This window comes from Arthrobacter sp. UNC362MFTsu5.1 (assembly GCF_000685965.1).
In the GTDB taxonomy this organism is placed as follows: Bacteria; Actinomycetota; Actinomycetes; order Actinomycetales; family Micrococcaceae; genus Arthrobacter.
Genome location: NZ_JMLE01000016.1, coordinates 57,672 through 107,239 on the forward strand (window position 1 = coordinate 57,672; position 49,568 = coordinate 107,239).

The following is a 49,568-nucleotide window of genomic DNA, read 5'->3' on the forward strand; positions in this document are numbered from 1 at the left end:
ACGCACAGCTTCAGGCGGCATGGGGGTACGCGCATGAGCCGTATCATTGCGGGTGCCGGCGGTGGAATGACGCTGGCCAGCGTGCCCGGGTCCATGACCCGTCCCACCACGGACCGGGTCAAGGAAGCACTGTTCTCACGGCTTGAGGCCTTCAATGTGGTGGCAGGTGCCCGCGTTCTCGACCTCTATGCGGGCTCCGGGGCGCTGGGCGTGGAAAGCGCCAGCCGCGGGGCGGAAACGGTTGACCTCGTGGAGTTCGAGGGCAAGGCCAGCGAGGCCTGCCAGCGCAACGCTGACCTAATTAACGGGTCCGTGGGCCGCAAGGCGGTGTCGGTCCACCGGTCCCGGGTGGAGTCCTTCCTGGGACGGACCGTGCCGGGAACCCTGTGGGACCTTGTGTTCCTGGACCCGCCGTATCCGCTGGATGAGCCCGCCATGGCCGCTGTGCTGGAGGAGCTGTCACCCTACCTGGCGGAGGGCGCCGTCGTTGTCGTGGAGCGCTCGTCCCGCAGCCCGGAACCGGCGTGGCCGGCGTCGCTGGAACGGTTCGCGGAGAAGAAATACGGCGAGACCAAGCTGTGGTTTGCCGAACCCGTGGGCGGCGGCAGCTGACTAGGATGGCGCCTGATTAGCCAGAGAGCCCGTCGAGGTCCACGCCGGCCAGCACCGTCCCTGGGTGCGGGCCGCGGGCCGTCAGCTCTTCGGTCCATCCCGCCGGCCACGGACCCCGCGTGCCGATGAGGATGATGTTGCCGGGATGCCGCCCGGCGAACATGCCGGACTCAGCGAACGCGGCCACCCCGTCCATGACCTGCCGCAGCGCTGCCACCTGGCTCCGGACCAGCGTCAGCCCGGGTTCGTCACCCACGTTGACGATCAGCACGCCATCCGGCGTCAGCCGGGCAGCCGCTTCCGTGTAGAACCCGGCGCAGGCAATGTGCGCCGGCGCTTCCGGTCCGGAGAAGATATCCAGGATCACGACGTCGAACCGCAGCCCCGCCGGGAGCTCCGCCAGTGCGTCCCGGGCGTCGCCGATCAGCGTGTGCAGCACCGTTCCGGCCGGCATCGGCAACTGCTGCAGGACGAAGTCCAGCAGCTCCCGCTCAAGCTCCACGGCGTACTGCAGGGACCCCGGCCGGGTCGCCTGGATGTAGCGGGCCAGTGTCAGTGCCCCGGCCCCGAGGTGCAGGGCGCTGACAGGCTCACCGGCAGGGGCTGCCAGGTCCACAACGTGTCCGATCCGGCGAAGGTACTCGTAGAATATTTCTCCCGGCTCGGCAAGATTCACGTGTGACTGCTCCGCACCGCCGATGCTCAGCACGAAGGATCCCTCCGTAAAGGCGTCCGGTTCGATGGTCGCGTGCTGGCCGGTGGTCCGGAGGAAGCGTGACCCCGCCGCGGGCCGCGGAGGCATCGTCAGAGCCTGTCGCGGAGCGTAGCGAGCCTCGATGCGGCTTCTTCAAGGACCTCGGTCTTTTTACAGAAGGCAAAACGGAGCAGGCTGCGGCTCCGTTCGGCGCCCGCAGGGTGGCAGAAGACGGGTACCGGGATTGCGGCGACCCCCACCAGGTCCGGAAGCCTCCGGGCCAGGTCGACGGAATCGGAGATCCCCAGGGGAGCTGTGTCCACATTCACGAAATAGGTTCCCTGCGGCGTGAACACGTCCAGGCCGGCAGCCCTGAGCCCGTCGCTGAGGATGTCCCGCTTCCGCCTGAGGGTCTCGGAGATCCCGGTGTAGAAATCGTCCGGAAGGGCCAGCCCCACGGCGATGGCGCCTTGGAACGGCGTGCCGGAGCTGTAGCTGAGGAACTGCTTCACCGTCCTGATGGCGGATACGAGGTGTTCGGGTCCGCTCAGCCAGCCGATCTTCCAGCCGGTGAAGGAGAATGTCTTGCCTGCCGAGGAGATGGTGATGGTCCGGCCGGCAGCCCCGGGCAGCGTTGCCACGGGGATGTGCTGCGCACCGAAGGTCAGGTGTTCGTAGACCTCATCGGTGATGATTACGGCATTGTGCCTGGCAGCAAGGTCGACGACGCGCTGCAGCACCTCACGCGGAAAAACGGCGCCGGTGGGGTTGTGCGGATTGTTGATGAGCACAACCTTGGTGCGGCTGCTGAAGGCTGCTTCCAGGGCGTCCATGTCCGGCATGAAATCCGGAGCCAGCAGGGGCGCCGTCACGTGCGTGGCTCCTGCCAGCCCGATCATGGCGCCGTAGGAGTCATAGAAGGGTTCGAAGGTGAGCACTTCGTCGCCGTGCTCCACGAGGGCCAGCAGCGAGGCGGCGATGGCTTCCGTGGCGCCGGTGGTGACGATGATTTCAGTTTCCGGGTCCGGGGACAGTCCATAGAACCGCTGCTGGTGTGCCGAAATCGCCTCCCGGAGGGGAAGGATTCCCTTGCCCGGCGCGTACTGGTTGGCGCCCGAGTTGATCGCCGCCTGTGCGGCCGCCTTGATTTCCGCCGGGCCGTCCTCATCGGGGAAGCCCTGGCCAAGGTTGATTGCGCCGGTCCGGACCGCGAGGGTGGTCATTTCCTCGAAGATCGTGACACCGAGGCTGCCGTCGGCTGCCAGCAGGTTGGCTCCCGACGCTGCCCGCTGCCACGGTGCCGGAACTGTTGTGCTCACTGTTTGCCTGCCTGTCGGTTGGTGACGGAGTTCTCTGCCCGTCCGGTGAATTTTTCCATTCCCGTATAGATCCGGAAGATTCGTCCGCCGATGAAGTCCCATGCGCGGACCGGGAGAATCCCGCGAAGGACCTTGCCAAGATTGGCCGTCGCCGGAGCGATCAGGAGCGGGCGCCCCGCGGCCATCGCCCGCCATGCCCGCCGGACCGCGTCATCCGGCGTCATGAGCGGCGTGAGCAGCGGACCCCGGGCGCCGGCGAACATTCCGGTGGAAATGTAGCTCGGGCAGAACGTTGTGACCCGGAGGTGCCGGTAGCCCTCCTGCTCCAGTTCGATCCGCAGCGAGTCGCTCCAGCCCACCACGGCCCACTTGGAAGCTGCATAAACGCTCATCCGCGGATTTGGGACTGTTCCGGCCGCAGAGGCGACATTCAAAATCCGGCGGGGACGCCCGGCGTCGGCCATCATGTCCGGCAGGAACGCAAGGGTGACGTACATCGGCGCCAGGGCGTTGACGTCCATGGTCAACGCGATGTCCGGGCCGGACCGGTGCTCCCAGAACAGGGCGCCGCGCACGATTCCCGCATTGTTCACCAGCAGCGTCAGGGGGCCTTCGGCCGCGCATTCCCGTGCGGCCGCCGCAATGGCGTCACGTTCCGCAAGATCCACCTGCCGGGCCACGGCGCGGGCGCCGAGGTCCGTGACTTCGCGGGCAACGCCCTGCAGCCGGTCGCCGTCCACATCCCACAGGATCACGACAGCAGCGCCGTCGGCCGCGGCACGGAGGGCGTGCAGCCGGCCCATGCCCATGGCGGCTCCGGTGACAAGAACTACGCCCCCTGCAACGGTGAAGGGAATGTTCGACTCGGGCATCCAGTCATGTTATCCCGCTCCGTGTATGCGGTAGGTTCGGAACATGAGACGCGCCGTTTGCCCAGGCTCCTTCGACCCGATCCACAATGGCCACTTGGAAGTCATCGCAAGGGCCGCCGGCCTCTTTGACGAAGTGATTGTGGCGGTGTCCACCAACTACGCCAAGAAGTACCGTTTCACCTTGGAGGAGCGGATCGACATGGCGCGCGAGACCCTTGCGTCGCTTCGCGGCATTGTGGTGGAGCCCGTGGGGGAGGGCCTGCTTGCGGAATACTGCAAGCAGCGGGGGGTGTCCGCCATTGTGAAGGGCCTCCGGTCGTCCTCGGACTTTGACTACGAGCTGCCGATGGCCACCATGAACCGCCAGCTCAGCGGCGTGGAAACGGTCTTCCTTCCCACCGAGGGCCACTACTTGCACTTGTCATCAACGCTGATCAAGGAAGTCTTCAATCTGGGCGGAAGTGTGTCGGACTATGTGCCGAGGTCGGTGCTGAAACGGCTGCTGGCGGGCGAGTCGTCTCCGGATCAGCCCCGCAGAGGGTAGGCTATATCGGTACGCAACGGCCCCGGCCGGATTCGCGGCCCATTCCTTAGTTTGTCCCGCGGTGCTGAACTGTGTGGCTTTCGCCCGGTTTGAGTCCATCCGGAAGATCAGGCTAAGATAGTACGTCGGTCATATGTTCAACAGGAGTTCTCATTAAACGAGATGCTAGTTCGCCCTTGGCGTTCGACGTCAAGGACCTCGGGCGCAGTCCGGGGAGCATGCGGACGCTGACGGAACATGTACCCGCACCAAGTGACCTTGGTGTGGCACTCATTGGCGTGCAGGAAGGCTCGGATGTCGGGCTGGATCTGCGGCTGGAGGCCGTACACGAAGGAATCCTGGTATCAGGAACCGTTCACGTCGAAGTAACCGGCGAGTGCGGCCGATGCCTGGATCCCCTTGCGTATGACCTTGAGGTCAATGTGCAAGAACTTTTCTTCTACGAGGACGCCCAGTTCTCTGCTGAAGAAGACGAAGAAGAGCAATATCGAATCGAGCACGATTTAATCGATCTTGAGCCGGTGTTGCGGGACGCAGTTGTAACCATGCTGCCGTTCCAGCCGGTGTGCCGGGAAGACTGCCAGGGCCTTTGCTCCGAATGCGGAGTACGCCTGGAAGACGAGCCGGGGCATCACCACGAGGTCGTAGATCCTCGCTGGGCTGCCCTAGCTGATCTGGCTAAGCCTGACCGGCAAAATTGATTTGTAAGTGTTTTTCTAGAGAGAAATGAGTTAGCCGTGGCTGTCCCGAAGCGGAAAATGTCTCGCTCGAATACCCGCGCCCGCCGCTCCCAGTGGAAGGCAACCGCCCCCCACCTGGTGAAGACCGTTGAGAACGGCCAGGTTACCTACAGCCTGCCGCACCAGGCAAAGGTCGTTACCGACTCGGCTGGCACTGCGCTGTTCCTTGAGTACAAGGGCCGCAAGGTCGCGGACGTCTAATCGGCCCACTGGCTGAACATGACGTCTTCAACTGAAGAGCTTTTGAAGCGTCTCGGTGTCTCTATTGATGCCGGGACGCTTCGTCTTGCTCTGACACATCGCTCCTATGCCTACGAAAACGGCGGCATACCCACCAATGAGCGCCTTGAGTTCCTGGGCGATTCCATCCTAGGCTTTTCCGTGACCGATGCCCTGTACCGGGACAACCCTGCACTGCCCGAGGGCGATCTCGCGAAGCGGCGCTCAGCCGTGGTGAGCACCAGGGCACTTGCCGGAATCGGCCGGAGCCTTGGCATTGGCGAATACATCTACCTCGGACAGGGCGAAAAGCTCACCGACGGCAAGAACAAGGCGTCCATCCTCGCCGACACCATGGAAGCGCTCATTGGCGCCACCTATGTGTCCAACGACATTGAGACGGCGCGCCAACTCGTGATGCGGCTGATCGGCCCGCTGCTCCAGGATGCCGCCGCGCTCGGGGCAGGCACCGACTGGAAGACCAGCATCCAGGAACTCGCAGCCAGCCGTCAGCTGGGCAGCATCTACTACGCGGTGGAGGGCTCAGGCCCGGACCACGCGCGCACGTTCGTGGCGGTGCTCCGGATCGGCGGAACCGATTACGGGCAGGGGGCCGGACGCTCCAAGAAGGAAGCTGAGCAGGAAGCCGCAGCCGATGCCTGGCGGAAGCTGTCGGCTGCCGGCGAGGCTAGCGTTCCGGCGGAATCCGAAGCCGGCCTCTAGGTTCTTCGTGCCCGAACTGCCGGAAGTTGAAGTTGTCCGCCGCGGCCTGGTGAGCTGGGTCTGCGGCCGGACAATCACCTCCGTTGACGTCCTGGATCCGCGTTCCATCCGCCGGCATGTGCTCGGCGCCGAGGACTTCGCGGGCAACCTTGAGGGCGCCCGGGTCATGGATGTGGTGCGCCGCGGCAAGTTCCTCTGGCTTCCCCTGGAGGAACCGGCAGCTGCGACGCCGGCCAATGACCGTCCTGCCGTGGCCCTGATGGCGCACTTGGGAATGAGCGGCCAGCTGCTGATGCAGGATTCCGGTGTGCCGGACGAAAAGCACCTGAAAATCCGCCTGCGGCTGAGCCCTGTTGATGGAATGCCGGAACAGCTCAGGTTCGTGGATCAACGCATTTTTGGCGGACTGTTCGTGACGTCGCTGGTTCCCACGGCCGACGGCGGACCCGGCGGCCTGGGGGAGGTGCCCGCACCCTACATTGCCGCGGAAGCCGCACACATCGCCCGGGATCCGCTGGACCCGCACTTTTCCTTCGACTCCTTCTACCGCCGCTTGCGGAACCGGAAGACGGGGTTGAAGCGTGCCCTCCTGGATCAAGGGCTTGTTTCCGGCATCGGCAACATCTACGCGGACGAGGCACTGTGGCGTGCACGCCTCCATTACGCCCGACCCACCGATACGCTCCGCCGCGCCGATGCCCTGAGGGTTCTCGACGCCGCCCGTGAGGTCATGCTGGATGCCCTCGCCGCGGGCGGGACCAGCTTCGACTCCCTGTACGTCAACGTCAACGGCGCCTCGGGGTACTTTGACCGGTCCCTCAACGCCTACGGCAGGGAAAACCAGGAGTGCAGGCGCTGCGCAGCTGCAGGAATAGTGAGCCTCATGAAACGCGAACAATTCATGAACCGGTCCTCCTACACCTGCCCCGTCTGCCAGCCGAGGCCCCGCAACGGCCGGTGGTAGGCCGAAAAAGCAGGTAGCGCCACTCTATCGAAGCTGTCTTTCCCGGTGTCAGACTGTGCCCAAGGCGGCCGAGGCTGCCGGAATCGCAGGCGCGTTGGTCTTCAACGCCTGAACGGGAGGCGGGGGCCCAATGTTAGCGAAGAGGCTTGTCATCGTGGGGGTGAGTGTCGCGGCAGCGCTGGGCGGTGCCGCTCTTGTCTTCGATCAGCTGGCGGGAGCCCCGGACGCAAGCCTGTCGGCTCCGTCAGGCACCGGCACTGCCGCCCCGGACGGGGCCGAAGCCTCTCCGGCGCAGGGAGGTCCGGACGCAGGGATACCCGCCGCGCCTGGAACGGCGACAGACAGCGGGACCGGACAATCTCCCGGAGCAGGGGAGGGAACGGGAAGCCCCGCACCGGCCGCCGGGTTGCAGGAGGTTCTTCCCCCTGTGGCGGCGGCCCCCACCGGGCTTCCGGTGCCGTCCACGCCGGCGGCACTGGTTAGCATGCCGCTGCCGCCAACAGCCTCGGCCCAAGGGAAAATCGTGGCTGGCTTCCCCGAGGAATCCCTCCGCTTTCCGGACGGAAGCGTTGTGGTCTCCACCGGTGTATCAGCCGCTGATACGGTGCTGCAGGTGACGGCCGATGCCATATCGGCGGCCAGCCAGGACTCCGTCGTGGGCCATTTCCAGCAGCAGCTCGCAAAACTCAACTTCTGGTCAGAGCCGGCCCCCGCAACGGAGGGACAACGGGCGGTCCGTTTTGTCAGGGGCGCCGATTCGGTGACCCTGACAACATCAGCGACGGGCACGGGCAGTACCCGCTTCATGTTGCTCGGCAACCTTCACACGACGGCGGGGTAGCGGCCATGTATATCTCGGTCTCGGATCGGAACGGCGGCAAGAAGGACGCGCTGCCGGCAGCCAACGATTCCACGGTGCCCCCGCGGGCATTCCGGCTGTCCCCCGTCATCCTCTGGCTCGGTGTCGTCAGCATGTTCACCGATGTCTCCTCAGAATCGGTATCCGCCGTCCTCCCGCTCTACATCACCGGATTTCTCGGCCTGTCCGCCATTGCGTTCGGGATTCTGGATGGAATCAACCAAGGGGCCAGCGCGATTGTCAGGATCGCTGCAGGCTGGGCCGCGGACCGCAGCGGGCATCCAAAACGGATAGCACTCGCCGGTTACGGACTGTCAATGGTGGCCAGGATCGGTTTCCTCTTCGCCGGCGGTTTCTGGGCGCTGACCGCGATCGTGACCGGTGACCGGATCGGCAAGGGGATCCGGACGGCACCGCGGGATGCGCTGATCACGGTGTCCGCCCAGCCCGAATACCTGGCGCGCCACTTCGGCGTCCACCGGATGCTGGACAACATCGGTGCCGCAAGCGGACCGCTGCTGGCATTCTTCATCCTCATGCTGATTCCGAACGGCTATGGCACCCTTTTCGTGGTCTCCCTGGCCTTCGCGGTGATCGGCGTCGCCGCGCTCGCACTGCTCGTGCCCAACCTGAAGACGGGAAACCCGGCGGGACCCGCGCCGGAACGGAGGCCGGGCCCGGTGTTCGTCTTCCGCTGGAGCCTCTTGCGGGAGCCCGGATTGGGCAGGCTGCTCGTCGCCTCGGGACTGCTCGGACTGCTGACCGTGGGCGACGGATTCATCTACCTCGTCCTGCAGGACCGGGACTCCTTTGCGGTGCAGTGGTTTCCGCTGCTCTACGTGGGCACCAACGTCGTGTTTCTCGTCCTTGCGATCCCGCTGGGCAAGCTGGCGGACCGCTGGGGAAAAGCGAAAGTCTTCGTGGCGGGGCATGTGGCCCTCCTGCTTTGCTATCTCCTCGCTGCGGCGCCGCTTGGCGGATTGGGCCCGACCCTGGCCTGCCTGGTCCTACTCGGAGCCTTCTACGCCGCGACTGATGGCGTCCTCGCCGCCCTGGCGAGCCAGCTCACTCCGCCGGACAAGCTGGCCACGGGCATCGGCGCAGCCCAGACGGTCGTGGCCCTGAGCCGGATGGCAGCTTCGGCCGGCTTTGGCGTGCTGTGGTTCGCACTGGGTCCGTCCACGGCCATGGTGGTGGTGGGCAGCTGCCTGGCCGTCGCCGTACCTGCCTCGTTGCTGATCCTGCGGGCGGGCGCACGCCAGAGGCAAGCAGCTTGAACCCCGCAAGCCGCAGGAAACGCTGGATCATCCTTTTGGCGATTACAGTGGTGGTCCTTACGGCTGCCGGCTCCTACGCTGCCGTCGCCTTCCAGCGCTTCCAGGACAGCCGCTCGGCAGCGTCCGCCGTCAACGTGGCATCCGGCGGTGCCCTCCCGGAAGCCCCCTTTGTCCTGTTCCGCAACACGGCGGCTGGACAGGGGTACGGGATGGCCGGGACCGTTCCGCTGGCGGCACCCGGCGGCCGGCGGTCGCTGGCGTCCGAGGCCTGCGACCGGGTCTACGGCACCGCCCGGAACCTCGTTTGCCTGAAGACAAACCGCGGGCTCGTCACCAACTTCGAGGCAGTCCTGCTGGACCGGCAATGGCAGCCCACCGGCCGGTGGGCTCTGCCGGGGATCCCCAGCCGTACACGGATGAGCGCTGACGGCTCACTGGTGTCCACCACGGTGTTTGTCTCCGGCCACTCCTACGGCGCTGCCGGCTTTTCTACCGAAACGTCCATCAGCCGGACTGACGGAGGCGCCGGAACCGGGAGCCTGGAAGGCTTCGCCCTCCTGGCCAACGGGGTGCAGGTGACGGCGGCGGACCGGAATATCTGGGGCGTGACCTTCGTCCCCGGGGATGCTGACGCGTTCTATGCCACGGCGGCGTCGTCAGGGCGCATCTGGCTCGTTAAAGGAAGCATTTCGGCCAGGACCCTTACGGCAGTCCACGACGGCGTCGAGTGCCCCTCGGTTTCGCCGGACGGCACCCGCGTTGCCTACAAGAAGAACACCGGCACGGCCATGGCCGCACACTGGAAGATCGCCGTCCTGGACCTGGAAAGCGGAGTCGAAACGGTCCTGTCAGAGGCCCGCAGCGTCGACGACCAGATCGAGTGGCTCGATGACGGAACACTGCTCTACGGGCTGCCCCGCGACGGCGCCGCGGGCGACAGCGATATCTGGCAGATCGGGACAGATCCTTCTGCCCCTGCCTCGCTCTTCATAGAGCACGCCTGGTCGCCGTCCGTCGTGCGCTAGCGCCCGCCGCAGGATCCGCCCGCCGCACCGGCGACCTCTTACCCCGCAACACAACCCCAGCCGTAGGCGAGGGTCCCCGCCGCACCGCCGTGAGCGGTACGGCCGAGGGCTTCTTCCGCGGTGAGGCCCGAGGGCTCCCTGGGTATAGCAAAGGGCCCCTCGATGTTTGGCCGAGGGGCCCTCAGGGTGTCACGTTTTCCGGATCCGGATTACTTCGGGGCGAAGACAACGTCCACGAAGTAGTTGGTCGAATTGCTTGTTTGGTTGGGAACCGCCGTTCCCGAACCAAAACGGTACAGCCCGTTGTTGTTGGCCCTGGCTGTCAGGGCACCGCTTGTCCACGCCTTGGAAAAGAAGTTCGGCGTATAGGAGTAGCGGCCCACCGGGGCGTTGTAGGACACGACGTAGTTCGTGCCTACTGTCAGCGCTATCGGGGTCGGCAGCAATGCGGTCTGCCAGCCGCTGGCCGTTTCGTTCGTGAACGTCACTTTGGCCAGCCGCACACCAGATGCCGTCCACAGCGAACCTGTGTGAGTGCCCGTGTTGCTTGTCCCTTTGTAGAAGCGGATGGCCGTGACAGAACCGGCAACGGAGGACTTGAACACCACGCCGAGCTCCACAGCCCGGACATCCGTTGACGCGGCGATCTGCGGCAGCAAGGACGCGAAGAGGGACTGCGTGGGCGGCGGAGGAGTGAGTGTGGTGAACTGCCACGAGGTGGGCGCCAGCGCCGCGCCCGCCAGCGACACGACATTGGACGCGCTCGCTGTGATGACGGTATTGGCAGGCAACTGTTGTGCCGGCGTGAACGTCAGCGTGCGGCCGTCCGCGGACAGCGCCGACGCTCCTGCAATGTTGGCTCCGCCGGCCGCCAGGGTGAGTGAAGCGCCGGGCTGTACGGCCGAGGACACCGTGAGGCTCGGCTGGACGTTGAGCGCCACCGCGGTGGCATTCGGTGCCGGCGACTGCGCAGTCACCGTCAAAGGCTCCGGCGGAGGCGGAGGCGCCACACCCGACGTTTGGAAGACCAGGTCGACAAGGTAGCTGGAGCTGGACGACGAACCCGGGAAGTCGCCGCTGTAGGAGAACCCGCCGGAGTCGGCTGCCGTCCGCAGCGGTCCGCTCGTAAACCCGGTGGTGAAGCCGCCGGGTGTTGCCGAATACGTGCCGGTGGGCGACTTGTAGGCTGCCACATACTCGGTGTCAGCTGCGATGGCCACTGGCTGGCTGAAGGTAGCCGTTTGCCAGCCGGCGCTGGACTCGGCCGTGAATGTCACTGTCGCCAGCTGCTGGCCCGTGATGCTGAAGAGGCTTCCCGTGTGGGTTCCGGTGTTGCCGGCGGACTTGTAGAAGCGGATGCCGGTAACCTGTCCGCTGGTGGAGCTGGCGAACCGTACGCCCAGGGCCAGCGGGGCTCCGTCCTTGACTTCCAGAACGGTCGGGGTGACCGTGTCCTGGTAAAGGGTGCAGGGGCAGACTCCGTCGGTCCGGGGGAGCGGCACCGTGGTGAAGGTCCAGGTCCCCCCGGCGCTGAGCGGCTGGTTTGTGGTGGAGGTGGCCGTCAGGCTCGCCGTGTAGCTGGTGGCCGCCGCAAGTTGTGCCGACGGCGTGAATGTCACCTTGCCTGTTGCCGGGTCGTAGTTCGTGGTCCCGGTGATGTTTGTGCCCCCGGGACCAGCCAGTGTGAACTGGACACTCGCTGCAGTGGCCGGTTTGGAGAACGTCGCGCTGACAGTTGTGTTCAGCGCAACACTGGACGAACCGGGGAGCGGGGTTTGGGCGCCCGCCACAAATGCCGGCTCCGGGTACTGCACCACGACATCCACCAGGTAGCTCGCAGTGGAACGGACATTCGGGAAGTCGTTGCTGTACGAATAGGCGCCGGCATCGGAGTTCGCCCGTAGGTTACCCACGGTCAGTCCGGGGCCGAAGCCGTTCACCGTCGCCGAGTAGGCTCCCGTCGAGGTCTTGTAGGCCAGGATGTACTCGGTGTTCGCGGACATCCCCACGGGCTGGTTGAAGTACGCCGTCTGCCAGCCTGCGGTGCTCTCATTGGCGAAGGTAACTGTTGCCAGTTGCTGCCCTGCGGCCGTGAACAGTGTGCCGGTATGGGTGCCTGTGTTGCCGGCTGACTTGTAGAAACGGATGCCCGTAACGGTGCCGTCTGCCGTGCTGGAGAAACGGATACCCAGGGTCACCGGTACGCCGTCCCTGACCTCCTGGATTCCTGGCAGGACCGAGTCATCGTAGAAGCTGCACGGGCAGCTTCCTGGAGGGGGCGGCGACAGGACCGTGGTGAACGACCACGTCCCGCCGCCGGTCAGGGCCCCGCCGCTGGCGGCAGTGCCGCTGAGGGTCACAGTGTAAGTGGTTGCCAGCGCGAGGGGGGCGCCCGGCGTGAACGTCACTTTGCGGGTTGTGGAGTCGTAGCTGGTTGTGCCTGCCACAGTAGTGCCGTCGGCAGCCTTAAGAGTCAGCTGAACGCTTGACGCCGTCACTGGCTTGGAGAAGACCGCCCCGACCGTTGTGGCCTGCGGAACGCTGGTTGAGCCGCCCAGCGGCCACTGTCCCGAAGCGGTCAGCGGGGTGGTGTCCACCGTCTCGAACACGGCATCCACGAAATAGTTTCCGTTGCCAAAGCTGTTCTGCGGGAAAGCATCGGGACTGCCGTAAACGCCGGCCGGTTCGCTGCCGAATCCTCCCGCGACTGTCAGCGGCGGCTCATTGGACCCGAAGCTCGACCACGCATACTCCTGCGAAGCGTAATGGCCCTTGGGAGCGGTGTAGGAGGCCGTGTATTTTTGCCCTGCTGTAACTGCCACGGCCTGGCTGAACTGCACTTTCTGCCACCCCGAGGCCGTTTCGGCGGTGAAGGTCGCGGTGGCTAGCCGCTGTCCGGACGAGTTCCAGAGGGACCCGATGTGGGTTCCCGTGTTGGCCGTGCTCTTGTAGAACCGGACTCCGGTGATGAACCCGTCGATGCTCGGTGTGATCTTCATGCCTAGCTCATAGGCGCCGCCGTCCTGGGAATCCGGTACCGCGGGAACCTGTTGTCCAAACACCGTATACGGGCCGCTGAGCTGCAGGTTCCGCGTCACCGCGGTGCCGATGTTGGCGCTGTCATCCACAGCTCGGACCTTAACGCTTGCCGTGTCGAGGCCTTTCTGAATGTACGTATAGGTCCAGCTTTGCTTGCCCTGGGCGGGATGCCAGGTGGCTCCGCCGTTGGTGGAGACTTCGACGCCGGCGACAATGCCGCCGGCGTCGCTTGCAGTGCCGGAAACTGTGACGCTGGTGCCGTGCGGAACGGCAGCTCCTTCGGCGGGGGACGAGATCGTCGCTGTTGGCGCTGCCGTATCACTGCTGGGACTTGCCGCGGCCAAGGCACCATCGCGCGTCCCGGGTTGGGCCCCCATGTCCGCCAGCAGGTTGACCTGGGCCTGTTGCATACGAGGGTCCGCGGCTGCACCGTTGCCGTCGTGCTCCTGGTCAAGTCCCCACGACCACTGGACCGTGCCGGCCGAGAAGACCAGCGCTCCGCTCTGAGCACGGTAAAGCGTGGTGTTGTGAGTGGTGTTTCCGGGTTTCACTGTATTGCCGAAGTCCTGGAGATACTCCGGTGTGGGGCCGGTTGTCGTCGACAACCTGATCAGCCCTGCGGGCCTGAATCCGTTGTCCAGGTCCTCGTTGGACTCGTAGCCCACTGTATGGGGTGCCAGTTGGGCAGAGGTTCCCGCGGCGAGGGAGGCCAGGGATGTGTTCCGCCAGAGACGTGACTTGCCCTCCGCCGCGCTGACGGTAACGGGAAGATCCGTAAAGTTGGACATGTACATGGTGCCGGTCAGTCCGTTCTCCGGCAGACCGCCTCCGTTGGCCTGCGAAGCGAACCTGGGGTCACGCCAGGTTCCGGTCCATTGGGGGCTGGGATCGATCTTTTCGTTGGCCCAGGTCTCCTTGTAGGACGTGATTGTCCGCCCGGCCGCGCTGTCCACTGGCGACGGTTCGATCCGAGTGCGCCAGTACATCTCATTACCGGACAGGAACTGCAAGTTCACGCCGGCATCGCGCGCGGCCTCCACATTTGCCCGCTGTGGTCCGGACCAGTATTCGTCGTGGCCCACGGAGAGGAAAACCTTGTGGTTGAGGAGCTGCGCGCCGCTACGGTGGGTGTCGATGCCACTGATGTAGCTGATGTCGTAGCCGTTCTTCTCCAGGAAACGCACCATGGGGTACTCGTTGCTGAAGTAGAAGTCACGGCCTGCCGGACCACCACGCGTGGCAACCGGCCGGTTGTAGCTGACCTTGTACGCCCTGCCGTTGGTTCCGTAGTAGAAATTCGAACCGCCATAGTCGTTGTAGGCCTGCCACGTTGTATCGGAGGTCTGGAAGACGACATCCGAGTGGCTGCCATCGGAGCGGACGATAAACGTGATATGGCTCGAAGCCCCGTTATCCGGGCGCCTCAGGAGGGCGACATACACGCCCGAGACGGCAGTCGGCGGGACTTGCCACGTTGCGGAAACGGCCCACGTACCGCAGTCATAGAGGCCGGTTGCCGCATCGTTCAGGCATTGCGGCTGTGATTGCCGGAAGGCAAGGGGCGTGACGTCCGCAATCTTGCGGGCGCCGAGGCCTTGGTACCAGCCGGTCCGGTAAATGGCGATCGTGTAGTTGGACGCGTTGGTGTCAATCTTGAAGTTGATCGGCTGCCCGGCGTTGACGCTGATATCGGTGGCAAATCCCTGGATATCCGAATCGCCGGCGCCGGTAATGTCCCACTCGGATGAAGGGCTTCCCGGCTTGGAGTTTTCACATGCTATGGCGTTCACAACCGGGGCGCAGGGGTCCGCCGCATACGCAAACGGTAGCAGCGCGGCCGGTGCCGCAGCGGGCAGAAGCGCGGCCACCATGGCCAACGCCAGCAGGAAGACGACCTGCTTGAAGGCTTTAATGGTGCGATCGACTGAGGATACGGACATGTGAACTCCTGGAGTGAGTGCGCAGTTGCGGATCAGGCGGTGCTCAATGCACTGCCCTGCATGCCGCCCCCCGGCGCAGCCAAACCAAGATATTCAGTTGTCGTCCAACAGAAGGTTGCGTCCAAAACGCCCCTCACTGCATCATGGCCAGTCCAGCTTCGCTGTATCCTGCCAAGTCGATCCGGTGTGAGACCACCGGGTCGAGCAGCGTCAAGCAACCTCTAGCCGCGAGTCTAAGGGCACGCGGGGACGCGAGGCAAGGGGCTCATGGCGTGAACATGCCCAAATCCGGGCAATGTCGGTGCCACGCAGTAGATTTGAGGCAGGAACACGCCGAATTTCAGCACTCAGAAGTTCAGCACTCAGAATTTCAGCAGCTCAGAACATCAGCCACTCAGGAGATCCGAACCACCTTGCACCTCAAGAGCCTGACCGTCCGCGGATTCAAGTCGTTCGCGTCAGCCACGACGTTCGACTTCGAGCCGGGCGTCACTGCAGTGGTCGGTCCGAACGGTTCCGGAAAATCCAATGTTGTGGACGCCTTGTCCTGGGTCATGGGCGAACAGGGTGCCAAAACACTGCGCGGCGGCAAGATGGAGGACGTCATCTTCGCGGGCACGTCGGGCCGGCCGCCGCTGGGCCGGGCCCACGTCTCGTTGACCATCGACAACACAGACGGCGCCCTGCCGATCGAGTACAGCGAAGTGACCATCTCCCGCACGCTGTTCCGCACCGGCGGGTCGGAGTACGCCATCAACGGCGCCGGCTGCCGGCTCCTGGACATTCAGGAACTGCTCTCCGATTCCGGACTGGGCCGTGAAATGCACGTGATTGTGGGGCAAGGGCAGCTGGATAAGGTCCTGCACGCCACACCGGAGGACCGGCGCGGCTTCATCGAAGAAGCCGCCGGGATTCTCAAACACCGCCGGCGCAAGGAAAAGACGGTCCGGAAGCTGGAGGCGATGCAGGCGAACCTGCAGCGACTGGGTGACCTCACCAGTGAAATCCGGCGGCAGCTGACCCCGCTCGGCAAACAGGCGGAAGTGGCCCGCCGCGCCCAAAGCGTGCAGTTTGAAGTGCGGGACGCCCGAGCCCGGCTCCTGGCGGACGACCTTGTGCAGCTGCGGTCCGTCCTGGCCCAGGAGGTGGCGGATGAATCCGCGCTGAAGGCGCGCAGGGCGATTGTGGAGCAGGGCCTCGAAAACGGTCGTCAGCGGCAGTCGGCGCTGGAACGGCAGGCGGCCGAGGCAACGCCCAAGCTCAACGCTGCGCGGGACACCTGGTACCAGCTCTCGGCAGGCCGCGAAAGATTCCGTTCCCTCGGGTCGCTTGCGGAGGAACGCCGCCGGTTGCTGGGCGCCGCGGACGAGATGCCGGACTCGGGACGGGATCCGGAACAGCTTGAAAGAAACGCTGCCCGCGTCCGCGAAGAACAAGCCGCACTGGAAGTCGGGATCCTGCAAAAACGCACCGCGCTGGAAGCCGCGACGGCAGCCAAGCAGGACGCCGAGAGTGCGGCGAGTGCCGAAGACAAACGGCTGGCTGCTGTGCTTCGTGCGGCTGCCGACCGCCGGGAGGGGCTGGCAAAACTGGCCGGCCAGGTGGGTGCGGCACGGTCACGCGTTGAGGCGGCACAAGCCGAACTTGGCCGGCTCCGGGAATCCCAGGCCGCCGGTGACGAGCGGCGGCGCCGCGCCCAGAGCGAGTTTACGGCGCTGGAATCGCAGGTCGCCGGCGTCGAGGACGGCGAGGAATCCCTTGACGCCGATTACGAGGATGCCAGCGCTGCCCTGGACGAAATCCTGACCGACATTGAAGCCCTCACGTCGGCCGGGCGCGACGGGGAACGGGAACGCGATTCGCTGCTCGCCAGGCGCGACGCACTCCAGCTCGGGCTCAACCGCAAGGACGGGTCCGGCCGCGTGGCCGGCTCGGGATTGCCCGGGGTCATCGGGCCCCTGGCCTCGATGCTCGCCGTCGAATCCGGCTATGAAGCGGCCGTCGCCGCCGCATTGGGGAACTGCTCTGACGCCGTCGTCGTCCGGGACGACGTTACCGCCGTCGAAGCGTTGCAACTGCTTAAGGACGACGACGCCGGCCTCGCCTCGCTGCTGCTGGCGGCCCCTGCTGGGCAGGACAACCCGGAAGCGATGTCTGTTGTACCCGCTGTGTCCGCCCGACGTCCCCTTCCGCGGGGTGCCCGATGGGCTGCGGAGCTGGTCAGGGCATCTGACGCCGGCGGTGCCGCGGCGGACCTGCTGCTGGACACCCTGGTGCGCAGCGTGTTGGATGCCACTGTGGTTGTTGACGGCCTGGAGGCGGCGTCGGAGCTTATCCGCGAGCAGCCGGGTCTGACGGTTGCGACGCGCGCGGGCGACGTCTTCACAGCCTTCACCGTCCGGGGCGGCTCGGCGAGTGCACCGTCGCTGCTGGAAGTGCAGGCTGCCGTCGACGACGCCGAAACGAGGCTCGCCGCGGTTGGCGCCGATCTCGAACGGAACCGGTTTGCACTGGCCTCGGCGGTGGCGCGAAAGGCCGAGGCCCAGGAACGCGCAGACGCCGCCCTGGACCGTCTCCACGAATCAGATGCCCGGCTGGCCGCCGTGGCGGAACGGCTGGGCCATCTAAACTCGGTCCTCCGGAGCGCAGTGGGGGAGAGCGAAAGGCTCGGTGCGTCGCTGGCCGGGGCCGAGGCAAACATCGTCGCCGAACAGGAGGCCCTCGAAGCCGCGACCGCACGCCTCGATGCAGCCCGGCAGGCCCCCGCGGACGAGGAGCCCTCGGCCGAGCTCCGTGACGAGCTGGCGCTGGCGGCGTCCGCGGCACGGTCTGCCGAGATGGAGGCCAGGCTTTCGCTCCGGAGCGCCGAGGAACAACTCACCGCCACCCGCAACCGGGCCCTTTCATTGGAACGTGCCGCGGCGGCCGAGCGCCGGGCGCGGGAAGAAGCGGCGCGGCGTGCCCGCCGCCGCAGGCTCCAGGCGGGCCGGGCCGCTGCCGTTTCGGCTGCGGCGGAGCAGGCCATCGCGTTCATGGACACCTCCGTGGATCTCGCCCTCCGCGCCCGGGACCTTGCGGAGGAAGAGCGGGAGCTGAGGGATCGCGAACTTGTGGAGGTACGGTCACAGAATGACGCCCTGGGCCGCGAGCTGGCGGAACTGACGGATTCGGTGCACCGCGACGAGCTTGCCCGGACGCAGCAGCGGCTGCGGATCGAGGCCCTCGAGCTGCGCTCGGTCGAGGAGCTCGGTTTGTCTCCGGACCAGCTGGTAGCGGACTACGGTCCGGACCAGCCCGTGCCCGTGACCGCCGAAGAATCCGCCGACAAGTGGGCGGCCCTCCGCGCGGCGGTGGACGAGGACGGCAGGCCGATCCCGGAAGGCAAACCGTTCGTCCGCGGCGAGCAGGAAAAACGGCTTCGCAAGGCCGAGCGGGATCTCTCCTCCCTGGGCCGGGTGAATCCGCTGGCACTGGAGGAGTTCGCGGCCCTGGAGGAACGGCACCAGTTCCTCAGCAGCCAGCTGGAGGACCTCAAATCCAGTCGCAAGGATCTGCTGGACATCATCAAGGAAGTGGATGACCGTGTCCAGAAGGTCTTCGCCGAAGCGTTCGCGGACACCTCGGCACAGTTCGTCCGTGTGTTCGCCCGGCTCTTCCCCGGCGGCGAGGGACGGCTCGTCCTGACCGACCCGTCGGATATGCTCACCACGGGCATTGAGGTGGAGGCACGGCCGGCCGGCAAGAAGATCAAGCGGCTCTCCCTGCTGTCCGGCGGCGAACGTTCGCTGACCGCAGTGGCCCTGCTCGTGGCCATCTTCAAGGCGCGCCCGTCGCCGTTCTACGTGATGGACGAAGTGGAGGCTGCTTTGGACGACACCAACCTGGGCAGGCTCATCACGATCTTCGAGGAACTCCGTGAGTCCAGCCAACTGATCGTCATCACGCACCAGAAGCGGACCATGGAGGTTGCCGATGCCCTGTACGGCGTCACCATGCGGGGCGACGGGGTGTCAACGGTCATCAGCCAGCGCCTCGGCGCCGAAGTCTAGCCCGGCTGCGGCCCCGCGGCCGACGCCGGCGTCAGTCTCCGGCCGCGTCCCGCGATTGTGAGAAGCTAGGGGAGTGAATGACATCCTCCCCATTATCCTTGCCATCCTCGCTGCCCTGGTGGTCGTTGGCGGACTGATCCCGGTCCTCCTGAAGACCCGCCGGAACATCACGAAGTACCCGGGCACCCGCGACGCCAACGATCCTGTCGAACCCGTGCGCGGCGCGGGCGGAACGCTGGTGGAGGACCGCCCGGCGGTGACAACCGAGCGCCAGGCGCCAGCCGCCGTCGACCTCGAAGGACTGGAACCGGCCGAGGTCCCGGACGAGGCGGCGGGGCTTGAAACCATTGCTGTCGAAACTCCGCTGCCGGTTGCCGGACGGCTGACCCGGCTCCGTGAACGCCTTGTCAGGTCCAACAACATCCTCGGCAAGGGCCTGCTCGCGCTCTTGTCCAGCGACAAGATTGACGAAGACGTCTGGGACGAAGTCGAAGAAACCCTCCTGCTGGCGGATCTTGGCACCGCACCGACCATCCAGCTGGTGGACGCCCTCCGGGAACGCGTCAAGGTGCTGGGGACACGGACCCCCGAGCAGGTCAAGGCCCTGCTTCGCGAAGAATTGATCAAGCTCGTGGACCCGACCATGGACCGCAGCCTCCGCACCGAACGCCACGCTGACAAGCCCTCCGTCATGATGGTGGTCGGTGTCAACGGCGTAGGAAAAACCACCACCGTGGGCAAGCTCGCGCGCGTCCTTGTGGCCGAAGACAAGGACGTCCTGCTGGGCGCTGCGGACACGTTCCGTGCCGCAGCCGCCGAACAGCTCGCCACGTGGGGCCAGCGCGTCGGCGTTCCCACCGTGAAGTCCGACGTCGACGGCGCCGACCCCGCCTCAGTCGCCTATGAAGCGGTCAAGGCAGGAATCGACCAGGAGGTCGACGTCGTGATGATCGACACCGCCGGCCGGCTGCAGAACAAAGTCGGGCTGATGGACGAGCTCGGCAAGGTCAAGCGCGTCATCGAGAAGCTGGCCGAAGTGGACGAGGTCCTTCTGGTGCTGGATGCCACCACCGGACAGAACGGCCTGAACCAGGCCCGCGTGTTTTCCGAGGTCGTCAACATCACCGGCATCGTGCTCACCAAACTGGACGGCACCGCCAAGGGCGGCATCGTGGTGGCAATCCAGAAGACGCTCGGGGTTCCGGTCAAGCTGATCGGGCTGGGCGAAGGCGCGGACGACCTCGCACCGTTCGACGCCGAGAGCTTCGTGGACGCGCTGCTGAACTAGGTGCGCTGCTGAACTACGTGCACTGCTCAGGCAGGCCTATGGACGGTCTCCCGCGCGAAGAGCCAGCCGGCGGCAGCCACGATCAGCACACCACCGGTCACGCCGAAGGCCCAGCCATACCCTAACCGGTCCGCGAGCACACCGGCGAGGACGGGGCCGACGATGGCACCCGCGTCGGACATCATCTGGAAGACCGCCAGCACCCGGCCGCCGGAGCGCCCGTTGCCGATCACGTCGGCAATGGCGGCCTGCTGTGCCGGACCCAGCAGGCCGGAACCTATTCCGGCGACGGCGGAGGCCGCCAGGAACCAGGTCATGTCGTGGGTCAACCCGATTCCCGCCGTCGCCACGCCCGTCAGGACCAAACCGGCAATCATCAGGGGCTTGCGTCCCAGGCTGTCAGCAAGTTTCCCCGAGACTGTCAGTGCCGCGGCGTTGCCGCCGGCAAAGACGGCCAGCGCCCAGCCCGCCGCAGCCGGCCCCCCACCCAGCGCCGCCACGGCGAAGAGCGGCACCGTGGCCATGCGCACACCGAACGTAGCCCAGCCGTTGGCGAAGCTGGAAAAGAGTCCAGCACGGTAGGCACTGTCCTGCATCGCCTCGCCCAGCCCCATCGCCGGCCCGGTGCCGCCGTCCTTCCGTGATTTCCCCGGCACATGGCTGAGCTGGGTCTGGACCACCAGTGCCGCCAGGACCAGCGCGGCCGCGTACGCCAGGAACGGGATGCGCAGGCCGAAGCCGGCGAGCAATCCGCCGACGATGGGGCCGCAGACGTTGCCGATGAGGAAAGCGGAAGCGTAGGCGCCGGAAACCCTTCCGCGGCTTTCCGGCGGTGCCAGCCGAACCACCAGGGCCATGGATGCGACCGTGAACATCACCGAGCCCGCGCCGCCCAGTCCCCGGAAAATGAGCAGCTGCCAATAGTCCTGGGCGAACGCGCACGCCGCAGTTGAGACGGCCACGATCAACAGGCCGGCAACATAGACGGGACGTTCGCCCAGCTTCACGATCAACGCGCCGCCGGCAGGCGCGAACAGCAGCCGCATGAAGGCAAAAATGCTCACAATGACGGCGGCGGCAGTTGCTCCGACGTCGAAGGTGGTGGCGAATTGGGGCAACACAGGCGCCACCAGCCCGAAACCAAGCGCAATCAGGAAGGCTGCGACCAGCATCACCTTAATATCGCGCGGAAGGCGTGTGCCGGCAGCCTGTGCTGCGGGGCCGGGGTGGCCTGGTGGGCCGCCATTTCGGCCGGGCAAGGCCTTACCGGGGCGGAAACGATCGTTCATGGTGCCGTTGTCCTTGCGGAGTGCTGTGGAGGGCGTTTGGGACTGGTGAAACATAACCGTAACAAGTGAGATATGCACCATTTACTTCCGGGAGGTTCTTGTAACAACCCGGACATCTAATTCCTCCGCCGGCGAAACACAGCCCGGCAAAAATCTTCTTAGAACGCAAATAGGCGTTGGGCATGCGGAGAACTCCGCGGGATCAACAAAGCATCTAGGCAAGGGAGGACGTGCACCATGGAACTTACCGCAGGTCACGTATGGCTTATGGTTGCGGCGGCACTTGTGCTGTTCATGACACCAGGGCTGGCATTTTTCTACGGCGGCATGACGCGTGCGAAAGCCGCGCTGAACATGATGATGATGAGCTTCATCTCCATCGGCATGGTCGGTGTGGTGTGGGTACTCTGGGGCGCATCCATGAGCTCCGGCGAAGGCTTCATACAGATCGTCGGCAACCCGTTCGCAACGTTCGGACTCGAGGGAATCACCACCCCGGACGGACTCATCAAGGTCGGCTACGCAGCAACCTTCGCCATCATCACAGTGGCACTGATCAGCGGCGCCATCGCGGACCGTGCAAAGTTCGGCGCTTGGACCGTGTTCGTCCCGGTCTGGGTCACGCTGGTTTACTGCCCGATCGCCTACATGGTCTGGGGCGGAGGCCTCTTCGGGCCTGAAGGCGCAGTCGGCAAGGCTCTCGGTCCTGCCATTGACTTCGCCGGTGGCACCGTGGTGCACATCAATGCCGGTGTGGCCGCACTCATTCTCGTTTTGATCATCGGCAACCGCAGGGGCTTCGGCAAGGACCCGAACCACCGCCCGCACAACATCCCGTTCGTAATGCTCGGTGCAGCGATCCTGTGGTTTGGCTGGTTCGGCTTCAACGGCGGCGCAGCAACCACGGCGGAACAGGGCGGCCTGATCTGGGTCAACACCCTCGCCGCACCGGCAGCTGCCATGCTCGGCTGGCTCATCACCGAACGCATCCGCGACGGCCACCCCACGTCACTGGGCGCAGCTTCCGGCGTGGTGGCCGGCCTGGTCGCCATCACCCCGGCTTGTGCAAACGTCAGCCCGATCGGCGCGCTGGGCCTCGGCGTCGTCGCCGGTGTGGCCTCCGCCCTGGCAGTCGGCCTGAAGTTCCGCTGGGGCTTCGATGACTCACTGGACGTTGTCGGCGTCCACCTCGTCTCGGGCGTTATCGGTACCGTGGCACTCGGCTTCATCGCCCTCCCGGTTGAAGGTGTCGGTGGCGGCCTGTTCTACGGCGGCGGACTGACCCAGCTGTGGGCCCAGCTCGCAGCGGCGGGCATTGCCATCGCCTACTCGGCCGTCCTGACGACCGTGATCGCACTGGCCATCCACAAGACCATGGGCTTCCGCGTCTCCCAGGAGCAGGAAGTTGTGGGCGTGGACCTCAGCCTGCACGCAGAAACTGCCTACGAATTCGGCGTCGGCGGCCACGGCGGGAGCTTCCAGCCGCTGCATGAACTGATCACCGGCAAGCAGGGCGAGGAGTCCGCTCCGGTAGCCGAAGACGGCAAGAAGACTGACGCAGCAACAGGTAAGGAAAGTGTGGGGGCATGAAACTGATCACAGCAATCGTCCGGCCGGAAAAGCTCGACTCCATCCGGGAGGGGCTCGAATCCTATGGCGTGCAGGGCCTCACGGTCAGCGCCGCCAGCGGGTACGGCAGGCAGCGCGGGTACACCGAGGTGTACCGCGGGGCTGAGTACAACGTGGACCTGCTTCCCAAGATCCGCGTTGAGGTCCTGGCCACGGACGAACAGGCGGACGACATCCTGGATGTCATCATCGCCAGCTCCAACACAGGCCGTGCCGGTGACGGCAAGGTCTGGACGGTGGACGTCTTTGAAGCTGTAAGGGTACGAACGGGTGAACGCGGCTCAGCCGCCATCTAGCCGACGGCCAGCCCAATGAGCTTTGCCTCAAGCGGGCCCGGCACCTGACAAGGTGCCGGGCCCGCTTTTGCGTTGTGAACCGCTGCGTTGCGAAGAACTGCGTTGGGAACCGCTGTGTTGGGAACAGTTACCTTGGTAACGGCGGCGCTGGGAGCACCTAGGCCGGCCAGCCCTCGGGACCGGACGTTCCGGCCGCGTATTCCTCCATGGGAACGCTGCCGCGTTCCCATGCCTTGATCACCGGCTCAATGATCCGCCAGCAGTCCTCGGCGGTGTCCGCCCGCACTGAGAGCAGCGGATCGCCGGTGAGGACGCCCTCGAGCACTTCGCCGTACGGCAGCAGGTCGGAAGCGCTGAGTTCGGCGTTGAGCGTTACGCGGTCGAGGCTCAGGACGTTGCCGGGGCCGTTCACGTCGACGTCGAACTGCAGGGTGTCGGGTCCGAACCCGATCCGGAGCTGGTTAGGCGAGTCGACGCCGGTGAATCCTGCGGGCAGGTGCGGCACTGGCTTGAAGGTGACAACTGCCTCCTTGCGTTTTGCTCCGAGCGCCTTGCCGGAACGGAGGATGAAGGGGACACCCTGCCACCGCCAGTTGTCGATGCCCACCTGCACCTCCGCGAGTGTTTCGGTGTTCCTGGCCGCGTCCACGCCTGCTTCCTTGACATAGTCGGGGACCTGCCTGCCGTCGATGGACCCGGCGGTGTATCGGGCCCGCCGCGTGTTCGCGCGGTAGGGGGCCTTGATGCTGCTGGCGCGCAGGAGGGTGGCCACAGCGTCGCGGAGATCGCGCTCATCGACGGTTGCCGGCGGCTCGATGGCCATCAGGGCCATGATCTGCAGCAGGTGGCTCTGGATCATGTCACGGAGCGCGCCGGCGGCGTCGTAGTAGCGTGCGCGGCCTTCCAGCGCCAGGTCCTCATCAAAGATGATCTCCACCTTCTCGATGTAATCGCGGTTCCAGACCGGCTCCAGGAAGGTGTTGGCGAAGCGCAGGCCGAGGATGTTGAGCACCGTCGCCTTGCCCAGGAAGTGGTCCACCCGGTGGATGTGGTCCTCCGGGACCAGCGCCGCCAGGGTCACGTTGAGGTGGCGGGCGGAATCCTCACTGGAGCCGAACGGCTTTTCCATCACCAGGCGCGTGCCGGCGGGCACGTCCTCCGGGGCCAGCACTTCGCAGGCTTTTTGGCTGACGTGGGGCGGAAGGGCGAAGTACACGGCCACCGGGGCTTCGAGGCCGGACAGCAGGGAGGCAAGTCCGCCGGGGGCAGTCACGTCAAGCTGGTGATACGACGTTGACCCCGCAATCCGCTTGAGTTCGCGCTTGCCGGCGGCGTCCGCCTGGGAGTTCGAGTCGGCAAAGGACGTCTCCACACGTTCAAGCCATTGCTCCCGGGTCCAGGGATCCGACCCTGCCCCCACGAGCGTCAGCCCGTCGGCGCGGCCCCGGGCGGCCAGCCGTGCGAGCCCCGGCAGGAGCAGCCGGCCGGTAAGATCCCCTGACGCACCAAGGATGAGCAGGGTTTTTACAGTTGTTTGGGTGGCCATCCTGCCAGCATGCCATCTTGAAGGGCTGTCTTGGTACCCTAGATAGTCGAGTCCCGTTGTCGAGGCAGTTGGTCCAGGCCAACAACAGTCACGACTCTGGCGAGCCGCACCGGCCGCCAGCTGTAGATCCACTGAAAGAAGTGCACGGCGCGTGTTCAATTCACTCTCTGACCGGTTGACAGCAACCTTCAAGAATCTCCGCGGCAAGGGCCGCCTCACCGAGGCGGACGTTGACGCCACGGTCCGCGAGATCCGGCGGGCCCTCCTGGACGCCGACGTTGCTGTGCCAGTGGTCCGCGAGTTCACGGGCCGGGTGCGCGAGCGTGCCCTGGGCGCCGAGGTCTCCGGTGCGTTGAACCCCAGCCAGCAGATCGTCAAGATCGTCAACGAGGAACTCGTAGAGATCCTGGGCGGCGAAACCCGGCGCATCCGGCTGGCCAAGACCGGCCCCACCATCATCATGCTCGCGGGCCTTCAGGGTGCCGGCAAAACCACCCTCGCCGGCAAACTCTCCAAGTGGCTGAAGTCCCAGGGCCACAGCCCCATGCTCGTGGCATGCGACCTCCAGCGGCCCAACGCCGTAACCCAGCTCCAGGTGGTCGGCCAGCGCGCCGGAGTTCCCGTCTTCGCCCCGCACCCGGGTGCCACGTCCACCGAACTGGACCATCCTGCGGGCGACCCCGTGGCGGTTGCCCGCGCCGGTGTCGAGGAAGCGCGGCAGAAGCTCCACGACGTCGTCATCGTTGACACCGCCGGACGACTTGGCGTGGACGCCGACATGATGGAGCAGGCGCGCCAGATCCGCCGCGCCATCGTGCCGAACGAAGTGCTCTTCGTCATCGACTCCATGATCGGCCAGGACGCCGTCAACACGGCGCTCGCTTTCGATGAAGGCGTCAACTTCACCGGCATCGTTCTCTCAAAGCTCGACGGCGACGCCCGCGGCGGTGCCGCCCTGTCCGTTGCGTCGGTCACCGGCAAGCCGGTCATGTTCGCCTCCACCGGCGAAGGCGTTGACGACTTTGAGCTGTTCCACCCGGACCGCATGGCGTCCCGCATCCTCGACATGGGCGATGTCCTCACCCTGATCGAGCAGGCGGAAAAGTCCTGGGACAAGGACGAAGCGGCGCGGATGGCGAAGAAGTTCGCCGACCAGGAAGACTTCACCCTCGACGACTTCCTCGCCCAGATGCAGCAGATCCGCAACATGGGCTCCATGAAGAAAATGCTCATGATGATGCCGGGCGCGCAGAACATCCGCCAGCAACTGGAGCAGTTCGACGAACGCGAAATCGACCGCGTGGAAGCGATCGTCCGTTCCATGACGCCGCACGAACGCGTGGCCCCGAAAATCATCAACGGATCACGCCGGGCCCGCATCGCCAAGGGGTCGGGCATGCATGTGTCGGACGTCAACGGCCTGCTGGAGCGGTTTGCCCAGGCGCAGAAGATGATGAAGAAGATGGCAGCCGGCGGCGGAATGCCCGGCATGCCGGGGATGCCGGGCATGGGCGGCGGCGCGGGAGGTGCCCGCAAGGGCGCCAAGAACGCGCCCAAGAAGAAGGCCAAGTCGGGAAACCCGGCCAAGGCAGCCCAGGAGCTCCGCGAGGCGGAGGCCCGGCGTGCCAACGCCGGAAAGGCACTGCCCACCGGTGCCGCCTTCGGCCAGCAGGGAGCGGATTTCGATCCGTCCCAGCTCAACCTGCCCAAGGGCTTCGACAAGTTCCTCGGCGGGAGCAAGTAAGTTACCGGCAGGGCAGTCTTCCGCGCGGGCAACGTGATTGTCGGCCGGTTCAATGTCGCCCGCCGAATTATCCGGCCATTGCCATAGGGTTGGGGCATGTTTAAGCAGCGCGTAGTGTTCGTCCACGGTTCGGGGGCCTTCGGGTCCGCCGCGTGGCCCAAGCAGCACGGCATGGCACTTGCCTATGACGCACTGTTCCTGCGCCGCTACGGCTTTGACCCGGTGGCGGAACCTCTTGAGTCGGACTTCCAGGCCGACGCCCGGATTGTGCTGGCCGCTTTGGCGGATGAAGGCCGCGGCGCTGCCGGCGGTCATGTGGTGGCCCATTCCCAGGGCGCCATCGCGGCGATGATGGCGGCTGTGGAGCGCCCGGACCTGGTGCACTCCCTCACCCTGGTGGAGCCCGCGTGCCTGTCGCTGACCGCCGAACTGCCCGCGACGGCAGCGCACCGGTCCCTGATGCAGCCCCTATTCGATGTGCGGCACCAGCTGGGCGACGACGACTTCCAGCGGGAGTTCGTCCGGCGCGCATTTTCCGTTCACAGCGACGGCCCGGCCACACCGGAAGCGCTCAACAGCGCCCGCAGGCTCCGGCTGCAGGCGCCCCCGTGGGAGGCGCCGCTGGAGATCGTCCCGGGAGTCCCTACGCTTGTGCTCACCGGCGGCTGGGAGCCGCTGTACGAGGAGATTGCCGGGTACCTGCGCGAAACCGGTGCCCTGCACCGCGTTGCAGCGGGCGGGCACCGGCCTCAGGACTCCGTGGAGGGAGACCGGTTCATCCGGTCATTTATTGCAGAGGTCAGCCGGCGTCAGCACTCACAGGCGTCTTAGCGGCGCCTTCACCCGCTGTGGCATTGCGCAGGTCCGGCTGTTCCTGGCGGGGAAGCTGCAGTTCCGGAAGGTAGACCTTGCCGCCGGCTGCCAGGAATTCGTTGCTCTTCTCCCGCATGCCTGCCGCCATCTCGGCCAGGGCGGTCTGGGCTTCGGCTGAACCGTATTCGTCCCGGATGTCCTGGCTGATGCGCATGGAGCAGAACTTGGGCCCGCACATGGAGCAGAAATGCGCAGTCTTTGCCGGTTCCGCCGGCAGCGTCTCGTCATGGAAGGCCTCAGCCGTGACAGGGTCCAGAGACAGGGCAAACTGGTCCCGCCAGCGGAATTCGAACCGGGCCTTGGACAGGGCGTCGTCACGTTCATGGGCCCCCGGGTGGCCCTTGGCGAGGTCGGCGGCGTGGGCGGCGATCTTGTAAGTGATCACACCGGTCTTCACGTCGTCCTTGTTCGGCAGCCCCAGGTGTTCCTTGGGTGTGACGTAACAGAGCATGGCCGTGCCGTAACGGGCGATTTCCGTGGCGCCGATGGCTGACGTGATGTGGTCGTAGCCGGGAGCTATGTCCGTGACCAGCGGCCCGAGCGTGTAAAAGGGTGCTCCCTTGCAGAGTTCCTGCTGGCGCTCCACGTTTTCCCTGACAAGGTGGAACGGCACATGTCCGGGGCCCTCCACCATCACCTGCACATCGAATTCCCAGGCGCGCTGCGTCAGCTCAGCCAACGTATCCAGCTCTGCGAACTGCGCGGCGTCGTTTGCGTCCGCCGTCGCGCCGGGCCGCAGCCCGTCGCCAAGCGAGAACGCAACGTCGTACTTGGCGAAGATCTCGCACAGTTCGTCGAAGTGCGTGTACAGGAAGTTTTCCTGATGGTGGGCCAGGCACCAGCCCGCCATGATGGATCCTCCGCGTGAGACGATGCCGGTGACGCGGTTGGCCGTCAGCGGTACGTAGCGCAGCAGGACTCCGGCGTGGATGGTCATGTAGTCCACACCCTGTTCGCACTGCTCGATGACGGTGTCGCGGAAAATTTCCCACGTCAGTTTGTTGGCCTCGCCGTTGACCTTCTCCAAGGCCTGGTAGATGGGCACGGTGCCGATCGGCACCGGCGAGTTGCGGATGATCCATTCCCGGGTGGTGTGGATGTCGTCTCCGGTGGACAGGTCCATCACCGTGTCTGCACCCCACTGGGTGGCCCACTGCAGCTTGTCGACCTCCTCGGCGATGGAACTGGTAACAGCCGAGTTGCCGATGTTGGCGTTGATCTTCACGAGGAAGGCCTTGCCGATGATCATCGGCTCGGACTCCGGGTGGTTGATGTTGTTGGGGATGATGGCTCGGCCCGCGGCAACTTCGCTGCGCACCAGCTCAACATCGCAGTTTTCCCGTAGCGCGACGAACTGCATTTCGGGAGTCACCACGCCCTGCCGGGCGTAGTGCATCTGGGTGACGGTGCGGCCCGCGACCGCACGGCGGGGCACCGGCTGCGCGCCCTTCCACTCCGCGGACGCAGCGCCCCGGCGCACGGCCGACTTGCCGTCGTCGAGGAGGTTCCGTTCCCTGCCGCTGTACGGCTCGGTGTCCGCCCTGGATTCAATCCACCGGGTCCTGAACGGTTCCAATCCCACCACCGGATCGCTGCCGGGCCCTGCTGTCCGGTAGACCCGGAAGGGCGGGTTGGCCGCGCCCCCCGGCGAATCCTCCAGGGCAATTTCGGTCACCGGCACCCGGATCCCGGTGGCCTCGTCGGCGATGAACGCCAGTGAATGGGACTTCAGGGACTGCGTTTCATGAGTGCCCGCCTGGCTGGCGGCGGACCCATTTTGGGCAGGGTTCAGCTGTGTTTCTGGTGTATTCACGGAATACTCACTTCCTTCGCCGGCATTACCCGGACAGGTTCGACGGTCGCAGGCCGCGTCAGCCCGATCTCAGCCCCTGCAGGGGCACCCGTGTGGTCGTAGACGAAGCTACCACAGGCCCGGGCAGCCTCCACGTCACACGAGGTTCACATCCACGACCCGGAACCGCGGTCTAGGCTGGAGGCATGCGTGGAATCATCGAATTCACCGGGACCGTGCTGACCGCCCCCGACCAGGAACGGGACGGCCTTTGGGCCCTGGACGGCAGGCTGACATTCACCCGGCCGGCCGCTCCGCCGGACGTGGTGCTGGACGGCTGGGTGCTTCCGGGCCTCGTGGACGCACATTGTCACATCGGCCTTGGACCCGACGGGGATGTGTCCGAGTCCATCGCCGAAGAGCAGGCCGTGACAGACCTTGAGGCCGGCACGCTGCTGGTCCGCGACGCCGGAGCGGTGCATGACACGCGGTGGATCCAGCAGCGTCCGGAGCTGCCGCGGATCATCCGGGCGGGACGCCACATTGCCAGGACCTGCCGCTACCTGCGCGGATTCGCCATTGAAGTCGAGCCGGACGGACTGGTCGAAGCCGTGCGGAAGCAGGCGCGCGCGGGTGACGGCTGGGTCAAGCTCGTGGGGGACTGGATCGACCGCGGCGCCGGCGACCTCGCGGCGTCGTTCCCGGCCGCCGTGGTGCGGGATGCCGTCCGCGCCGCCCACGATGAAGGTGCCCGGGTGACCGCGCACTGTTTCGCCGAAGACACGCTGGATGACATGCTCGACGCCGGCATCGACTGCATCGAACACGGCACCGGACTCCTCCCGCGGCACATACCGCGCTTCGTGGAACAGCGCGTCCCTATTGTTCCCACGCTGATCAACATTGCAACGTTCCCGGACATCGCGGCCCGGGCGGAAGCGAAGTTTCCGGTGTATGCCGCACACATGCGCGCCTTGTGGCAGCGGCGGAACGAGCGGATTGTGGAAGCCTTCGAAGCGGGTGTGCCGATCTACGCCGGGACGGATGCGGGCAGCGTCATCGGCCATGGCCGGATCGTGGACGAGATCCAGGCGCTCCACACCGCCGGCCTGCCGGCGGCGGCGGCGCTGGACGCGGCGTCGTGGGGCGCCCGGAAGTGGCTCGGAGCGGAGGGTATCGCCGAGGGTGCCAGCGCCGACGTCGTACTGTGCGAACAGGACCCCAGGATCAGTCCGGAAACGCTGCGGAACCTGGCGCACATCATTCTTCGGGGACGTCGGCTCCGCCAGGAATAAATTGAAGGTTCAAGTAATTTATTCTATGTAAGCGTCACCGGAGGACCGGCGGCAGAGTTTCGGGAGTTTGGAGTTGCCATGACCACAGAATCCAGCAGCAAGGACCTGCTGCCGGCGGATCTCGCCATGGGCACGGTGATGCTCAAGGTCGGGGACATGAAGCTGATGACGGACTATTACCAGCGCGCGCTCGGGCTGGAAGTCGTGGCTGAGCAGGACGGCGGCGTGTACCTTGGCCGGCGCGGAACGCCCCTGGTCCATCTGGCACCCGCCCCCGGGCTCAACCTTCCGGCCCGGGGTGAAGCCGGACTGTTCCACACCGCCCTGCTCTTCGAAGACAGGCCGTCGCTCGCTGCCACGGTGGCTTCGGCGGCCCGGTATGAGCCGCGGCTGTTCACCGGCAGCGCCGACCACCTCGTCAGTGAGGCCTTCTACTTCAGCGACCCCGAGGGCAACGGCATCGAGCTGTACTGGGACCGTCCCCGCAGTGACTGGTCCTGGGAGGGGACCAGCGTGGTCATGGACAGCCTTGCCCTCCCGCCGCAGCGGTTCCTGCAGGAATTCCTCACTGAGGAAGCGGTAAGCGGCCAGCGTGAGTCCCATGCCGGCGTCGGCCACGTCCATCTTCAGGTGGGCGATGTCCGGTCGGCCCATGACTTCTACGTGGGCACTCTTGGTTTCGAGAAAACCGCCGGATGGCACGGGCAGGCACTGTTCGTCTCCGCCGGCGGCTACCACCACCACATGGCAATGAATGTCTGGAACAGCCGCGGAGCGGGGCCCCGGAAGGACACCTTGGGCTTGGGCGAAGTCCTGATCGAAGTGCCGGGAACGGACGACGTCGGCGCACTCGCCGACCGTTTGCGGGTTGCCGGTGTGGCGTCGCACCACACCGGAGTGGAGCTGCGGTTCGAGGATCCGTGGCGCAACCGGATCCGCGTCGCCGTCCGCTGAGGCGTCGCTGACCTGCGCGTCCTTCTGCGTTAGGCTGATTCCGGACGTCCGGGGCAGCTGTAAAGGTGCCCGGCGGGACCATCGCAGCGCCGACGGAGTGAGGATGATTTCCATGGGTTTTACTGAAATCTTTGTTTCCACCCACGATGAGGCGCTCAAGCGCGCGGGGGCACTTGAGGGCGGCGGGCCCGCGGCTCCTGACTCGCTGCGGATTCCGGACATCAGCGATTTCGAGATTGAGCAGCTCGGCGACCTGGCCGGAGCGGCCGTGCACGCGGCCGGCGCGGACTATGAACTCGCCATGGTGGACGTGGCCAGTGATTCCCTCTTGGGCGTACCGCCGGCCATGGTCCGGGCGCTCGCGGAACTCCTCAGCTACGAGATCGAGGGCGAGGGCAACGTTCTGGAGGATGTTGCCGCCAGGTGGGCGGCCGAGGAGGACATGCCCTTCGGCTCCGAGGAGGCCCTTGGCTATGTCCAGCGGCTCGCGCAGATGGCCGGCAGCGTGGACGCCAACGCCCGGACCGGCCTGTACGTTTGGTCGGCCTGACCGGGCCGCCGGGTGTCAAGTCGAAATCCCGGCGCTGATCTGGCACAATGAACAGGTACTTGATCTGCGTGGCCCCTCTCTCCGCGTCCGGATCTTGTCCTTTTAGAACCCCCTAGTACGGCCCGCCCCACGGGTGCAGAACGCCGGGCTCGACCCCGTTTCAGAAACAGGAGTGACCACAAAAGTGGCCGTAAAGATTCGCCTTAAGCGCTTCGGCAAGATGCGCGCACCGTACTACCGCATCGTTGTCATGGACGCACGCTCCAAGCGTGACGGCCGTGCGATCGAAGAGATCGGCAAGTACCACCCCACCGAAGAGCCCTCGTACATCGAGGTTGACACGGACCGTGCCCAGTACTGGCTCGGAGTCGGCGCACAGCCGTCCGAGCAGGTTGCCGCGATCCTCAAGATCACCGGTGACTGGCAGAAGTTCAAGGGTCTCCCCGGCCAGGAGGGCACCTTGAAGACCAAGGCTCCCAAGGCTGCCTTCGTTACCCCGGAAAAGGGTTCCGTGATCATCCCGGAAGCCATCACCAAGAAGGCCAAGAAGGACGAAGCAGCCGAAGCTTCCACCGAAGCTGAAGCAGAGACCACCGAGGCTGAGTAAATTGCTGGCAGAAGCGCTCGAACACCTTGTCCGCGGGATCGTTGACAGTCCTGAGGACGTCAAGGTCAGCGCCAAGAACAACCGCCGCGGGGACACCCTCGAGGTGCGAGTTCACCAGGATGACCTCGGACGGGTGATCGGTCGTCAGGGCCGCACGGCACGCGCACTGCGCACTGTCGTTGCGGCGCTGGCCGGCGGCGAACAGGTTAGGGTCGACGTCGTCGACACCGACCGCCGCCGGTAAACGCCCCGCACTATTTGTCTCAAGTCCGGCCCCTTCACCAGATTATGGTGGAGGGGCCGGACTGTTTTCAGGAAGAACCCGGCGCGGCGGCGGGCGCGCGGTGGAGCGAGTCCCCGCAACCGGCCGCAGTAAAACCAGTACAGAACGAATCCCGGAACAGAGGAACAGATGCAGCTTCAGGTGGCACGAATCGGCAAACCGCACGGCATCCGCGGCGAAGTGACCGTCCAGGTCCTGACCGATGCGCCGGAGGACCGCTTCGTTCCGGGCACGGAATTCGTGGTTGAGCCCGCCTCGGTCGGAACGCTGACCGTGGACAGTGCACGCTGGAACAAGGACATCCTGCTGCTGGGATTCGAGGGCGTCGAGACGCGCAACCAGGCTGAGGCCCTGCGCGGCGCCCGGCTGTTCATCGAGACGGAAGAGCTCGACGAGGACGACGACGAAGGCTGGTACGAGCACGAGCTCGTCGGCCTCGAGGTCCGCGTGGGCGACACCGTCGTCGGCAAGGTCTCCGGGCTCCGTACCATGCCGGTCCAGGACCTGATTGTGGTGGAGGCGGCGGGCGGCAAGGAGATCCTGATTCCCTTCGTCGAGGAGATCGTGCCCGAGGTCAACGTGGGGGAGAAGTACATCCTGGTCACCCCGCCGCCCGGGCTGTTCGAGATCAACGTTGAGGATTCCGGGGACGATGAGTCCGGCGCAACAGGGCAGGGCAAGTCTGAGGCCGGGGACAACGCCTAAATGAGGATCGACGTCGTCAGCATCTTCCCGGAGTACCTCGCGCCCCTGGAACTTTCCCTTATCGGGAAGGCCCGCCAGGACGGCCTGTTGGACCTGAACGTCCACGACCTCCGGGACTTCACCACGGACAAGCACAGGTCGGTGGACGACACCCCCTACGGCGGCGGCGCCGGCATGGTGATGAAAGCGGAACCATGGGCGCAGGCGCTCAGCTCGGTGGCCGCAGCCAGGGACGATGCCACCGACCGGAAGCCGGTGCTGATTGTCCCGTCACCGGCGGGCGAACGGTTCACCCAGGCACTGGCGCACGAACTGGCCGAGGAGGACCAGCTGATCTTCGCCTGCGGCCGGTACGAGGGCATCGACGAGCGGGTCATAGAGTGGGCGGAAGAGCACTTCACGGTCCGGCCCATGAGCCTGGGTGACTACGTCCTCAACGGAGGCGAAGTAGCCGTGCTGGCTATGACCGAAGCCATCGTCCGGCTTCTTCCCGGCGTTGTCGGCAACCCGGAATCGCTCGTTGAAGAGTCGCACTCGGACGGCCTGCTGGAGTACCCCGTGTACACCAAGCCCTCCACCTGGCGGGACCGCGACGTTCCGCCCGTCCTGTTGAGCGGCAACCACGGCAAGATTGCCCAGTGGCGCCGCCACGAGCAGTACCGCCGTACGGCGCAACGCCGCCCCGATCTGCTGGCCGAGTTCGACGCCGGCAAGCTTCCCCGCGCGGACCGCACCGCGCTCGGGGATCTGGGGTACGACGTCGTCGACGGTCGCCTCAGGCGCCGCCCGTCCGAGGGCGGGAACGGCACTCCGGCGGAAGACTGACAGAGGTTCCGCCGGCGCCTCGTCCCAGGCAGGACCGGATTAGCCGGAATCCTCCGGATGTGGCAAAATTAGTCCTTGTGCCTGCTGGGTGCGCACCTGCCACAGGGGGAGCGTCACCAACAGCCCGGCACCCCGGCGCCTTCAAGCAGTGAAGGGGCCGGATCAGAAAACTTTCGGCGGTGATTCCGGGCAAGTCCCGGCTTGGCCGTCGTGACCCAAAGTGGATGACCTGTGGCGTTCACCAGGAGTGGATCAATGCATATCCTCGATACCGTAGATGCAGCCTCGCTGCGCACCGATGTTCCCCAGTTCCGTGCGGGTGACACCCTCAAGGTTCACGTGAACATCATCGAAGGCAAGAACTCCCGTGTCCAGGTATTCCAGGGCTTTGTCCTGGGCCGCCAGGGTGACGGCATCCGCGAAACCTTCACGGTCCGCAAGGTCTCCTTCGGTGTCGGCGTAGAGCGTACCTTCCCGGTACACTCCCCGATCATCGACAAGATCGAGGTCGTCACCAAGGGTGACGTCCGCCGCGCCAAGCTTTACTACATGCGTGCACTGCGCGGTAAGGCTGCGAAGATCAAGGAAAAGCGCGACTTCAGCACCGCCAAGTAAGTCCTCCGGACTTCCACGGCAGGTTCAGAACCCGGATCCGGCCCGCGCCGGAGCTCTTCCGCAACAGCGCCACAGGATACGGATCATGGACCAGTCAGAACGCCAGCCCAGGAAACTGGGCTGGCGTTTTGCGTTGCTGGCCATCGCGCTGGCATTGCTCATCAGCGGGCTTGTCCGCGGCCTCTGGCTGGATGTCTATTACATCCCGTCCGCCTCCATGGAGCCGCTCTTCGGTGCGGGTGACAGGATTCTCGTTTCCCGCACCGACTTCCAGTCCGAACCTGTCCGGCGCGGTGACGTTGTGGTCTTCGACGGCCGCGGGACGTTCGCCCCGCTCAACAGCGGCAACGGACCGCTGCAGGACGGCGTGGCGGCGGCCGGCCACTGGCTTGGCATCACCGGCAGTGATACAACCTACATAAAGCGGGTTATCGGGTTGCCCGGCGATCATGTGATCTGCTGCGATGACCGGCAGCGGCTCACAGTGAACGGTCAGGCGCTTGAGGAACCATACCTCTATGGCGGAGACGCTCCGAGCAAGCAGAAGTTCAGTGTGATCGTTCCGGCCGGACGGTTATGGTTGCTTGGAGACCACCGGTCCATGTCCGCCGACTCCCGAAGCCTGCTGGGCGCACCGGGTGGCGGTATGGTGCCCCTGGACCGGATCATCGGCAGGCCGGTCCAGATCATCTGGCCACTCGACAGATTTGCGGCCGTACCCCGGCCCGCAGAAACCAGCACGACGACGAAGGACGGACAGTAGATGCCCGAGATTGACCCCCGGACTCCTGATCCGTTCAAGCGCGATCGCGCCGGCCGCGACCTCGCGGGGACTGCCACGGACAGGGACACCTCCTTTCCGGAGGCGGCTCCGGCGACGAGCCTGCCGGCAGAGTCCGATGCGCCCGCTCACCCGACCGACAGCCGGGCCGCCGGTTCGAGAGGCGCACATTCGAAATCGGGCCCGTCGAAGCCGGCGAAGGAAGGCAGGGCCCATGGCCCGGTGTACCTCTGGATCAAAGAGGTGCTCACGGTGGTGGCCATCGCCGTGGTGCTGTCATTCCTGATCAAGACGTTCCTGTTCCGGGCGTTCTACATCCCGTCGGAATCGATGGTCAGCACGCTTGACGTGAACGACCGGATCTTCGTCAACCTCCTTGTTCCGGAGCCGTTTGCCCTCGAACGCGGCGACGTGGTGGTCTTCAAAGACACCAAGGGGTGGCTGGTGCCCACGCCGGAAAAGGCGGACGGACCCTTCACCTGGGTCCAGGACGGCCTGACCTTCGTGGGGCTCCTGCCCGATAATTCGGAGCAGCACCTGGTCAAGCGCGTCATCGGCCTGCCGGGCGACCATGTGGTGTGCTGCGATGCGGGCGGCAAACTCACCATCAACGGCCAGGCCGTGGACGAAACGTACATCAACCCGGCGGAGGTCCCGGACATCCGCAACTTCGACGTCGTTGTCCCTGACGGCAAGATCTGGGTCATGGGCGATAACCGGAACCACTCAGCCGATTCCCGCGCCCACCAGGAAAGCAACGGCGGCTTCATCGACATGCCTGACATTGAGGGCAAGGCGGCCGTCATTGCCTGGCCGCTCAACCGGCTGACAGGGCTGGGCAACTATCCCGATGTGTTCCGGAACGTTCCCGCGCCGGCTGGAAAATAGATGTCCATTGCACCAACCCTCGACTACGAGCACCGCTTCCTGAGCTCCGGTGCCCGGCTGCTGGCCGGGATCGATGAAGTAGGACGCGGCGCCATTGCAGGACCAGTGACCGTCGGAATTGCCGTCGTGGACCTGAGCCGGCCAGTGCTGCTCGACGACGTCCGGGACAGCAAACTCCTGAAGGAAGCCGACCGGGAACGGCTGGAGCCCCTGGTGCGGAGCTGGAGCGTCGCGTCGGCGGTCGGCCACGCCTCCGCGGCCGAGATCGACGCGATGGGCATCATCGCGGCCCTGCGGACAGCCGGGACGCGGGCCTGGCTCCAGATCCTGGCAGCCGGCATCACGCCCGACGTGGTGCTGCTCGACGGTAGCCACAACTGGCTCTCACCGGAAACGCAGGCATCCCTCTTCGACGACGCACCGGCCGGGCCCAGCTGCGACGCGCCGGTCCACACCCTGGTCAAGGCGGACATGCAGTGCCTGAGCGTGGCGGCAGCCAGCATCCTGGCCAAGGTGGAGCGGGACCAGCTGATGCGTTCGCTGCACGATGAGTACCCGTCCTTCGGCTGGAACGAAAACAAGGGCTACGGAACGGCGTCCCACAAGGAGGCCCTCAAAGCTGCCGGGCCAACCCCCTATCACCGGGTCAGCTGGCAGATTCTCTGACCCCGGATCTCCGACCCTGGCCGCGGGGCCGCGCGGAATGGTGCAAGATGGAACCATGAGTGCCGAGGATCTTGAGAACTATGAAACCGACATGGAGCTGCAGCTCTACCGCGAATACCGTGACGTCGTCGGGCTGTTCAGCTACGTAGTCGAGACCGAACGGCGTTTCTATCTCGCCAACCACGTGGACCTGCAGGCGCGCAGCGCCGATGGCGAAGTCTATTTCGACCTCACCCTCCAGGACGCCTGGGTATGGGACGTCTACCGCTCGGCCCGGTTCGTCAAGAGCGTGCGGGTGATTACGTTCAAGGACGTCAACGTCGAAGAACTGCCCCGAAACGAGGAACTTGCCCTTCCCAAGGACGTGGACCTGGGCAACTGACCGCAGCGGCGGACACGCGCGCTGCCGGGCCGGGCGCCCGGCACCGTAGCCGACCCCCTTATCTGCAGGTTGCGCTACCTGTTTTTTGCCCGGGGTCTGGCCTCCCGGCGGTCCTTGGCGCGAGACTACTCTTAGGGATTGATTCGTAGTTTCTGTCCGACGGCCTGCCGCAGTGCGGAGGGGTTCCGCGTCGTGCAGACAAATACTGGCGGTGCTTCAGTACGAGCACCGCGGGCTCTTACTGGCACCGCCTACCTGGCTGAAATCAGAGAAGATCTCACCATGAAAATACTCTGTTGGTTCCTTGGGCACATCTGGAGCAGCCATGCCGGATTCTATGATGAGCGGCCACACCAGTCGGCCCATTGCATGAGATGCGGAACCCGCGCCTAGCGGCTGACTCCACGCGTCAACATCTCCTCCACAGGACCCTTTTGACCGGGTTTCCCACATAGCTCCCTCCGCCGGTATGCCGGCCTTCGGCCCTCCAGCAGGCTGGTGGCGGAGGTAACAATGAGAGCCAAAGACTTGCTTGGCCGGCGCGGGGAAGAATTAGCTGCCGGATATCTGGAATCACAGGGCATGCGGATCGTGGACCGCAACTGGCGTTGCCCTGAAGGTGAAATCGACATCGTCGCCCTGGACGGCGACTCGCTCGTCATCGCCGAAGTGAAGACGCGCAAATCCCTTGCCTACGGGCATCCCTTCGAAGCCGTCGGCGTTGCCAAACTGGCCCGGTTGCACCGGCTCGCGTCGGCATGGTGCCGCGACCACGAACTCCGCATGCCGTTCCGCCGCGTTGACGTCGTTGCGGTCCTGGATGACGGGGCGGGCCAGCCGCGTGTCGAGCACCTCAAGGGGGTGGGGTAGGTGGCCCTGGGCAGGACGTACTCTGTGGCGCTTGTGGGACTCAACGGGTACATCGTCGAAGTCGAAGCCGACATCGGCCAGACCCTCCCGGCCTTCGTCATTCTCGGCCTTCCGGACGCCTCACTCAACGAAGCCAAGGAACGCATCCGGTCCGCCGCGCAAAACTCGGGAATCCCGTTGAGCCGCCGAAAGATCACCGCGAACCTTATCCCGGCGTCGCTGCCGAAACGGGGCTCCGGCTTTGACCTGGCCATCACCATGGCTGTCCTTCGCGCCGCGAATGACATCAGATCAACTGAGCGGACTGTGTTCATCGCCGAACTGGGCCTCGACGGCAGGCTCAGGCCGGTCCGGGGGATCCTCCCCGCTGTGATGGCCGCCGTGCAGGCCGGGTTTCCGGACATTGTGGTGGCGAACGCAAATGCGGCTGAGGCAGAGCTCGTGCCGGGAGCCAGGGTCCGCGGGTACAGGACCCTGGCCCGGCTCGCCTGTGACTTCGGGGCGGATCCGCAGGAACTGGCCCTGGACTTCGAACCCGACGACGAAGATGCCTCAGGCGACGCTGCCTCCGGGGCCGGGGTGGTGCCGGATATGTGCGATGTCTCCGGGCAGGGTGATGCGAGGAGGGCGCTCGAAGTTGCTGCCGCCGGTGCGCACCATCTCCTCCTTTCCGGTCCGCCGGGGGCCGGGAAGACAATGCTGGCTGAACGGCTTCCGGGCCTGCTGCCGGATTTGGCTGACACCGAGGCCATGGAGGTGACCGCAATCCACTCCCTGTGTGCGTTGCCGACTGCCGCCGTGCAGCTCGTGCGGCGGCCGCCATTTGAGAATCCCCATCACAGCGCCACCGCAGCCGCCATCATCGGGGGCGGCTCGGGGTTGCCGCGGCCGGGAGCGGCGTCCAGGGCCCACCGTGGCGTGCTGTTCCTTGACGAGGCCCCGGAATACGAGCGGCGGGTCCTTGACGCGCTCAGGCAACCCTTGGAGAGCGGCGAACTGGTCATCCACCGGTCCGCCGGTACCGCCGCCTATCCGGCAAGGTTCCAGCTCGTGCTTGCCGCCAACCCTTGCCCTTGCGGTAAGGCATCGGGCAAAGGACTCGACTGCACCTGCACGCCGATGATGCGTCGCCGCTACCTGGCACGGATGTCCGGGCCGCTGCTGGACCGGGTGGACATCCAGCTGCAGGTGGAACGGGTATCGCTTGCGGACTTCGGCCGGACGGGCGCGGAGGAAGACACTCCCGCCATCGCCGCCAGGGTCCGTGCCGCCAGGGAGCGTCAGCTGCTGAGGCTTCATCCCCTGGGGCTGGAAACCAACTCACAAGTGCCCGGCCGCGTCCTCCGCGGGGCACTGCGCCTCTCATCACCCACCACGCGAATCCTGGACCACTCGCTCGAACGCGGCGTACTCACGGCCCGCGGATACGATCGCGTCCTGCGCCTCGCATGGACACTGGCGGACCTCGCCGGGCGTGACACCCCGGACCACGACGATATCGGGCAAGCGCTGGGTCTCCGGCAAGCTGCCTCGGCTGCGGCCTGAAAGGAATACGATGACTGACACTGAACGCCTGGCGCGGGCCGCCCTGTCGCGTCTGATGGAGCCCCAGGACGCCGTGGGCCTGGCGCTCGTGAGGACCGCAGGCGCGGTGGATGCGCTTCGAATCGCCACCGGACAACTGGCATCCGGTCCGGAGCTTGAACAGGCTCTGACCGCGCTGCTGGCAGAGAACGGCACCAGCAGCTGGCCGGGAATGAACGCCTCACTCAAACGCTGGGCTCCCCGGATACCGGACCTTGCTCCGGAGCGGGACCTCGCCACCATGCACCGGCTGGGCGGGCGCATGATCATGCCCTCCGATGCCCTGTGGCCCCGGCAGTTGACGGACCTGGACCTTCAAGAACCCATCTGCCTCTGGTGGCGTGGCGTGGAACAGCCCCTGCCCGCAGCGTCAAGGTCCATTGCGCTGGTCGGGTCCCGCGACAGCACCAGCTACGGTGCAGCCGTCACCGGCGACCTCGCGTATTCGTTGGCCCAACGGGGCTTCACCGTCGTCTCCGGCGGGGCCTACGGGATTGATGCCCACGCCCACAGGGCTGCGCTGGCCGGTGCCGGCGACACCATGCCCACCATCGCCGTCATGGCCGGGGGAGTGGACCGCTTCTATCCATCCGGCAACGAGGACCTGCTCAGGGCCGTCGCAAACCAGGGGGCTGTCCTGGCTGAAGTCCCGCCCGGATCCGCTCCCACCCGGTACCGGTTCCTGCAGCGGAACCGCCTCATCGCCGCGCTGTCCTCCGTCACAGTGGTGGTGGAGGCCCGCTGGCGCTCGGGCGCACTGAACACAGCCCACCATGCCGAAACGCTGGGCCGTGCCGTCGGCGCCGTCCCCGGGTCCGTGCACAGTGCCAATTCCGCCGGCTGCCACCGGCTGATTCGCGAGGGGGGAGCCGTGTGCGTCACAGATGCCGGGGAGATTGCCGAACTTGCCTCGCCCAGCGGTGAATCGATGGCCGAACCGGGCCCGGGACAGCCCGCCGACCATGACGGGCTTACGCTGGAGGACCTCATCCTGCTCGACGCGCTGCCGCTGCGGTCCACAAGTTCGGTCGAAAAGCTGACCTCAGTTGCCGGGCTGAGTGCTGATTCCGTCAGGGCGGGGCTGGGCAGGCTGGGGCTGCTGGGGCTCGCTGAATCCGAACGCGGCGGCTGGAAGCGTTCCCGCAAGGCGTGTTGAGCCCTGCGGTCCGTTGTGTGGCTGCCAAACAGTGGGAAAGTGGGAGCGTGGACACCCCCGAACTTCCCGCAGCCCTCGCTGGCGCGGCCCACGGCTTCGGCCGCTACCTTGAACATGAACGCGCCAGGTCGCCCCACACAGTTCGTGCCTACCTGTCCGACGTCCACAGCCTGTTGTCGGCCGCCGCTGCCGACGGGGCCACCGACCTCGACGGGATCGAACTGGCCACCCTGCGGCGCTGGCTCGGCACGCAGAGCGAAGCTGGCATGTCCCGTTCCACACTGGCGCGGCGGGCAGCCACCGCACGGTCCTTCACCGCCTGGGCAGTCCGTGAAGAGCTCCTCGATGCCGACCCTGCGCTTCGCCTGAAGGCGCCGAAGCGGGACAAATCCCTGCCCGGCGTTCTGCACCAGCAACAGGTTGTCCGTGTCCTGGACGGGCTGCAGGCTGCTGCAGAAGACGGCGGTGCCCTCGCCCTTCGAGACCGCGCCATGGTGGAGTTGCTGTACGCCACCGGTGTCCGGGTGGGGGAGCTGGCAGGGCTGGACGTTGACGATCTCGACCCCGACCGGCGGACACTGAAGGTGCTCGGCAAGGGCAACAAGGAACGGACGGTGCCCTACGGGCTCCCGGCCGCTGTCGCTGTCGACGACTGGCTGCGACGCGGACGGCCACTGCTGGCCGCCGAGGGGAGCGGTCCGGCACTCTTCCTGGGGGTCCGGGGCCGCAGGGTGGACCAACGGCAGGTTCGCGCGGTGGTGAAGGACCTGCTCGATGCGCTGGGCGACACCGCTGCCACCGGTCCGCACGCACTCCGGCACTCCGCGGCCACCCATTTGCTCGACGGCGGAGCCGATCTTAGGGCCGTGCAGGAAATCCTCGGCCACAGCAGCCTGGCCACCACGCAGATCTACACCCACGTCTCGGTGGACCGGCTCCGGCGAAGCTACCAGCAGGCGCACCCGCGCGCGTGAAATTTCCCGGCCGCTTCCGGCGCGCCGAATTGCACTGGCGTAATTAGGCGGGGTACGGCACAATAAGACTCATGCCCGGCAACTATCAAGTCAGGCTTGAAGCTCGCCCTCAAGCGGTTTCAGGCATCGGCCGGCACTAATTTCATAGCTTTGCAGGGACCACCGGCAGCATGCGGACCCGGCGCGGCAGACACACATCCAGGCAGAGGTCGTTGGGGAAGACGTACCTACAGCTATGGAGGATGGAATGTCTGTTGCAATGACCCGCGGTGTCTTGTTCGTTCACTCGGCCCCGACCGCCCTGTGCCCCCACGTTGAGTGGGCCATCGGGTCGGTCGTGGACAAGCGGACGGACCTTGAGTGGACTGCTCAGCCTGCTGCGCCCGGAATGTTCCGTTCGGAACTGTCCTGGACCGGCACCCCGGGCACCGGCGCGCTACTGGCGTCCGCCCTGCGCGGCTGGGCGCATCTTCGCTATGAGGTCACGGAAGAGCCCAGCCAGGGCGTTGACGGCGGCCGGTGGTCGCACACTCCGGAGCTGGGAATCTTCCACGCCGTCACCGACGTACACGGCAACATCATGGTCTCCGAGGACCGCATCCGTTACGCCTACGAATCCGGCGCCGGCGACCCGTCCGCCGTCTACCACGAGCTGTCACTTGCGCTCGGCGAAGCCTGGGACGAAGAGCTGGAGCCCTTCAGGCACGCGGCCGAGGGCGCACCCGTGCGCTGGCTGCACCAGGTGGGCTGACCGGCCCCCGCCTTGCTACACCCTCCATAATGCAAGAGGCCCCCGCCGGACGGCAGGGGCCTCTTGCGATTGCCAGCGGGGGACGTTAGATGCTGCGGACTGCAATCACGGCATTGTGGCCGCCGAACCCGAACGAGTTGCTCAGTGCCACGATGTTGCCGGCGGGCAGGTCGCGGGCAGTCTTGGTGACGACGTCGAGCGGGATCTCCGGGTCCTGGTTTTCCAGGTTGATGGTCACCGGCGCCTTGCGTTCGTAGACGGCCAGCACGGTCAGCACGGCCTCTACGGCGCCCGAGGCACCCAGCAGGTGGCCCATCTGAGACTTCGTCGCGGAGACCGCAACATTGTCGACGTGCGCCCCAAGGGCGGCGCGAAGGGCGGTGTATTCCGGCTTGTCACCCACGGGCGTGGACGTCGCATGTGCGTTGACATGGACCACTTCCTCGGGCTGGATCCGGCCGTCGAACATGGCCGCCTTCAGGGCGCGGGTGGCGCCCAGGCCCTGCGGGTCCGGGGCGGTGATGTGATAGGCGTCTGCCGTCACGGACGTTCCGGCCAGCTCGCCGTAGATCCGGGCTCCGCGGGCCAGCGCATGTTCCTCGGCCTCGATGACCAGGGCGCCGGCGCCTTCACCCATGACGAAGCCGTCGCGGCCCGTGTCGTAGGGGCGCGAGGCGTGCTCGGGATCGTCGTTGCGGCGGGACAGAGCCTGCATCGAGGCGAATGCGGCAATGGGCATGGGGTGGATCGCCGCTTCGGCGCCACCGCAGACCACGACGTCTGCCTTGCCGGAACGGATCAGGTCCAGGCCGAGGTGCAGGGCTTCGGTGCCTGACGCGCAGGCGGACACCGGAGTGTGCGCACCGGCACGGGCGCCAAGGTCGAGGCTTACCGCTGCTGCCACGCCATTGGGCATCAGCATGGGCACGGTCATCGGCAGGACGCGGCGCGGGCCTTTCTCGCGTAGCGTGTCCCACGCGTCCAGCAGGGTCCATACGCCGCCGATACCCGTGGCGAAAGCCACGGCCAGACGGTCGTGGTCCACTTCGGTAATGCCGGAGTCGGCCCAGGCTTCGCGGGCGGCCACGACGCCGAACTGCGTGGACGGGTCCATGCGCTTGGCTTCGACGCGGCTCAGGACGTCCAGGGCGGGAGTGGAGGCGCGGGCTGCGAAGTGGACGGGCAGTTCATACTTCGCTACCCAGTCGTCCTCGAGCGTGCGTGCGCCGGAGACGCCCTTCAGCGCGTTATTCCACATTGTGGGGACATCGCCGCCAATGGGCGTGGTGGCACCCAGACCGGTAATGACTACTTTGCGTGCCATGGGATCACTCTCTATCGGTGCGCATGCCGAGTCCGGGAAATGCCTGGCCGGGGATGCGTGGGGAAAACTTGGGGTCATTCAGCGGTGTCCGGTCCGGAACGCTGGAACAGCGCCCCGGACCGGCTACCGGATTCGGCCGTTGCCGGCAGGAGCCAGGACTAGGCCTGTGCGTCAGCGATGAAGCTGACAGCGTCACCGACGGTCTTGAGGTTCTTGACCTCTTCGTCCGGGATGCGCACGCCGAACTTTTCCTCAGCGTTGACCACGATGGTCATCATGGAGATGGAGTCGATGTCCAGGTCCTCGGTGAAGGACTTGTCCAGCTCGACGGCTTCGGTGGCGAGGCCGGTTTCTTCGTTGACGATTTCAGCCAGGCCGGCCAGGATCTCTTCGTTGCTAGCCATTGATGGCTCCTTTTCTTGTTGTTGCCGGCAGGTGCTGCCGGAAATGATTCAAGCCGCGATTACGGCTTGGTTCGCGAATCCGTGCTTTTCAGAACGTATTCAGTTGTGGGTAAAGGGTTCGGCTACGGGAGCACTATGACCTGGGCACCGAACACCAGTCCGGCGCCAAATCCGATCTGCAGGGCGAGTCCGCCGCTGAGTTCGGGGTTTTCCTGGAGCAGGCGGTGGGTGGCAAGCGGAATGGAGGCCGCGGACGTGTTTCCGGCTTCGGCAATGTCCCGGGCCACTTTGACGGTCTCCGGAAGCTTGAGCTTCTTGACCATCTCGTCGATGATGCGCATGTTGGCCTGGTGGGGGATGAAGGCTGCGAGGTCTTCGGCCGAAATCCCGGCCGCGTCCAAGGCTTGCTGGGCAACTTTGGCCATCTCCCACACAGCCCAGCGGAAGACAGTCTGGCCGTCCTGGCGCAGGGTGGGCCAGATGGCGGCGTCGGTAACCTCGGCCTCTTCGGTGCTCAGCGCCCCTGACTTGTTCGCGGCAAGGGCAAGCTCACGGACGTCGAGCAGGGAATGCGTCATGCCGATCGCGTCCCACTTGCTGCCGTCCGAACCCCAGACCGACGGGCCGATGCCCGGAATGTCGGAGGGGCCGATCACGACGGCGCCGGCGCCGTCGCCCAGCAGGAACGAAATCGTGCGTTCAGTGTTGTCGATGACGTCCGAAAGCTTCTCGGCGCCCACCACGAGCACATAGTCGGCTGCGCCGGAACGGACCAGCGCGTCGCCCTGCGCGATGCCGTAGCAGTAGCCGGCACACGCAGCGGAGATGTCGAAGGCCGGAGCGGGTGTGGCCCCAATCCGGTCCGCCAGGCTGGCAGCAGCTGAGGGCGTCGCATACGGATGCGTCACAGTGGACACGATCACGGCGCCCAGCTGGCTGGCCTCGATGCCCGCTTTCGCCAGGGCTTCGCGGGCCGCGCCTTCAGCCATGTCAATGACACTGACGTCTGCGGGAGCCCGGTGACGGGTTACGATGCCGGTGCGCTGCCGGATCCATTCATCCGAGGAATCAATCCACTGGCAGACGTCTTCGTTGGTGACGATGACGTCTGGCCGGTAAGCACCGAGTCCGAGGATGCGGGTGTGTTCGCGCAGTGGCGCCTGCTTGAGTGCGGGAGCGCTCATGCCTGTCCCTCCAGTTCTGCGAATAGGGCCAGGGCAGCGGTGAGGTCGTCCGGCGTCTTGACGGCAACGGTCTTGACCCCGGGCATGCCCCGCTTGGCGAGTCCGGCCAGGGTTCCGGCCGGTGCAAGTTCGATGACTCCGGTGACGCCGCGCTGCACCAGCGTTTCCATGCACAGGTCCCAGCGGACCGGGCGGGAGACCTGGGCGATGAGGCTGCCGACAGCTGCGTCGCCGTCGGTCACTTCCTGGCCGTCAAAGTTGGACAGGAGCGGCACCTGCGGGTTCCGGGGCTGCAGCGAGGGCTTCAGCGCTTCCAGCGCCGCAACGGCGGGTGACATATGCGAGGTGTGGAACGCCCCGGCAACCTTCAACGGGATCACGCGTGCCTTGGCCGGAGGATTCTCCGCGAGGGCCTTGAGCTGTTCGAACGTGCCCGCCGCGACCGTCTGGCCGGCGCCGTTGACGTTGGCCGGCGTGGCGCCGGCGGCTTCGATGGCGGCCAGTACCTCGGCCGGGTCCCCGCCAACCACGGCACTCATGCCGGTGGGGGTGACAGCGGCGGCAGCGGCCATGCTGTTGGCACGCTCCCGGACGAAGGTCATCGCCTCGGTCTCGGTCAGGACTCCGGCAAGCGCCGACGCCGTGATCTCGCCGACGGAATGTCCGGCGAGGATGACGGGGAGGGCGCTGAGTTCGACGTCGAACAGAGACTTTGCGGCGACCAGGCCGGCCGCGACGATCAGCGGCTGCGCCACCGCCGTGTCCTTGATGGTTTCCTCATCCGACGTGGTGCCGTGTGCGGTGAGGTCGATGCCTGCTATTTCACTGAGGGAGGCCAAATGGCCGGCGACGGGAGGCAGTTCCAGCCAAGGGGCCAGAAAACCAGGGGTCTGGGAGCCCTGTCCAGGGCAGACGATTGCAAGCACGTATCCAGCTTTCCAAATTACCGCGTGATTCTCGGTGTATTCATGCACCAAGCTCACTGGGTCAGTTTGTAGGAAGTCTACAACGGTTCAGTTGCCGTTCCGGGACGTCTGGCGTTCGGTGGGCGCCTTGGGCGGCACGGAAAGCCGTCCCACCACAAGGGCCGCCTGCAGCACAAATGCCTCCCGGGGGAGCAGCGGATCCCAGCCGGTGACGTCACAAACGCGCTTGAGCCGGTAGCGGACGGTGTTGGCGTGCACAAAGAGCTCACGCGCCGTCGCTTCGAGCGAGTGTCCAAGTTCGAGATAAGTGCCCAGGGTCTCCACCAGTCCGTTGGACGCGGCAATCAACGGCCGGTAGATGTTCTTGATGAGGGACCGGCGTGCGGCGTCGTCCCCGGAGATCACCCGCTCCGGCAGCAGGTCGTCAGCCGCCACCGGGCGCGGCGCCGAGGGCCAGGCCCGCGCCGCGGTCAGCCCTGCAAAGGCGGACTGAGCCGAACTGCTGGCTTCCAGCAGGGATCCCGCTTCCGGCCCGTAGACAACAGGGCCCGGGGCGAAAAGTTCGCTGAGCTTCAGGTAGGCGCTCTCCCGGTCCTGGACTCCGCCAAGGATCAGGATCAGGCGGTCCCCCTGGATCCCCACCAGCGCGTCCTCGGCGAACCTGCCGGCGGTCCGGCGCAGCTCGCTGACGTAGCTGGCGCTGGGTTCCGACGGCGAATTGCCCACCATGACGGTAAATCGCTCCTGTGCTTTCCAGCCAAGGGCGGCAATCCGCGACCGCAGGGCATCGGTGTTTTCGCCGCGCAGGATGGCGTCAACAATCAGCGCCTCGAGGCGGGTGTCCCAGGAACCCCTGGACTCGGCTGCCCGGGCATAGACATCGGCGGCGGCAAAGGCCACTTCCCGTGAATAGCGGAGCACGGCTTCCCGCAGCGCAGGCTGGTCCGCCTCCGGCGCGATGACTGGCACCTGGTCCTCCACCACCTCCACCACGATCCGGATGAGCTGGAGCGCCTTCTGCAGGCTGATGGAGCGGGTCAGCTCGGTGGGGGCGGTCCCGAAAACATCCGTGAGGATCCATGACGGCGAGCTGGGCCGCTCGTACCAGGTCACAAACGCGGCGATGCCGTTCTGGGCCACCATGCCGAGGGCAGACCGCTCATCGGAACTGAGCCGCCCGTACCAGGGCAGCGATTTTTCGAGCTGTCGCATGGTGGTGGTGGACAACTGCCCCACGCTGGCCCGGAGTTTCTTCAGCGTCTGGGTTTTTTCCGGCGTCAGGGCGCGGGAGGCCGGCTTGCGCTTTGCGGGAGTGGGGGTTGGCTCTGCCATGCATCGAGCATACGGTGCGCGCCGGCCAAGCTCCATTTGTGCAAAGGCTACAACTCGATTTGCGCTGCGTCACAAACGCCGAGAGCACAACGGCGACGAGAGTACAACGACGCCGGGAGCACAACGACGACGGCGGCCCCCGCCTTGTGGTGGGGACCGCCGCCGTCGTGATTCACTGCGTCCGGATCAGGATTCGCCGCCGGCGTTTCCTGTGGAGCCGGCATTGACGTTGTTCAGCCGGTACTTCTCAATCGCCTGGGCGGGAGCCTGGGCGTCCACTTCGCTGCGGCGGGCCAGCATCTCGAGGGAACGGACCACGATGGAGTGGATGTCGTTCTTGAAGAAGCGGCGGGCCGCGGCGCGGGTGTCGGAGAAGCCGAAGCCGTCCGCGCCGAGCGAGGCGAACTCGTTCGGGAGGTACTGGCGGATCTGGTCCGGGACGGCCTTCATGTAGTCCGTGACCGCCACGATGGGGCCGGTGGCACCTTCGAGCTGTGCTGTCACGAACGGAACCCGTGCCGGCTGGCCGGGGTTGAGGAACGCGTCCTCTTCCGCTGCCATGGCGTCGCGGCGCAGTTCGTTCCAGGACGTGACGGACCAGACGTCGGCGGAGACGCCCCAGTCCTCGGCCAGGAGGCGCTGGGCTTCCAGCGCCCACGGCACCGAAACGCCCGAGGCCAGGATCTGCGTGCGGGGGCCGTCGATCTTGGCCGGTGCAAGCAGGTAAATGCCCTTGATCACGCCTTCAACGTCCAGGTCCTCCGGCTCGGCCGGCTGGGTGATGGGTTCGTTGTAGACGGTGATGTAGTACATCAGGTTGCGGTCGGTCGAATCCGGTCCGTACATGCGTTCGATGCCGTCGCGGACGATGTGGCCCATTTCGTAGCCGTAGGCGGGGTCGTAGGTGACCACTGCCGGGTTGGTGGCGGCGAGGATGGGGGAGTGGCCGTCGGCGTGCTGGAGTCCTTCGCCGGTGAGGGTGGTCCGTCCTGCGGTGGCGCCGATGATGAAGCCGCGGGTCATTTGGTCCGCGGCTGCCCAGAAGGCGTCGCCGGTGCGCTGGAAGCCGAACATGGAGTAGAACACGTAGACCGGGATCAGCGGCACGCCGTGGGTGGCGTAGGCGGTGCCGGCGGCGGTGAAGGCTGCGACGGCGCCGGCTTCGTTGATGCCGGGGTG

At 65.9% G+C, this 49,568-nt stretch carries 45 protein-coding genes and 1 riboswitch; of the genes, 32 read left to right on the plus strand and 13 right to left on the minus strand.

Annotated features, from left to right (window positions below):
- Positions 1-33: 33 nt before the first annotated feature.
- Positions 34-612, plus strand: coding sequence for a 16S rRNA (guanine(966)-N(2))-methyltransferase RsmD (gene rsmD / locus BS38_RS0115500; protein ID WP_028271638.1), 579 nt, complete (start codon positions 34-36; stop codon positions 610-612).
- A gap of 16 nt (positions 613-628) precedes the next feature.
- Here the strand turns inward: rsmD and BS38_RS0115505 are convergent, their stop codons facing one another.
- The 3 genes from BS38_RS0115505 to BS38_RS0115515 are packed head-to-tail and all read right to left on the minus strand — an operon-like array spanning position 629 to position 3,497.
- Positions 629-1,414, minus strand: coding sequence for a spermidine synthase (locus BS38_RS0115505; RefSeq protein ID WP_028271639.1), 786 nt, complete (start codon positions 1,412-1,414; stop codon positions 629-631).
- A 2-nt stretch (positions 1,415-1,416) separates the two neighbouring features.
- A complete protein-coding gene (locus BS38_RS0115510; protein WP_028271640.1) occupies positions 1,417-2,625 on the minus strand; it encodes an aminotransferase class I/II-fold pyridoxal phosphate-dependent enzyme in 1,209 nt (402 codons plus the stop codon).
- Complete coding sequence (locus BS38_RS0115515) at positions 2,622-3,497, minus strand: SDR family NAD(P)-dependent oxidoreductase (RefSeq protein ID WP_051628956.1); 876 nt, start codon at positions 3,495-3,497, stop codon at positions 2,622-2,624. The genes BS38_RS0115510 and BS38_RS0115515 overlap by 4 nt, the downstream gene beginning before the upstream one ends.
- A gap of 43 nt (positions 3,498-3,540) precedes the next feature.
- On the opposite strand from BS38_RS0115515, the gene coaD reads away from it, so the two are divergent.
- The 8 genes from coaD (at position 3,541) to BS38_RS0115560 (ending at position 9,848) form a co-directional block, all read left to right on the plus strand.
- Positions 3,541-4,041: a pantetheine-phosphate adenylyltransferase gene (gene coaD, locus BS38_RS0115520; protein WP_028271642.1), complete on the plus strand. Its 501-nt coding sequence runs from the start codon at positions 3,541-3,543 to the stop codon at positions 4,039-4,041.
- A gap of 176 nt (positions 4,042-4,217) precedes the next feature.
- On the plus strand, positions 4,218-4,742 hold the full coding sequence (locus tag BS38_RS26785) for a YceD family protein (RefSeq protein WP_081818924.1): 525 nt from the start codon (positions 4,218-4,220) through the stop codon (positions 4,740-4,742).
- 36 nt (positions 4,743-4,778) lie between these two features.
- Positions 4,779-4,982 (plus strand): 50S ribosomal protein L32, encoded by a 204-nt coding sequence (gene rpmF, locus BS38_RS0115535; protein WP_009356569.1) that lies wholly within the window; start codon positions 4,779-4,781, stop codon positions 4,980-4,982.
- A gap of 18 nt (positions 4,983-5,000) precedes the next feature.
- Positions 5,001-5,723 carry a ribonuclease III gene (rnc, locus tag BS38_RS0115540; protein ID WP_028271644.1) on the plus strand — a complete coding sequence of 241 codons (723 nt, stop codon included), beginning with the start codon at positions 5,001-5,003 and terminating at the stop codon, positions 5,721-5,723.
- Positions 5,724-5,730: 7 nt separating this feature from the next.
- On the plus strand, positions 5,731-6,687 hold the full coding sequence (gene mutM / locus BS38_RS0115545; RefSeq protein WP_028271645.1) for a bifunctional DNA-formamidopyrimidine glycosylase/DNA-(apurinic or apyrimidinic site) lyase: 957 nt from the start codon (positions 5,731-5,733) through the stop codon (positions 6,685-6,687).
- 130 nt (positions 6,688-6,817) lie between these two features.
- Positions 6,818-7,528, plus strand: a complete 711-nt coding sequence (locus BS38_RS27140) for a hypothetical protein (protein WP_028271646.1) — start codon at positions 6,818-6,820, stop codon at positions 7,526-7,528.
- Positions 7,529-7,533: 5 nt separating this feature from the next.
- A complete protein-coding gene (locus BS38_RS0115555; RefSeq protein ID WP_028271647.1) occupies positions 7,534-8,823 on the plus strand; it encodes an MFS transporter in 1,290 nt (429 codons plus the stop codon).
- The gene (locus BS38_RS0115560; RefSeq protein ID WP_028271648.1) at positions 8,820-9,848 is read left to right on the plus strand and encodes a TolB family protein; all 1,029 of its coding nucleotides are present in this window, start codon (positions 8,820-8,822) and stop codon (positions 9,846-9,848) included. Before BS38_RS0115555 ends, BS38_RS0115560 begins: the two co-directional genes overlap by 4 nt.
- 209 nt (positions 9,849-10,057) lie before the next feature.
- On the opposite strand, the gene BS38_RS0115565 is transcribed toward BS38_RS0115560, so the two are convergent.
- Positions 10,058-14,827, minus strand: coding sequence for a DUF4082 domain-containing protein (locus BS38_RS0115565; RefSeq protein WP_028271649.1), 4,770 nt, complete (start codon positions 14,825-14,827; stop codon positions 10,058-10,060).
- 413 nt (positions 14,828-15,240) lie between these two features.
- Here BS38_RS0115565 and smc point away from each other — a divergent pair, with 413 nt between their 5' ends.
- Together smc and ftsY are read left to right on the plus strand one after the other, a co-directional pair.
- Positions 15,241-18,876: a chromosome segregation protein SMC gene (gene smc / locus BS38_RS0115570; protein WP_028271650.1), complete on the plus strand. Its 3,636-nt coding sequence runs from the start codon at positions 15,241-15,243 to the stop codon at positions 18,874-18,876.
- 73 nt (positions 18,877-18,949) lie between these two features.
- Positions 18,950-20,164, plus strand: coding sequence for a signal recognition particle-docking protein FtsY (gene ftsY, locus BS38_RS0115575; protein WP_028271651.1), 1,215 nt, complete (start codon positions 18,950-18,952; stop codon positions 20,162-20,164).
- A gap of 26 nt (positions 20,165-20,190) precedes the next feature.
- Here ftsY and BS38_RS0115580 read toward each other — a convergent pair whose 3' ends face one another.
- Entirely contained in the window at positions 20,191-21,336 is a 1,146-nt protein-coding gene (locus tag BS38_RS0115580; protein ID WP_051628958.1) for an MFS transporter, read from the minus strand.
- A gap of 354 nt (positions 21,337-21,690) precedes the next feature.
- On the opposite strand from BS38_RS0115580, the gene BS38_RS0115585 reads away from it, so the two are divergent.
- A complete protein-coding gene (locus tag BS38_RS0115585) occupies positions 21,691-23,043 on the plus strand; it encodes an ammonium transporter (protein WP_028271653.1) in 1,353 nt (450 codons plus the stop codon).
- Positions 23,040-23,378: a P-II family nitrogen regulator gene (locus BS38_RS0115590; RefSeq protein ID WP_011692333.1), complete on the plus strand. Its 339-nt coding sequence runs from the start codon at positions 23,040-23,042 to the stop codon at positions 23,376-23,378. Before BS38_RS0115585 ends, BS38_RS0115590 begins: the two co-directional genes overlap by 4 nt.
- 157 nt (positions 23,379-23,535) lie before the next feature.
- Here BS38_RS0115590 and BS38_RS0115595 read toward each other — a convergent pair whose 3' ends face one another.
- Positions 23,536-24,924 carry a glucose-6-phosphate dehydrogenase gene (locus tag BS38_RS0115595; RefSeq protein ID WP_028271654.1) on the minus strand — a complete coding sequence of 463 codons (1,389 nt, stop codon included), beginning with the start codon at positions 24,922-24,924 and terminating at the stop codon, positions 23,536-23,538.
- Between the two features lie 151 nt (positions 24,925-25,075).
- Between BS38_RS0115595 and ffh the strand changes: the two genes are divergently transcribed.
- Both ffh and BS38_RS0115605 read left to right on the plus strand, forming a co-directional pair.
- Positions 25,076-26,668, plus strand: a complete 1,593-nt coding sequence (gene ffh, locus BS38_RS0115600) for a signal recognition particle protein (RefSeq protein ID WP_028271655.1) — start codon at positions 25,076-25,078, stop codon at positions 26,666-26,668.
- A gap of 96 nt (positions 26,669-26,764) precedes the next feature.
- Complete coding sequence (locus tag BS38_RS0115605) at positions 26,765-27,499, plus strand: alpha/beta fold hydrolase (protein WP_028271656.1); 735 nt, start codon at positions 26,765-26,767, stop codon at positions 27,497-27,499.
- Here the strand turns inward: BS38_RS0115605 and thiC are convergent.
- On the minus strand, positions 27,468-29,354 hold the full coding sequence (thiC, locus tag BS38_RS0115610) for a phosphomethylpyrimidine synthase ThiC (RefSeq protein ID WP_028271657.1): 1,887 nt from the start codon (positions 29,352-29,354) through the stop codon (positions 27,468-27,470). The genes BS38_RS0115605 and thiC overlap by 32 nt on opposite strands.
- Positions 29,349-29,456: riboswitch (TPP riboswitch) on the minus strand. It overlaps the preceding gene by 6 nt.
- 83 nt (positions 29,457-29,539) lie before the next feature.
- On the opposite strand from thiC, the gene BS38_RS0115615 reads away from it, so the two are divergent.
- The 17 genes from BS38_RS0115615 (at position 29,540) to BS38_RS0115695 (ending at position 43,219) form a co-directional block, all read left to right on the plus strand.
- Entirely contained in the window at positions 29,540-30,628 is a 1,089-nt protein-coding gene (locus tag BS38_RS0115615; protein WP_028271658.1) for an amidohydrolase family protein, read from the plus strand.
- Positions 30,629-30,706: 78 nt separating this feature from the next.
- Positions 30,707-31,582, plus strand: a complete 876-nt coding sequence (locus tag BS38_RS0115620; protein ID WP_028271659.1) for a VOC family protein — start codon at positions 30,707-30,709, stop codon at positions 31,580-31,582.
- Between the two features lie 112 nt (positions 31,583-31,694).
- Positions 31,695-32,132: a hypothetical protein gene (locus BS38_RS0115625; protein ID WP_028271660.1), complete on the plus strand. Its 438-nt coding sequence runs from the start codon at positions 31,695-31,697 to the stop codon at positions 32,130-32,132.
- 184 nt (positions 32,133-32,316) lie between these two features.
- Positions 32,317-32,739, plus strand: a complete 423-nt coding sequence (rpsP, locus tag BS38_RS0115630) for a 30S ribosomal protein S16 (protein ID WP_028271661.1) — start codon at positions 32,317-32,319, stop codon at positions 32,737-32,739.
- 1 nt (position 32,740) lies between these two features.
- A complete protein-coding gene (locus tag BS38_RS0115635) occupies positions 32,741-32,983 on the plus strand; it encodes an RNA-binding protein (RefSeq protein WP_011692324.1) in 243 nt (80 codons plus the stop codon).
- A 168-nt stretch (positions 32,984-33,151) separates the two neighbouring features.
- Positions 33,152-33,727 (plus strand): ribosome maturation factor RimM, encoded by a 576-nt coding sequence (rimM, locus tag BS38_RS0115640; protein WP_028271662.1) that lies wholly within the window; start codon positions 33,152-33,154, stop codon positions 33,725-33,727.
- Positions 33,728-34,552, plus strand: a complete 825-nt coding sequence (gene trmD, locus BS38_RS0115645) for a tRNA (guanosine(37)-N1)-methyltransferase TrmD (RefSeq protein WP_028271663.1) — start codon at positions 33,728-33,730, stop codon at positions 34,550-34,552. It begins immediately after the preceding gene.
- Positions 34,553-34,807: 255 nt separating this feature from the next.
- A complete protein-coding gene (gene rplS, locus BS38_RS0115650; RefSeq protein ID WP_011692321.1) occupies positions 34,808-35,167 on the plus strand; it encodes a 50S ribosomal protein L19 in 360 nt (119 codons plus the stop codon).
- A gap of 85 nt (positions 35,168-35,252) precedes the next feature.
- Positions 35,253-35,930, plus strand: a complete 678-nt coding sequence (lepB, locus tag BS38_RS0115655; RefSeq protein ID WP_028271664.1) for a signal peptidase I — start codon at positions 35,253-35,255, stop codon at positions 35,928-35,930.
- Positions 35,931-36,836 (plus strand): signal peptidase I, encoded by a 906-nt coding sequence (gene lepB / locus BS38_RS0115660; RefSeq protein ID WP_028271665.1) that lies wholly within the window; start codon positions 35,931-35,933, stop codon positions 36,834-36,836.
- A complete protein-coding gene (locus tag BS38_RS0115665) occupies positions 36,837-37,502 on the plus strand; it encodes a ribonuclease HII (RefSeq protein WP_028271666.1) in 666 nt (221 codons plus the stop codon).
- A 55-nt stretch (positions 37,503-37,557) separates the two neighbouring features.
- Positions 37,558-37,884, plus strand: a complete 327-nt coding sequence (locus tag BS38_RS0115670) for a DUF2469 domain-containing protein (protein WP_003806068.1) — start codon at positions 37,558-37,560, stop codon at positions 37,882-37,884.
- 513 nt (positions 37,885-38,397) lie between these two features.
- The gene (locus BS38_RS0115675; protein ID WP_028271667.1) at positions 38,398-38,754 is read left to right on the plus strand and encodes a YraN family protein; all 357 of its coding nucleotides are present in this window, start codon (positions 38,398-38,400) and stop codon (positions 38,752-38,754) included.
- Positions 38,755-40,299, plus strand: a complete 1,545-nt coding sequence (locus tag BS38_RS0115680; protein WP_028271668.1) for a YifB family Mg chelatase-like AAA ATPase — start codon at positions 38,755-38,757, stop codon at positions 40,297-40,299.
- Positions 40,300-40,309: 10 nt separating this feature from the next.
- Positions 40,310-41,494 (plus strand): DNA-processing protein DprA, encoded by a 1,185-nt coding sequence (gene dprA, locus BS38_RS0115685; protein WP_051628959.1) that lies wholly within the window; start codon positions 40,310-40,312, stop codon positions 41,492-41,494.
- A 47-nt stretch (positions 41,495-41,541) separates the two neighbouring features.
- Positions 41,542-42,468, plus strand: coding sequence for a tyrosine recombinase XerC (locus BS38_RS0115690; RefSeq protein ID WP_028271670.1), 927 nt, complete (start codon positions 41,542-41,544; stop codon positions 42,466-42,468).
- Between the two features lie 247 nt (positions 42,469-42,715).
- Complete coding sequence (locus tag BS38_RS0115695; RefSeq protein ID WP_028271671.1) at positions 42,716-43,219, plus strand: DUF3145 domain-containing protein; 504 nt, start codon at positions 42,716-42,718, stop codon at positions 43,217-43,219.
- Between the two features lie 85 nt (positions 43,220-43,304).
- Here the strand turns inward: BS38_RS0115695 and fabF are convergent, their stop codons facing one another.
- The 6 genes from fabF to BS38_RS0115725 all read right to left on the minus strand — a co-directional run.
- Complete coding sequence (fabF, locus tag BS38_RS0115700; protein ID WP_028271672.1) at positions 43,305-44,543, minus strand: beta-ketoacyl-ACP synthase II; 1,239 nt, start codon at positions 44,541-44,543, stop codon at positions 43,305-43,307.
- A 158-nt stretch (positions 44,544-44,701) separates the two neighbouring features.
- On the minus strand, positions 44,702-44,947 hold the full coding sequence (locus BS38_RS0115705; protein WP_028271673.1) for an acyl carrier protein: 246 nt from the start codon (positions 44,945-44,947) through the stop codon (positions 44,702-44,704).
- 122 nt (positions 44,948-45,069) lie between these two features.
- A complete protein-coding gene (locus BS38_RS0115710; RefSeq protein WP_028271674.1) occupies positions 45,070-46,131 on the minus strand; it encodes a beta-ketoacyl-ACP synthase III in 1,062 nt (353 codons plus the stop codon).
- Positions 46,128-47,057 (minus strand): ACP S-malonyltransferase, encoded by a 930-nt coding sequence (locus BS38_RS0115715; protein ID WP_028271675.1) that lies wholly within the window; start codon positions 47,055-47,057, stop codon positions 46,128-46,130. Before BS38_RS0115715 ends, BS38_RS0115710 begins: the two co-directional genes overlap by 4 nt.
- A gap of 87 nt (positions 47,058-47,144) precedes the next feature.
- On the minus strand, positions 47,145-48,389 hold the full coding sequence (locus BS38_RS0115720; RefSeq protein WP_028271676.1) for a PucR family transcriptional regulator: 1,245 nt from the start codon (positions 48,387-48,389) through the stop codon (positions 47,145-47,147).
- A 186-nt stretch (positions 48,390-48,575) separates the two neighbouring features.
- Positions 48,576-49,568 (minus strand): transketolase-like TK C-terminal-containing protein (locus BS38_RS0115725; RefSeq protein WP_028271677.1); only part of this gene is annotated, 993 nt, incomplete at its 5' end.

Coding starts and splice junctions, on each gene's coding strand:
- rsmD (WP_028271638.1), top strand. CDS start 34: ATGAGCCGTATCATTGCGGGTGCCGGCGGTGGAATGACGCTGGCCAGC.
- BS38_RS0115505 (WP_028271639.1), bottom strand. CDS start 1,414: ATGCCTCCGCGGCCCGCGGCGGGGTCACGCTTCCTCCGGACCACCGGC.
- BS38_RS0115515 (WP_051628956.1), bottom strand. CDS start 3,497: ATGCCCGAGTCGAACATTCCCTTCACCGTTGCAGGGGGCGTAGTTCTT.
- coaD (WP_028271642.1), top strand. CDS start 3,541: ATGAGACGCGCCGTTTGCCCAGGCTCCTTCGACCCGATCCACAATGGC.
- rnc (WP_028271644.1), top strand. CDS start 5,001: ATGACGTCTTCAACTGAAGAGCTTTTGAAGCGTCTCGGTGTCTCTATT.
- BS38_RS27140 (WP_028271646.1), top strand. CDS start 6,818: ATGTTAGCGAAGAGGCTTGTCATCGTGGGGGTGAGTGTCGCGGCAGCG.
- BS38_RS0115555 (WP_028271647.1), top strand. CDS start 7,534: ATGTATATCTCGGTCTCGGATCGGAACGGCGGCAAGAAGGACGCGCTG.
- BS38_RS0115565 (WP_028271649.1), bottom strand. CDS start 14,827: ATGTCCGTATCCTCAGTCGATCGCACCATTAAAGCCTTCAAGCAGGTC.
- BS38_RS0115580 (WP_051628958.1), bottom strand. CDS start 21,336: ATGCTGGTCGCAGCCTTCCTGATTGCGCTTGGTTTCGGGCTGGTGGCG.
- BS38_RS0115585 (WP_028271653.1), top strand. CDS start 21,691: ATGGAACTTACCGCAGGTCACGTATGGCTTATGGTTGCGGCGGCACTT.
- BS38_RS0115590 (WP_011692333.1), top strand. CDS start 23,040: ATGAAACTGATCACAGCAATCGTCCGGCCGGAAAAGCTCGACTCCATC.
- BS38_RS0115595 (WP_028271654.1), bottom strand. CDS start 24,924: ATGGCCACCCAAACAACTGTAAAAACCCTGCTCATCCTTGGTGCGTCA.
- BS38_RS0115605 (WP_028271656.1), top strand. CDS start 26,765: ATGTTTAAGCAGCGCGTAGTGTTCGTCCACGGTTCGGGGGCCTTCGGG.
- BS38_RS0115615 (WP_028271658.1), top strand. CDS start 29,540: ATGCGTGGAATCATCGAATTCACCGGGACCGTGCTGACCGCCCCCGAC.
- BS38_RS0115620 (WP_028271659.1), top strand. CDS start 30,707: ATGACCACAGAATCCAGCAGCAAGGACCTGCTGCCGGCGGATCTCGCC.
- BS38_RS0115625 (WP_028271660.1), top strand. CDS start 31,695: ATGGGTTTTACTGAAATCTTTGTTTCCACCCACGATGAGGCGCTCAAG.
- rimM (WP_028271662.1), top strand. CDS start 33,152: ATGCAGCTTCAGGTGGCACGAATCGGCAAACCGCACGGCATCCGCGGC.
- trmD (WP_028271663.1), top strand. CDS start 33,728: ATGAGGATCGACGTCGTCAGCATCTTCCCGGAGTACCTCGCGCCCCTG.
- rplS (WP_011692321.1), top strand. CDS start 34,808: ATGCATATCCTCGATACCGTAGATGCAGCCTCGCTGCGCACCGATGTT.
- lepB (WP_028271664.1), top strand. CDS start 35,253: ATGGACCAGTCAGAACGCCAGCCCAGGAAACTGGGCTGGCGTTTTGCG.
- lepB (WP_028271665.1), top strand. CDS start 35,931: ATGCCCGAGATTGACCCCCGGACTCCTGATCCGTTCAAGCGCGATCGC.
- BS38_RS0115665 (WP_028271666.1), top strand. CDS start 36,837: ATGTCCATTGCACCAACCCTCGACTACGAGCACCGCTTCCTGAGCTCC.
- BS38_RS0115670 (WP_003806068.1), top strand. CDS start 37,558: ATGAGTGCCGAGGATCTTGAGAACTATGAAACCGACATGGAGCTGCAG.
- BS38_RS0115675 (WP_028271667.1), top strand. CDS start 38,398: ATGAGAGCCAAAGACTTGCTTGGCCGGCGCGGGGAAGAATTAGCTGCC.
- dprA (WP_051628959.1), top strand. CDS start 40,310: ATGACTGACACTGAACGCCTGGCGCGGGCCGCCCTGTCGCGTCTGATG.
- BS38_RS0115695 (WP_028271671.1), top strand. CDS start 42,716: ATGTCTGTTGCAATGACCCGCGGTGTCTTGTTCGTTCACTCGGCCCCG.
- fabF (WP_028271672.1), bottom strand. CDS start 44,543: ATGGCACGCAAAGTAGTCATTACCGGTCTGGGTGCCACCACGCCCATT.
- BS38_RS0115705 (WP_028271673.1), bottom strand. CDS start 44,947: ATGGCTAGCAACGAAGAGATCCTGGCCGGCCTGGCTGAAATCGTCAAC.
- BS38_RS0115710 (WP_028271674.1), bottom strand. CDS start 46,131: ATGAGCGCTCCCGCACTCAAGCAGGCGCCACTGCGCGAACACACCCGC.
- BS38_RS0115720 (WP_028271676.1), bottom strand. CDS start 48,389: ATGGCAGAGCCAACCCCCACTCCCGCAAAGCGCAAGCCGGCCTCCCGC.